46 protein-coding genes and 1 pseudogene (1 of these 47 running past the window's edge) are annotated in these 57530 nt (G+C 74.9%); 19 read left to right on the top strand and 28 right to left on the bottom strand.

Annotated features, from left to right (window positions below; translation table 11 throughout):
- The 3 genes in view from ACFYWL_RS22720 to fdxA are tightly spaced (each overlapping or abutting the next) and all read right to left on the bottom strand, a layout consistent with a single transcriptional unit that may run on beyond the window.
- Window positions 1-446 carry the 5' portion of a fumarylacetoacetate hydrolase family protein gene (locus ACFYWL_RS22720; protein ID WP_386975780.1) on the bottom strand. It extends 532 nt beyond the left edge of the window, so the window shows 446 of its 978 coding nt (coding positions 1-446); its start codon is at window positions 444-446; the stop codon falls past the left edge of the window.
- Window positions 443-1423, bottom strand: coding sequence for an NAD(P)/FAD-dependent oxidoreductase (locus ACFYWL_RS22715; RefSeq protein WP_386975777.1), 981 nt, complete (start codon window positions 1421-1423; stop codon window positions 443-445). Before ACFYWL_RS22715 ends, ACFYWL_RS22720 begins: the two co-directional genes overlap by 4 nt.
- Window positions 1423-1734 (bottom strand): ferredoxin, encoded by a 312-nt coding sequence (gene fdxA, locus ACFYWL_RS22710; RefSeq protein ID WP_074477794.1) that lies wholly within the window; start codon window positions 1732-1734, stop codon window positions 1423-1425. The genes ACFYWL_RS22715 and fdxA overlap by 1 nt, the downstream gene beginning before the upstream one ends.
- Before the next feature lie 173 nt (window positions 1735-1907).
- On the opposite strand from fdxA, the gene ACFYWL_RS22705 reads away from it, so the two are divergent.
- Window positions 1908-3224: a hypothetical protein gene (locus ACFYWL_RS22705; RefSeq protein WP_386975775.1), complete on the top strand. Its 1317-nt coding sequence runs from the start codon at window positions 1908-1910 to the stop codon at window positions 3222-3224.
- 49 nt (window positions 3225-3273) lie between these two features.
- Window positions 3274-4125 carry an IclR family transcriptional regulator gene (locus ACFYWL_RS22700; protein ID WP_386975772.1) on the top strand — a complete coding sequence of 284 codons (852 nt, stop codon included), beginning with the start codon at window positions 3274-3276 and terminating at the stop codon, window positions 4123-4125.
- A 37-nt stretch (window positions 4126-4162) separates the two neighbouring features.
- Here ACFYWL_RS22700 and ACFYWL_RS22695 read toward each other — a convergent pair whose 3' ends face one another.
- The 3 genes from ACFYWL_RS22695 to ACFYWL_RS22685 form a co-directional block, all read right to left on the bottom strand.
- Window positions 4163-4930 (bottom strand): IclR family transcriptional regulator, encoded by a 768-nt coding sequence (locus tag ACFYWL_RS22695; RefSeq protein ID WP_386975769.1) that lies wholly within the window; start codon window positions 4928-4930, stop codon window positions 4163-4165.
- A gap of 384 nt (window positions 4931-5314) precedes the next feature.
- A complete protein-coding gene (locus ACFYWL_RS22690; protein WP_386975766.1) occupies window positions 5315-5725 on the bottom strand; it encodes an ester cyclase in 411 nt (136 codons plus the stop codon).
- Entirely contained in the window at window positions 5713-6126 is a 414-nt protein-coding gene (locus ACFYWL_RS22685; protein WP_386975763.1) for a VOC family protein, read from the bottom strand. The genes ACFYWL_RS22690 and ACFYWL_RS22685 overlap by 13 nt, the downstream gene beginning before the upstream one ends.
- Before the next feature lie 221 nt (window positions 6127-6347).
- Between ACFYWL_RS22685 and ACFYWL_RS22680 the strand changes: the two genes are divergently transcribed.
- The 4 genes from ACFYWL_RS22680 (at window position 6348) to ACFYWL_RS22665 (ending at window position 11000) form a co-directional block, all read left to right on the top strand.
- A complete protein-coding gene (locus ACFYWL_RS22680; RefSeq protein WP_386975760.1) occupies window positions 6348-7373 on the top strand; it encodes an aldo/keto reductase in 1026 nt (341 codons plus the stop codon).
- 369 nt (window positions 7374-7742) lie between these two features.
- Complete coding sequence (locus tag ACFYWL_RS22675; RefSeq protein WP_386975758.1) at window positions 7743-9395, top strand: glycoside hydrolase family 27 protein; 1653 nt, start codon at window positions 7743-7745, stop codon at window positions 9393-9395.
- A gap of 103 nt (window positions 9396-9498) precedes the next feature.
- Window positions 9499-10479: a phosphotransferase gene (locus ACFYWL_RS22670; protein ID WP_386975756.1), complete on the top strand. Its 981-nt coding sequence runs from the start codon at window positions 9499-9501 to the stop codon at window positions 10477-10479.
- Window positions 10480-10553: 74 nt separating this feature from the next.
- On the top strand, window positions 10554-11000 hold the full coding sequence (locus ACFYWL_RS22665; protein ID WP_386975754.1) for a hypothetical protein: 447 nt from the start codon (window positions 10554-10556) through the stop codon (window positions 10998-11000).
- A gap of 65 nt (window positions 11001-11065) precedes the next feature.
- Here the strand turns inward: ACFYWL_RS22665 and ACFYWL_RS22660 are convergent, their stop codons facing one another.
- Window positions 11066-11260, bottom strand: coding sequence for a helix-hairpin-helix domain-containing protein (locus ACFYWL_RS22660; RefSeq protein ID WP_386975752.1), 195 nt, complete (start codon window positions 11258-11260; stop codon window positions 11066-11068).
- 320 nt (window positions 11261-11580) lie between these two features.
- Here ACFYWL_RS22660 and ACFYWL_RS22655 point away from each other — a divergent pair, with 320 nt between their 5' ends.
- Together ACFYWL_RS22655 and ACFYWL_RS22650 are read left to right on the top strand one after the other, a co-directional pair.
- The gene (locus ACFYWL_RS22655) at window positions 11581-12681 is read left to right on the top strand and encodes a sporulation protein (protein WP_386975750.1); all 1101 of its coding nucleotides are present in this window, start codon (window positions 11581-11583) and stop codon (window positions 12679-12681) included.
- A 105-nt stretch (window positions 12682-12786) separates the two neighbouring features.
- Entirely contained in the window at window positions 12787-13005 is a 219-nt protein-coding gene (locus ACFYWL_RS22650; RefSeq protein WP_386975748.1) for a hypothetical protein, read from the top strand.
- Between the two features lie 76 nt (window positions 13006-13081).
- Here the strand turns inward: ACFYWL_RS22650 and ACFYWL_RS22645 are convergent, their stop codons facing one another.
- From ACFYWL_RS22645 to ACFYWL_RS22610, 8 genes are all read right to left on the bottom strand, one after another.
- Window positions 13082-13996 (bottom strand): ABC transporter permease, encoded by a 915-nt coding sequence (locus ACFYWL_RS22645; protein WP_074477767.1) that lies wholly within the window; start codon window positions 13994-13996, stop codon window positions 13082-13084.
- Window positions 13993-15210: an ABC transporter permease gene (locus ACFYWL_RS22640; protein ID WP_386975746.1), complete on the bottom strand. Its 1218-nt coding sequence runs from the start codon at window positions 15208-15210 to the stop codon at window positions 13993-13995. Before ACFYWL_RS22640 ends, ACFYWL_RS22645 begins: the two co-directional genes overlap by 4 nt.
- The gene (locus ACFYWL_RS22635) at window positions 15210-16799 is read right to left on the bottom strand and encodes an ABC transporter ATP-binding protein (RefSeq protein WP_386975744.1); all 1590 of its coding nucleotides are present in this window, start codon (window positions 16797-16799) and stop codon (window positions 15210-15212) included. Before ACFYWL_RS22635 ends, ACFYWL_RS22640 begins: the two co-directional genes overlap by 1 nt.
- Before the next feature lie 37 nt (window positions 16800-16836).
- Window positions 16837-17916: a BMP family ABC transporter substrate-binding protein gene (locus ACFYWL_RS22630; RefSeq protein ID WP_386975742.1), complete on the bottom strand. Its 1080-nt coding sequence runs from the start codon at window positions 17914-17916 to the stop codon at window positions 16837-16839.
- A 13-nt stretch (window positions 17917-17929) separates the two neighbouring features.
- Window positions 17930-19390: an amidohydrolase family protein gene (locus tag ACFYWL_RS22625; RefSeq protein WP_386975740.1), complete on the bottom strand. Its 1461-nt coding sequence runs from the start codon at window positions 19388-19390 to the stop codon at window positions 17930-17932.
- The gene (locus tag ACFYWL_RS22620; protein WP_386975738.1) at window positions 19387-20403 is read right to left on the bottom strand and encodes an alcohol dehydrogenase catalytic domain-containing protein; all 1017 of its coding nucleotides are present in this window, start codon (window positions 20401-20403) and stop codon (window positions 19387-19389) included. The genes ACFYWL_RS22625 and ACFYWL_RS22620 overlap by 4 nt, the downstream gene beginning before the upstream one ends.
- Before the next feature lie 192 nt (window positions 20404-20595).
- Window positions 20596-21924, bottom strand: coding sequence for a PucR family transcriptional regulator (locus ACFYWL_RS22615; protein WP_386975736.1), 1329 nt, complete (start codon window positions 21922-21924; stop codon window positions 20596-20598).
- Window positions 21921-23390: an aldehyde dehydrogenase family protein gene (locus tag ACFYWL_RS22610; RefSeq protein ID WP_386975734.1), complete on the bottom strand. Its 1470-nt coding sequence runs from the start codon at window positions 23388-23390 to the stop codon at window positions 21921-21923. The genes ACFYWL_RS22615 and ACFYWL_RS22610 overlap by 4 nt, the downstream gene beginning before the upstream one ends.
- Window positions 23391-23463: 73 nt before the next feature.
- Between ACFYWL_RS22610 and ACFYWL_RS22605 the strand changes: the two genes are divergently transcribed.
- Entirely contained in the window at window positions 23464-24546 is a 1083-nt protein-coding gene (locus ACFYWL_RS22605; RefSeq protein WP_386975732.1) for an NAD(P)-dependent alcohol dehydrogenase, read from the top strand.
- 115 nt (window positions 24547-24661) lie between these two features.
- Complete coding sequence (locus ACFYWL_RS22600; RefSeq protein ID WP_386975730.1) at window positions 24662-26890, top strand: cytochrome P450; 2229 nt, start codon at window positions 24662-24664, stop codon at window positions 26888-26890.
- 60 nt (window positions 26891-26950) lie between these two features.
- On the opposite strand, the gene ACFYWL_RS22595 is transcribed toward ACFYWL_RS22600, so the two are convergent.
- Window positions 26951-27610: a TetR/AcrR family transcriptional regulator gene (locus ACFYWL_RS22595; protein WP_386975728.1), complete on the bottom strand. Its 660-nt coding sequence runs from the start codon at window positions 27608-27610 to the stop codon at window positions 26951-26953.
- Between the two features lie 100 nt (window positions 27611-27710).
- Here ACFYWL_RS22595 and ACFYWL_RS22590 point away from each other — a divergent pair, with 100 nt between their 5' ends.
- On the top strand, window positions 27711-28994 hold the full coding sequence (locus tag ACFYWL_RS22590) for a DUF4386 family protein (protein WP_386975726.1): 1284 nt from the start codon (window positions 27711-27713) through the stop codon (window positions 28992-28994).
- Window positions 28995-29078: 84 nt separating this feature from the next.
- On the opposite strand, the gene ACFYWL_RS22585 is transcribed toward ACFYWL_RS22590, so the two are convergent.
- On the bottom strand, window positions 29079-30146 hold the full coding sequence (locus ACFYWL_RS22585) for a TauD/TfdA family dioxygenase (protein ID WP_386975724.1): 1068 nt from the start codon (window positions 30144-30146) through the stop codon (window positions 29079-29081).
- Window positions 30147-30591: 445 nt separating this feature from the next.
- Between ACFYWL_RS22585 and ACFYWL_RS22580 the strand changes: the two genes are divergently transcribed.
- The gene (locus ACFYWL_RS22580) at window positions 30592-32154 is read left to right on the top strand and encodes an amino acid adenylation domain-containing protein (protein WP_386975722.1); all 1563 of its coding nucleotides are present in this window, start codon (window positions 30592-30594) and stop codon (window positions 32152-32154) included.
- On the top strand, window positions 32151-33509 hold the full coding sequence (locus ACFYWL_RS22575; RefSeq protein WP_386975720.1) for a hypothetical protein: 1359 nt from the start codon (window positions 32151-32153) through the stop codon (window positions 33507-33509). Before ACFYWL_RS22580 ends, ACFYWL_RS22575 begins: the two co-directional genes overlap by 4 nt.
- Window positions 33510-33559: 50 nt before the next feature.
- On the opposite strand, the gene ACFYWL_RS22570 is transcribed toward ACFYWL_RS22575, so the two are convergent.
- From ACFYWL_RS22570 to ACFYWL_RS22560, 3 genes are all read right to left on the bottom strand, one after another.
- Window positions 33560-34240 (bottom strand): response regulator transcription factor, encoded by a 681-nt coding sequence (locus ACFYWL_RS22570; RefSeq protein ID WP_386975718.1) that lies wholly within the window; start codon window positions 34238-34240, stop codon window positions 33560-33562.
- A 67-nt stretch (window positions 34241-34307) separates the two neighbouring features.
- Window positions 34308-35636, bottom strand: coding sequence for a sensor histidine kinase (locus tag ACFYWL_RS22565; RefSeq protein WP_386975717.1), 1329 nt, complete (start codon window positions 35634-35636; stop codon window positions 34308-34310).
- A 107-nt stretch (window positions 35637-35743) separates the two neighbouring features.
- The gene (locus ACFYWL_RS22560; protein ID WP_386975715.1) at window positions 35744-36736 is read right to left on the bottom strand and encodes a bile acid:sodium symporter family protein; all 993 of its coding nucleotides are present in this window, start codon (window positions 36734-36736) and stop codon (window positions 35744-35746) included.
- A 171-nt stretch (window positions 36737-36907) separates the two neighbouring features.
- On the opposite strand from ACFYWL_RS22560, the gene ACFYWL_RS22555 reads away from it, so the two are divergent.
- Entirely contained in the window at window positions 36908-37393 is a 486-nt protein-coding gene (locus ACFYWL_RS22555; protein WP_386975713.1) for a hypothetical protein, read from the top strand.
- Window positions 37394-37466: 73 nt separating this feature from the next.
- Here ACFYWL_RS22555 and ACFYWL_RS22550 read toward each other — a convergent pair whose 3' ends face one another.
- The 5 genes from ACFYWL_RS22550 to ACFYWL_RS22530 form a co-directional block, all read right to left on the bottom strand.
- The gene (locus ACFYWL_RS22550; RefSeq protein WP_386975711.1) at window positions 37467-39728 is read right to left on the bottom strand and encodes a catalase; all 2262 of its coding nucleotides are present in this window, start codon (window positions 39726-39728) and stop codon (window positions 37467-37469) included.
- A gap of 127 nt (window positions 39729-39855) precedes the next feature.
- The gene (locus tag ACFYWL_RS22545) at window positions 39856-42591 is read right to left on the bottom strand and encodes an AAA family ATPase (protein WP_386975709.1); all 2736 of its coding nucleotides are present in this window, start codon (window positions 42589-42591) and stop codon (window positions 39856-39858) included.
- Between the two features lie 78 nt (window positions 42592-42669).
- On the bottom strand, window positions 42670-44130 hold the full coding sequence (locus tag ACFYWL_RS22540; RefSeq protein WP_386975707.1) for a hypothetical protein: 1461 nt from the start codon (window positions 44128-44130) through the stop codon (window positions 42670-42672).
- 7 nt (window positions 44131-44137) lie between these two features.
- Complete coding sequence (locus ACFYWL_RS22535; protein WP_386975705.1) at window positions 44138-44800, bottom strand: hypothetical protein; 663 nt, start codon at window positions 44798-44800, stop codon at window positions 44138-44140.
- A 46-nt stretch (window positions 44801-44846) separates the two neighbouring features.
- The gene (locus ACFYWL_RS22530) at window positions 44847-45329 is read right to left on the bottom strand and encodes an SRPBCC family protein (protein WP_386975703.1); all 483 of its coding nucleotides are present in this window, start codon (window positions 45327-45329) and stop codon (window positions 44847-44849) included.
- 57 nt (window positions 45330-45386) lie between these two features.
- On the opposite strand from ACFYWL_RS22530, the gene ACFYWL_RS22525 reads away from it, so the two are divergent.
- Window positions 45387-45884 (top strand): winged helix-turn-helix domain-containing protein, encoded by a 498-nt coding sequence (locus tag ACFYWL_RS22525; RefSeq protein WP_386975701.1) that lies wholly within the window; start codon window positions 45387-45389, stop codon window positions 45882-45884.
- Between the two features lie 115 nt (window positions 45885-45999).
- Here ACFYWL_RS22525 and ACFYWL_RS22520 read toward each other — a convergent pair whose 3' ends face one another.
- Window positions 46000-50352: a S8 family serine peptidase gene (locus tag ACFYWL_RS22520; RefSeq protein ID WP_386975700.1), complete on the bottom strand. Its 4353-nt coding sequence runs from the start codon at window positions 50350-50352 to the stop codon at window positions 46000-46002.
- A gap of 334 nt (window positions 50353-50686) precedes the next feature.
- Between ACFYWL_RS22520 and ACFYWL_RS22515 the strand changes: the two genes are divergently transcribed.
- The 3 genes from ACFYWL_RS22515 to ACFYWL_RS22505 are packed head-to-tail and all read left to right on the top strand — an operon-like array spanning window position 50687 to window position 54747.
- Complete coding sequence (locus ACFYWL_RS22515) at window positions 50687-51229, top strand: winged helix-turn-helix domain-containing protein (RefSeq protein WP_386975698.1); 543 nt, start codon at window positions 50687-50689, stop codon at window positions 51227-51229.
- Window positions 51230-51261: 32 nt separating this feature from the next.
- On the top strand, window positions 51262-53919 hold the full coding sequence (locus ACFYWL_RS22510) for a LuxR C-terminal-related transcriptional regulator (RefSeq protein ID WP_386975696.1): 2658 nt from the start codon (window positions 51262-51264) through the stop codon (window positions 53917-53919).
- 30 nt (window positions 53920-53949) lie between these two features.
- Complete coding sequence (locus ACFYWL_RS22505) at window positions 53950-54747, top strand: BTAD domain-containing putative transcriptional regulator (protein WP_386975694.1); 798 nt, start codon at window positions 53950-53952, stop codon at window positions 54745-54747.
- A gap of 53 nt (window positions 54748-54800) precedes the next feature.
- Here ACFYWL_RS22505 and ACFYWL_RS22500 read toward each other — a convergent pair whose 3' ends face one another.
- Together ACFYWL_RS22500 and ACFYWL_RS22495 are read right to left on the bottom strand one after the other, a co-directional pair.
- The gene (locus ACFYWL_RS22500) at window positions 54801-56081 is read right to left on the bottom strand and encodes a S1 family peptidase (protein ID WP_386975692.1); all 1281 of its coding nucleotides are present in this window, start codon (window positions 56079-56081) and stop codon (window positions 54801-54803) included.
- Window positions 56082-56191: 110 nt separating this feature from the next.
- Window positions 56192-56830: a M23 family metallopeptidase gene (locus ACFYWL_RS22495; protein ID WP_386975690.1), complete on the bottom strand. Its 639-nt coding sequence runs from the start codon at window positions 56828-56830 to the stop codon at window positions 56192-56194.
- A gap of 402 nt (window positions 56831-57232) precedes the next feature.
- Here ACFYWL_RS22495 and ACFYWL_RS22490 point away from each other — a divergent pair.
- Window positions 57233-57530: pseudogene (locus ACFYWL_RS22490) on the top strand (glycoside hydrolase); the annotation flags it as partial.

The raw sequence follows: 57530 nt of genomic DNA, 5'->3' as shown, positions 1-57530 counted from the left end.
TGCATCCGCGCCCCGATGACCAGGGCGACCTCGCCCTCGTAGTCGGACTGCGCGCTGACCGAGGTGGGCAGCGGCACGGTGTCGTCGGGGCCGGACGCGGCGTTGGGCGACTTGAGGTAGAGCACGGGCTGGGTGGGCAGGGGCCGCCCGGTGGTGCGCGCCTTGCAGTGGTAGTTGAGGCCCACCCCCCACACGGCCGGCGTCGCGCCCAGCGGGGCGACGACGTCGCCGGCGAGGGCGTCGAGGGACAGCCGGCGGCGCACGGCCGCGGCGCGGGCCGGGGCGAGCCCGGCGCCGGCGCGCAGCAGCGCGGCCACGTCGGGGTACGGCAGGTCGAGCAGCTCGACGTCGCCGTCGCCGGTGAGCCGGCCCAGCCCGTGCCGGGTGGCGACCAGGTGCGTGCCGTCGCCGGCGGTGTGCCGGGCCTCGTCGCGGGGGGCGGTCATGCCGCGTCCGAGGAGTGCCCGGGCACGGTGCCCAGCGCCGGGTTGACCAGCGGGGCGAGGTTGTTGACGGCGGCGGCGGCCTCGCCGAAGCCGACGGAGATCAGCCGCACCTTGCCCTCGTAGTCGGTGATGTCGCCGGCGGCGAAGACGCGCGGCAGGTTGGTGCGCATCGACCGGTCGACGGCGACGTAGCGCCGGTGCATCTCCAGGCCCCAGCGTTCCATGGCGCTGAGGTCGGCGATGAAGCCGAGGGCGGCCACCACCGCCTGCGCGGGCAGCTCCTCGCGGCCCTCGCCGCGCACCTCGGCGATCGTCACGGAGGTGACGTGCTGCTCCCCGGCGATGCCGCACACCTCGTACGGGGTGACCACGCGCACGGTGGAGGACTCCAGCTGGGCGACGCTGTGCTCGTGGGCGCGGAACTGCGGCCGGCGGTGCACGAGGGTGACGCTGCGGGCGTACGGCTCCAGCGCGAGGGCCCAGTCGACGGCGGAGTCGCCGCCGCCGACCACGACGACCTCCTGGCCGGCGAGCTCGTCGAGGCGGGGCACGAAGTAGCGCAGGCCCCGGCCGAGGTAGTCGCTGCCGACGGGCAGCTCGCGGGGGGTGAAGGTGCCGATGCCGGCGGTCAGCAGGACGGCCTTGGCGCGTACCCGGGTGCCGGCGTCGGTGCCGATGAGCACGTGGTCCTCGGCGCAGGTCAGGTCGACGGCGCTCTCGCCGAGCAGGTACGTCGGCTTGGCGGTGGCGGCCTGGGTGAGCAGGGCGTCGACGAGTTCCTGGCCGCGCACGGAGGGCAGGCCGGCGATGTCGTAGATGGCCTTCTCGGGGTAGAGGGCGGCGATCTGGCCGCCGGGCTCGGGCAGCGAGTCGATCACCGCCACGCTCATCCCGCGGAAGCCGGCGTAGTAGGTGGCGTAGAGGCCGGCGGGGCCGGCGCCGACGATCGCGAGGTCGACCTCGTGCTGGTCGCCCATCAGGTGGCGCTCCCCGCGACGGCCGGGTGGTCGCGGCCGACCCGACCGATCTTGCGGGCCCCGCCGGGGCTGCCGATCTCGCCGAAGAACTCGGCGTTGATCGGGCCGAAGTGGGCCCGGTCGGCCGGCAGGTCCTCCAGGTGGAAGATCGACGTGACGGGGCAGACCGGCTCGCAGCGCCCGCAGTCGACGCACTCGTCCGGGTTGATGTACATCATCCGGTCGCCCTCGTAGATGCAGTCCACGGGGCACTCCTCGACGCAGGACCGATCCTGCACGTCCACACACTCGTCGGTGACCACGTAGGCCATCGGTCCTCCAGCGGTTGGGTCGGCCGTCCGCATCCGCACCGCTGACCGTCGCGCGGACGTCGCCGGATGCGGGGCGATGTCGTTGATGTCAGGTCACGCTAGAGAAGCCATCCCGAGTATGTCAACATACGAGACGTCATCTTGAATGAAGTCACGGCGGCGGGAGCGCGGGGATGGACGACGAGGTGCCGGCGGCACTGCGACGGGCGGCCGGGCAGGCGATCGACGAGGCGGACGTCCTCGACGCGCTGGCCGTGCTGGGAGCGGGGCCCAGCCCGTACGGCCGGGAACGGGCCACCGCCTGCCGGCTCGCCGACTGGGCCGCCGCGCGCTGGCCGGAGCTGTCCTGGCGGGTCGACCCCCTGGAGGCGACGGCGGCGCTGCCCGACAGCGCCAACCTCGTCGGCTCCTCCGCCCTCGGCGCCGCGCCGGAGCTGCTCGTCTACTCGCACCTGGACACCTCGCTGACCGGCGGGGCCGACTTCGACGCGCCGATCACCGGCCTGGACGCCCCCGCGCCCGAGCTGACCAGGCCGACCGGGGCGGACGCCGGGCCGGTGGTCAGCGGCTTCGGCCTCGGGGTGGCCCGCGCGGCGACCGCCGCCGCCCTGGTCGGCTTCGCCGCGGCGGCCGGCGCGTGCCGGGCCGCCGGCCGGCCGCACCGGCTGACCCTGCTGCTCGCCGCCGCCGGCACCCACCGCAACGACCCCGACGCCGGCCCCGCCCCCGGCGGCGTGGCCCACCACCTGGACCGGCACCCGCTGCCGGCCGCCGCCGTCGTGGCCAAGAGCGGCCCGCCCGGCGTGCTCACCGCCGAGCCGGGGGCCATGTTCCTCCGGGTACGGCTGACCAGCCGCTTCCATCCGGCGCTGTCCCGCGACGCCGCCGTCCCGCCGGGCGGCCTGCTGGCACACCTCGGCCGGGTGGTCGCGGCGCTGGAGGCGTTCCGCAGCGCGCACCTGGCCGGTCGCGCCGGGCGCGGCGGCCAGGTCGGGGCGGAGGTGGGCATCGGCGCGGTGCGGGCCGGCCAGCCGGGCAAGCCCGACCTGCTGCCCGGCCGGCTGGACTTCCACCTCTACCTGGTGACGGTGCCCGGCGACGAGCCAACGGAGATCGCCGACGCCCTGGCCGCGACGCTGGCCGAGAGGCTGCGCGGCACCCCGCTGGGCGACTGCGGGGTGAGCGTGACCGGCTGGCCCGTCCACCCGGCCGCCGCCACCGACCCCGACGCACCGATCTGCCGGTGGGCCGCCGACGCCTGGCGGGCGGCGCACGGCCGCGAGCCTCGGCCAATCCGGGGCTGGACGGGGTCGACCGACGGGGTGGTGCTGCGCGGGCGGGGCGTGCCGACCGTCCGGCTGGGCCCACCGCCGCTGCCGCCGGACCCGACCGAACCCCGGCGGGACCGCTACGCGGTTGCCGAGCTGGTGCGTTTCGCCCGGATTTATGCCGACATCGCGCTACGAAGTCGGCAGATATCGACAGGCTGATGTGCCATATGCCATGATACTGTCTCACTTCACGCAACGAGGGATCCAGATGGCGGACGACAGCCCCTCGCCGGGGAAGAACGCGGACCAGAGCGCCCCGGCGATCCAGACCGTGCAGCGCGCGGCGGTCATCCTCAACGCGTTCACCGCAGCGCGCCCACGACTCAGCCTCAACGAACTGACCGCCAGCCTCGGCACCAGCAAGGCGACGGCCCACCGCTACACGAAGGCCCTGCGGGAGAGCAACCTGCTGCGCTACGACGAGCGGGAGGGACTCTACTCGCTCGGCCCGCAGATCCTGACCCTCTCCGCCGCCGCGCGCGCCGCGATGCCGGTGATCAGCATCGCCGGCCCGCACATGCAGCAGCTCGTCCGCGAGATCGACGAAACCGTGGTGCTCAGCGTCTGGGACGGCGACACGGCGGTGGTCGTCCGCGCCGACGACAACACCGACCGGGTCATCCGCGTCAGCGTCCGCACCGGCTCCCGGCTCTCGCGCACCGAGTCCGCCCAGGGCCGGGTCTTCTGCGCCTTCCTGCCCGAGGACGACGTGGTCGGGCTGGCCGACGAGCTGGCCGCCTCCGCCGAGCTGCGCCGGGAGGTCGACAAGATCCGCCGCACCGGCATCTCGGCAAACACGCCGTCGGCCAACGGCGTGCGCAGCATCGCCGCGCCCATCTTCCGTGGCAACACGCTGATCGCCGCGATGGCCATCGTCGGCACCACCACCTCCGTGCCGGAGGGCACCGACACCCCGCTCGCCATCGCCCTGCAGCGCGTCGCCGCCCTGGTCACCGCCGAGCTGGGCAGCACCGGCAACGGCAACGGCCACCACCTGACGCCGGACAACGGCAACGGCCACCGTCCCCCGGCGGCACGCGGGGGCGCGGGCCGGCGCTGACCAGCGCGGGCCGGGCGCGGGCCGGGCGCGGGTCGGGTCAGCCGACCGCCGCGCCGAGCCCCTCGGACAGCTCGCGCGCGATGCGCAGCAGGGCGTCCGCTGCCGCGGCCTCCGCCGCGCCGGAGAGCACCGCGTCGGTGCCGAGCACGCCCAACGCGGCCACCACCTGGGTACGCTCGAACACCGGCGCGGCCAGCACCCGCACCCCGAAGTCCTCCGGCGAGTTGGCCGCGAACCCGTCGCGGCGCACCTGCTCCACCACCGCCCGCAGCCCGGCCGACAGGCGCAGTTGGCGGGCCACCACCGGGGCCTCGGCGGGCGGCAGGAACGCGCAGAACACCCGGCCCTGCGCCGAGCGCACCAGGTCCAGCGGCGATCCCGTACGCACACTCAGCCGCACGTCGCCGCTGACGTTGTCCATGCAGCGGACCACGATCGGGCTCTCGCCGTTCCACACGCTGAGCACCGAGGTCTGGTTGGTCAGCCGGGTCAGCCGGTCCAGGTAGGGCTCGGCGGCGGTGACGATGGGCAGCGCCGCGCGGGCGGCGGCCTCCATCGCCAGGATCTGCGGCCCCAGCGTGTAGGTGGCGGTGGCCGTGTCGAAGCGCAGCAGGTTGGCCGCGCGCAGCGCGCGGGCGTACCGGTGCGCGGTGGCCCGGCTGATCGCGAGGTCGGCGGTCAGCTCCGCCAGGGTGAGCCGGGGCCGCTCGGCGGAGAACGCCTTCAGGATGGTGGCGGCCCGCTGCACGGTCTGGATCGCCGGCGCGTCGCCGCTGTGCTCCTCGACCCCGACCCCGGCCGCCATCGCGTCACCTCACGCATCCCCGTCGCCTCCGCAGGATGCGCACTCTACCCAGCGCGACGGCCGGGGCGCGAGAACGACGGCGGGGGCGGCGTGGTCGCCGCCCCCTCGCGCGAGCCCAACAGTTACTCTGAGTGGTATCGGGCCCGAATCACCCGGACGATGCCGCCCTGACGTTGCGTCACGTTTCCGCCACCCCCGCCCGCGCGAACCGCGTCCTTTGCTCTGCACCCACCGGCGCAACACGGTGGCCGTGCTGCGCCGACGCGCGACGCCGAGGCGCGGGAGCAGGCGGCGGTCGACTACCCTACGCGACCGCTGCGTCATTGGGTGCAGAGCAAAGGGGTCGGCTAGGCGTATCGGCCGGGGCGAGGCGCCCACGCAAAGTCACTGCTCTACGGCAAGCTGGCGATGCACCTCGCCGCTGTCCCAGTAGTCGACCCGGTGCGCGACCAGGCCGTCGGCGTCGACCCGGAACCGGAACATCCCGCGCACGCGCACCGGGGCCCGGCCCGCGGAGACCAGCCGGAACGACATCCGGTACGCCAGCGCGGCCCGGTCCCCGTCGACGATCAGCTCCTCCACCTCGTAGCGGAGGTCGGCGAACTCGGCCAGGAAGCCGTCGAGCCGCTCCCGGTAGCCGGCCCGGCCGACCACCCCCCGCCCGAGCCCGGCGGTGTGCTCGTTGACGAAGCCCACGCTGACGCAGGCGGCGACGGCATCGGCGTCGTGGGCGTTCAACGCGGCGAGGTAGCGCAGCACCGCCTCCCGGGTCCGCGCCGCGGTCAGTTCCCCCACAGCCGCCGTACGGTGTCGAACACCTGCTGGTCGTGGGAGATCTCGATGACGTTGCCGTCGGGGTCCTTCAGCGCGCAGATGTAGCCGACCGGCGGCGGCATCTGGCGGGGCTCCCAGTGCAGGCAGCCCAGCTCGCGGGCGCGCGCGGCGATCTCGTCGACGTCCGAGCGCTGCGGCACCTCGATGCCGATGTGCGCGAACGGGTGGAGCAGGCCGAGCTGGCCGCCCTTGTCCTTGTTGAACGAGACGAGCACCAGCACGAACGGCGTCTCGACCTGCTTGTCGTTGGAGAGCCACACGCTCTCCCCGTCGGCGTCGGCGAACCGCTCCACCACCACCAGCGGGGTGAGGGCGGTGTAGAACGCGATCGCCTTGTCGAGGTCGCCGGTGGGCAGTGCCACATGCGTCCATCGGGCTTGGGTCAGGCCGGTCCCCATGAGTACCTCCACCGTGCCGGAATGTCCAGAACAACGCTGTCACCAGCCTATTCGTCCCCCGGTCGCGGCGGCGATGTGCCGGGGACACAAACCCGGCCGGGCCGATTCGACCCGGCGGGACAGTGCCGGGGGTCGGGCCGGCGTGCCAGCGTGGTCACACACACCAGTGGGAGGACGATCAGATCATGCGCTACCGCAGGCTCGGCGGCACGGGCGTCGAGGTCAGCACGCTCTGCCTCGGCACGATGATGTTCGGCGCGTGGGGCAACACCGACGAGAAGGAGTGCCACCGGATCGTCGCCGAGGCGCTCGACGCCGGGATCAACCTGGTCGACACCGCCGACGTGTACGCGCACGGCGAGAGCGAGGAGATCCTCGGCCGGGCGCTGCGCGGGCGGCGCGACGACGTGGTGCTGGCCACCAAGTTCCACGAGCCGATGGGCGACGACCGCAACCGGCGGGGCAACTCCCGGCGGTGGATCACGCGGGCGGTCGAGGACAGCCTGCGCCGGCTGGGCACCGACTGGATCGACGTCTACCAGGTGCACCGCCCTGACCCGCGCACCGACGTCGACGAGACCCTCGGCGCCCTGTCCGACCTGGTCCGGCAGGGCAAGGTACGCCTCGTCGGCACCTCCGCGTTCCCCGCCGAGCAGATCGTCGAGGCGCAGTGGGTCGCGCAGCAGCGCCAGCGGGAACGCTTCACCACCGAGCAGCTCGCGTACTCGATCCTGGCCCGGGGCGCCGAGGCCGGCGTGCTGCCGACCTGCGAGCGGCACCGGCTCGGGGTGATGGTCTTCAGCCCGCTCAACGGCGGCTGGCTGACGGGCAAGTACCGCGCGGGCAGCGTGCCGGCGGACTCCCGCGCCGGGCGCAACGGCGACCACTTCGACTTCCGCGACGCCGCCGCCCGCGACCGCAAGCTCGACCTGGTCGGCGAGCTGGAGGTGCTCGCCCGGGAGAGCGGCCTGACGCTGATCGAGCTGGCGCTGGGCTTCGTGCTCAGCCACCCGGCCGTGACCAGCGCCGTCATCGGCCCCCGCACCCTGGAGCAGCTGCGCAGCCAGCTCGGCGCGGGCCAGCTCGACGGGCTGCCGGCCGACGTGCTGGACCGCATCGACGCGCTGGTGCCGCCGGGCCACAACGTCAACCCGGCCGACGCCGGATACCAACCGCCGGCGCTGACCGACCCGGCCCTGCGGCGGCGCTGACGCCGCCTGCCGCTCCCGCCGCACCCCCTGCCGCCCGTCCGCAGCCAGCACTCTCGCTGCGGGCGGGCGGCTTCCGTGTCGGCCCGTGACCACGCACGGCACGTAACCCCATTGGCGGCCGACGATCGCCAACGGCTCCGTTGCTTGCCGATGTGAGCGATCACATGTTAACTTTCCCGAGGAGCTACCGGGCCGCTCCAACCAGCTCATCGGGACGCCGCGCAGCACTGCGGCCAGGTCTCTTTGCCGCTCCGTAATCGCAGGTGACCACCACCATGATGTCACCAGTGCACCACCCCCGCGCCTGCCAAATGGCACATCAATTGGCGGGCAGCACGACGACATCCACCGTCCGAAAATGGAGAGTCAATGCGCGCACGTACGAGATGGTTCGCCGCCCTTGGCGTCGCACTCCTGGGAGCAGTCGGATTGACCGTGGTCGACACGGTTTCCGCCCCGCAGCCCGCTCAGGCATTGGAGAACGGGGTGGGCCGCACCCCGCCGATGGGCTGGAACAGCTGGAACACGTTCGGCTGTAACATCAGCGAGGCGCTGATCCGGCAGATGGCCGACGCCATGGTCAACACCGGCATGCGGGACGCCGGCTACCAGTACGTCGTCGTCGACGACTGCTGGATGAACCCCAACCGCGACTCGGCCGGCAACCTCCAGGGCGATCCGACCCGGTTCCCCAGCGGCATGAAGGCCCTGGGTGACTACATCCACAGCAAGGGCCTCAAGTTCGGCATCTACCAGGCCCCGCTGGACAAGACCTGCGCCCAGTACTTCAACTCCTACCCCGGGGCCACCGGCGCCATGGGCCACGAGGCCCAGGACGCCCGCCAGTTCGCCGCCTGGGGCGTCGACTATCTCAAGTACGACTGGTGCTCCCCCACCGGGACCATCAACGAGCAGGTCAACCGGTTTGCCATCATGCGCGACGCGCTCGCCGCCACCGGTCGTCCCATCCTCTACAGCATCAACTCCAACAGCATCCACGAGAAGACCGGCCCCATGCGCAACTGGGGCGACGTCGCCAACATCTGGCGCACCACCGAGGACATCACCAACGCCTGGAACACCGGCCAGACCAACGGCTACCCCATGGGCATCCAGAACATCATCAACGTCACCGTGCCGCTGGCCGGTTACGCGCGTCCGGGTGCGTTCAACGACCCCGACATGATGGAGGTCGGCCGGGGCGGCATGAACGACACCGAGATGCGCAGCCACTTCGCGATGTGGGCGATCATGGCCTCGCCGCTGATCGCCGGCAACGACATCCGCAACATGGACAGCGCCACGCAGACCATCCTCAAGAACGCCAACCTCATCGCGATCAACCAGGACACCCTCGGCCTCCAGGGCACGCAGGTCTCCAACGACGGCACCCGCCGGGTGCTCGCCAAGCGGCTCGCCAACGGCGACGTCGCGGTCGCCCTGTTCAACCAGGGCAGCTCCACCACGACCGTCTCCACCACCGCCGCCGCGATCGGCAAGTCCGGCTCCTCGTTCACCCTGCGCGACGCCTGGACGAACGGCACCTCCACCACCACCGGCGCCATCTCCGCCAGCGTCCCGGCCCACGGCACGGTCGTCTACCGGGTCAGCGGCGGCGGCACCACCACCCCGCCGCCCACCACCACGTTCCGGCTGCGCAGCGAGTCCAGCGGCCGGTGCCTGGACGTCGACAACGGCAACACGGCCAACGGCACGGGGGCGCTGATCTGGGACTGCCACAGCAACGCCAACCAGCAGTTCACCCAGTCCGGCCAGGCCCTCCAGGTCCTCGGCAAGTGCCTGGAGCTGCCCACGAACGCCGCCGCCGGCACGCGGGCGCAGATCTGGGACTGCAACGGCGGCACCAACCAGCAGTGGACCTTCAACGGCAACGGCACCATCAGCAACGTACGGTTCCCGTCGCTCTGCCTGGACGTCAACAACTCCGGCACGGCCAACGGCACCACCGTGCTCGCCTGGACCTGCCACACCGCCGCCAACCAGCGGTGGAGCCGGGCCTGACCTGACACCGCGCGCGACCGGGCGCCCCGGAGGCCGCCGTCAGCAGACGGCCCGGCCCCGGGGCGCCCGCCTTCGCGTACGAGAATCCACCACACTGTGCCGCATGATCGGATCGCAGACGCCGGTGTTGGAGATGCTGTGGGAGGCGCACGACCCGCACCGCGCCCTCGCGGGAAGGTTCGGCTTCGGCGACGCGCGGTCGGCGGGCCGCTGGGTCGCCGGCGTGCTGGACGAGCACTGGGGCGTACGCGTCGACTCCTGCGAGCGGATCGTGATGAGCGACGGCAACGCGCTGGCGTGGGTCGGCACGCCGTCCGGCCGGCTGCTCGCGAAGTGGTCGGTGGTGCCCGATCGTTTCCCGCGCCTGGCCGAGGTGGCACGACTCACGAGCTGGCTCGCCGGCCGGGGCCTGCCGGTCTCGACACCGGTACCCACGCGGGCCGGCCGTCTCCAGGTCGAGGCCGACGGTGTCTCGCTGGGCCTGCAACGGGTGATCGAGGGCGATCTTCTCGACACCACCGATCGCCGTCAGGTGCGGGCAGCCGGGATTGTCCTGGCCCGGCTACAGGACGCGCTCGCGGCATACCCGCACGCCGAACGATTCACCACGCTCGCCGTCGCGTCCCCGCCGTTGACACAACAGATCACCGAATGGCTCGACACCCGCGCCGCGCACCTGCCCGCGGCGGCGCGCGACGCGCTGCGCGGACTGGTCGCCGGCGCGCCACCCGACCGGCTGCCGCGGCAACTCGTCCACTTCGACTTCCGCTCCGCCAACGTCCTGTGTGCCGGTGGCGAGGTCAGCGCGGTCCTCGACTTCGAGGAGGCCCGGCACGACCACCGGCTCGTCGAGCTGGCCCGCGCGACGGTCCTGCTCGGCACCCGCTACCACGACTGGGGACCGGTGCCGCCTGAGGTCCATGCCCAGTTCCTCGCCGGCTACCAGGCCGTGCGCCCGCTAACCCCCGCCGAGTCGGGCTGGTGGGACGTCCTGCTGCTCTGGCAGGCCCTCGCGATGGTGCCGCCCGGCGAGGACCCGACCGGCTGGGGAGCATCCGCGTTGAGCCGACTGCCGCGACCCTGAGCACGGTCTGCGCTCGGCGGGCCGGCCGGATCGGGTGTGGTTCACGATCATGAGGACGTGACATCATGCTGCGCATGTGGGACGAGGACCTCGTGGGGCTCTGGGACAGCGGTCCGTACGACTACGGGGTGATGGAATCGAGTTGGGTCTGCCTCAGGGCCGACGGCACCGGCTGGTCCGCATGGGCCAACGTCGGCGGCGCCTCACTGAGTCAACTCACCTGGATCTGCCCGCAGGAGGGGAAGGTCGAACTGCGATACACATGGACAGCCTTGGGCCCCGGTTTCCCTGGCACGCCGCCAGCCCTGATCGAGGTCGACGAGGAGGGCCCGGACGACACTCTGGTTCGCACCTGCTTCGCGATCAGCCTGGACACGCCACCCATCGGCGGGCCACCCGTCACGACACTGCACTTCGAGGAAAGTGTCGAAAGCTGTCGCCGCTTTGGTCTCCTGACTCGGGAAGTCGACCACCTTCTCGCGCGGTCCCAACCGGAACAAGGTCTATCGTCGACGCCCTGAAGAGGGGCATCGCCGGCACGGGGGCGGGCAGATGAGCGAGGACCTCCCACGCTGGATCGACAGCCCTACCCCAGGCTCAGGTTGTGCTCCTCCAGGGAGTTCTGGATGATCCCGAGGGCCTTCGGCCCCATGCCGTGCAGCTTGGCCAGCTCGGCGCGGGGCACCCCGGCCAGCTCGCGCAGGGTCGTGTAGCCGGCGTTGTTCAGGGCCCGCGTCGCTGGTGCTCCGATCCGCGGGAGGGCATCGAGGGCGGAAGTCATGCCGTCGATCCTAGGGGAAGGCCAGCACGGGCGGCGCGACCTCCGGGCTGAGCCCAGGGCCCCCTCCGGCGAGTCGGGCGGCTCGGCGTCAGAACCACGCGCGCAGGCCAGCCACACCGGCCCCGCAACCCTACCGAAGAGTAGCCAAACCGCCGCACTCAGCTACCTCTCAGGCTGGGTTGGTACTTTCCCGGCGCAGCGGCTTCCACCATGGACGCCGCTGAATCCGTTGCGGCACAAGGGTTTCCGGTGGAAGTTCCACCGAGTCCGGGTGGCGCGCGTGGTGGCTGTCAAGGGAGACACACGGAGTGTTCAAGAAGATGTTAGGCGCGTTCGGGGTGGGTGGCCCGAGCGTCGACACGGTCCTGTCCAACCCGAACACCCGCCCGGGGCTGCTGCTCGGCGGGCAGGTGAACCTGACCGGCGGCAGCCACGACGTGGAGATCGACCACATCACCGTCGGCCTGGTCACCCGGGTCGAGGTCGACGGCGCGGAGGAGGAGTACGACGCGCTCGTCGAGTTCCACCGCGTCCAGGTCGCCGGCGGCCTGCACCTGCGGGAGGGGCAGCACCTCTCCCTGCCGTTCCAGGTGGCGATGCCGTGGGAGACCCCGGTGACCGACCTGTACGGGCAGCACCTGCACGGCATGACGATGGGCCTGCGCACCGAGGTGGCCATCCGCGGCGCGGTCGACAAGGGCGACCTCGACCCGGTGTACGTGCACCCGCTGCCGGCCCAGGAGCGCATCCTGGAGGCGTTCGGCCGGCTCGGCTTCCAGTTCAAGGCCGCCGACCTCGAACGCGGGCACATCTCCGGGCTGCACCAGACGCTGCCGTTCTACCAGGAGATCGAGTACTTCGCGGCCCCGCAGTACGCCCACGCCGTCAACGAGGTCGAGCTGACCTTCGTCACCAACGAGCACGGCGTCGACGTCGTGCTGGAGTTCGACAAGCGCGGCGGACTGTTCGGCGGCGGACACGACTCGTACGGTCGCCATCACGTCGCCCACGGCGACGCCGAGCACGGCGACTGGGCCGCGCAGGTCGACGCCTGGGTCCGCCAGGTCCTCGACGGCCGCCAGAGCCTGCACGCCGGCCATGGCTACGCCCCGCCCGCCCAGGGCTACGGCGCGCCCGGCTACCCGCCGCCGCCCCCGCCGCCCGGCTACGGCGCTCCCGGCTACGGGCAGCCCGCCTACGGCGCACCGGGTTACGGGCAGCCCGCGTACGGCGCGCCGGGCTACGGGCACCCCGGGGGCCACTACAAGGAGGAGCACCACGAGCGGCACGACGGGCCCGGCATGGGCGGGGTCGTCGCGGGGGTGGTCGGCGGCGCGGCGCTGGGCTTCGCCGGCGGGATGATCGCCGACGAGGTCTTCGGCGACGACGAGGACGACGACGGCGGCGACGAGGAGGCGTGAGCCCCGGCGGGTCCATTGTGGATCCGCCCGCCATTCCATGATCTAATTTGTCAGGTTTGTCCGCATCCGACCGGACCGTCCGGCCGGAGTTTCGAAGGAGTGTGCATGCCCGTCACCGCCGACCTCACCAAGCTGGTCGACAAGGCCTACCAGGACAAGACGCTCAGCGAGATCGTCGACGCCCCGGTGTCCGCCCTCGCCGGAGTCAGCGACGGCGACGCGAAGCTGCTCAAGGACGCCTTCAACATCACCACCGTCGGCGACCTCGGCCGCAACCCCTACTTCCGCACCGCCAACGCCCTGGTCGCGCTGACCGCGAAGTAGCGCCACCACGGGTGCCCGGTGCGCCGAGATCGCCTCTCGGCGCACCGGGCGCCCGTGCCGTTCGCCGCCGCCCGGGTCAGGTGGTGCCGCGTTGGAACGGCTGGGCCAGCGCCCGGGGTTCGCGGTGCGCGGTGGCGAACACCAGCATCGCCAGCAGGGCCAGCAGGTACGGCGCGGCGATCAGCAGCTGCGAGTTCATGGTGACCCCGAGCGCCGGCAGCGCCAGCCGCATCGCGTCGGCGAGGCCGAAGACGGCGCAGCCGACCAGCGTACGGCCGAGCCGCCAGGCGCCGAAGATCACCGCCGCGATCACCAGGTAGCCGCGCCCGGCGGTCATGTTCTGGTTGAACGAGCCGACCTCGCCGACGGCCAGGTACGCGCCGCCGAGCCCGGCGAGCAGCCCGCACCACAGCAGCGCCTGCCGGCGGCGGCGGTTGACGTGGATCCCGCTCACGTCGGCGGCCTGCGGGTTCTCCCCGACGGCCCGCAGCTCCAGCCCCCATCGGCTGCGTTGCACCAGCCACCAGGTCAGCGGGATCACCGCCAGCAGCAGGTACACCGGCCAGCGCTGCACGAACAGCATCGGGCCGACGATCGGGATGTCCCGCAGCACCGGGACGCTCACCTGCCACACCTGGTGCCCGGTGAAGGTGCTCACCGTGATCAGGTAGCTGGTCAGGCCCAGCACGAGCGCGTTGAGGACCAGGCCGACGACGAACGTGTTGATCTGCACCCGATGCGACAGGTTGCCGTGCACGAACGCCACCGCCACGCCGACGAGCGCGCCCGCGGCCAGGCCGATGGTGGCGCTGCCGGTGGCGCTGGCCACGGCGATCGACCCGAACGCGGCACCGAGCATCATCGCCTCGACGGAGATGTTGAGGGTGCCGGCGCGCTGGGCCACGTACTCGCCGCAGGCGGCGAAGGCCAGGGGGACGGTGAGCCGGGCCCCGCTGGAGAGGATGGTGGCGATGTTGTCGGCGGCGCTCATGCCAGACTGCCTTCCATAGCGTCCTGCTTGCTCACGGCCGGGTCGGTGGCGGGCGTGCTGGTCGCCGGCTCGCCGGCGCGGCGGCGTCGGCGCAGCATGCCGATCACCACCGGCGGCGCGACGAACGCCAGCACCAGCAGCGCCTTGACCACGTCGACGAGGAACGGCGGCACCCCGGTGGCGGCCAGGAAGCTGCCCCCGGCCCGGAGCACGCCGAACAGCACCGCGACCGGGATGGCCAGCAGCGGATTGTTCCGGGCGACCAGGGCGACCAGCAGGCCGTCCCAGCCGATGTTGAGGGACATGCCCGGCTGCAACCGGTTGGTGCCGACGGGGCTGGCCAGCAGCAGCGCCCCGGCCAGGCCGGCGAGGCCGCCGGAGATGGCCAGCGCCATCCCGCCGAGGGCGCCGACGCGCACGCCGGCGTGCCGGGCCGCCGCCGGGCTGAGGCCGGTCATCGTGAGCCGGAAACCCCAGCGGGTACGCGCCAGCGCGAGGCTGAACACGACCGCGACGACGACGGCCAGGAGGAGGCCGCCGTTGATCTGGAGGTTCGGGTACTCGCCGAGGGAGCTGATCCGGGCGCCCTCGGGCAGCGGGTTGGACTGCGGGGACAGGGTGCCCCGGCCCAGCCGGGACTCCTGGAGCAGCCACGGGGTGTTCACCGCGAACGAGACGAGCTGCTGGGCCAGGAACGTCATCAGCATCGTGCTGACCACGACGTTGACGCCGCGGAAGCGGTACATCAGGGCGCTGAGCCCGGCCCACGCGCCCGCGCCGACTGCCGCGGCGGCCAGCACGCTGACGACGAGCAGCGGTCCGGGCAGCGCCAGGCGCAGCCCGGCCCAGGCGCCGAACAGCGCCCCGATCAGCACCTGCCCCTCCTGGCCGATGTTGAAGAAGCCGGAGCGGGCGCTGACGCAGGCGCCGACGGCGACCAGCAGCAGCGGCGCGACGTACAGCAGGGAGGTGGTCCAGGCCGCCTGGCTGGCCATGCTGCCCTGGTAGAGCGCCTTGGCCGACGCGGTGGGCGAGCCGCCGGTGACGGAGATGAGCAGCGCGGACAGGGCGAGGGCGACGGCCACGGTGGCCACCGTGGCGGCGGCCACCTGCCAGCCGCCGACGCCCGGGTTGAGCCGGCGCAGGAGCCGACGGCCGGTGGCGTCGGGGCCGCTCGGGCCGGTGGGCGGCGCGGCGACGGTGGTGGCGGCCATCAGTGCGCCACCCCGCCGACCAGCATGCCGAGGCGCTCCGCGGTGGCCTCGGCGGTGGGCAGGACCCCGACGATCCGGCCGGAGGAGATCACCGCGATGCGGTCGGCCAGGGCCATCACCTCCTCCAGCTCGGTGGAGATCAGCAACACGGCCACTCCTTCCGCGGCGGCCTGCCGCAGCCGCACGTACATGTCTTCGATCGCGCCGACGTCGAGCCCGTGGGTGGGCTGGGCGGCGACCAGCGCCTTCGGGCCGGCGGACAGCTCCCGGGCCAGCACCACCCGCTGCTGGTTGCCGCCGGAGAGGCTGCGCAGCGGGGTGTCCGGCGAGGGGGCCACGATGTTGAACTCGGCCATCTGCCGGCGGGCGATGCGGTGCATCCGTCGCCGGCTGAGCACCCCGCGCGTGCAGACCCCGGCGAGGGACTTCATGACGAGGTTCTCCGCCACGCTCATGTCGAGCACCACCCCGGAGTGGTGCCGGTCCTCGGGGACGATGCCGAGGCCGGCCTCGTGCAGCGCGCCGGGCCGGGTCAGGTCGGCGGGACGGCCGCCGACCTCGACGACGCCGTCGTCGGGGACCAGCAGCCCGGACAGCAGCTCGCCGAGGGTGGCCTGGCCGTTGCCCTCGACCCCGTAGAGGCCGACGATCTCGCCGGGGGCGACGTCGAGGTGCAGGTCGTCGAGGACGGGCAGGCCGCCGACGCGCAGGGTCACCCCGCGCAGCCGCAGCGCGGCCGGCGCGCCCGGGTCGGCCGCCGGGTCCGCCCCGGCGGGGGCGGCGGCAGGCGGCGCGGCGGCCGGGCCCTGGGACTCGACGGGCAGCAGGCCCAGGGCGGCGCCCTCGGCGCGCAGCGACACGTCGCGGCCGACCATCTGCCGGGCCAGCTCCTGGGCGGTGGTGTCCGCCGTCGTGCCGTGGAACGCCACCGCGCCGCGCCGCAGCACGGTCACCCGGTCGGTGGCGGCCATGATCTCGGCGAGCTTGTGGCTGATCAGGATGACGGCGCGGTTCTCGGCCTGCACGACCCGGCGCAGCACCGTGAACAGCTCGGCCGACTCGGCCTGGGTGAGCACGGAGGTCGGCTCGTCGAGGATCAGCACGGACGGGTCGCGCCGCAGGCACTTGATCAGCTCGACGCGCTGCCGTTCGCCGGCGGAGAGCCGGTCGACCCGGGCGAGCGGGTCGATCGGCAGCCCGTAGCGCTGGGCGACCTGCTCGACCTGGGCGCAGGCCGCCGCCCGGTCGACCCGCCCGGTGTCGCCGAGGATGACGTTCTCCCAGACGGTGAGCGGCTCGATCAGGCTGAAGTGCTGGTGGACCATGCCCAGGCCGAGGTCGGCGGCGACCTGCGGGCTGTCGATCTCGATCGGTTCGGTGCCGCGCAGGATGGTGCCGGCGTCCCGGTGCACCAGCCCGAGCAGGATCTTCATCAGGGTCGACTTCCCGGCCCCGTTCTCGCCGAGGAGGCCGTGGATCTCGCCGGGCCGTACGGCGAGATCCACGGCGTCGCAGGCGACAACCGGACCGTAACGCTTGCTGACCCCGCGCAGGGTGAGAGCCGGCGTCAGCTGGTCGTCAACGTTCACAGTCCGTTCCACCTCGTTGGTCGTCGGGCGGCAGGGGTCAGGAGCCGAGCTTGGCGACTTCCGCCTTGGTGTCGATCTTGTCGGCGCCCACGTCGGCGATGAAGGCGTCCATCTTCTGGGTCTGCTCGGCGGTGGGGGAGCAGATCTTGACCGTCGGGTACGCGTCCTTGCCGAGGTGCCACACCTTGGTGGTGCCGAGCTGCATCTCGCCCTTGGCGAACAGCTCCAGGGCGGCGGCGAAGTACGCGCCCGGGTCGAAGATGACCGAGATGTCGAAGCGCGGGTCGGTCGAGTCGCAGCGGTCGGTGCCGGGGGTCAGGGTGATGGCCCCGCCGCCGGCGGCGAGCTTGGCGGCGGCGTCGGTGGCCCCGCCCAGGTACGGATAGATCACCTTCACGCCCTGGCTGAGCTGCGCCTGCACGGCCTCCCGGGCCTTGGCCGAGTCGTTGAAGTCACCGGTGTAGGTGGTGACCAGCTCGGCCTTCGGGACGACCATGCGGATGCCGGCCTTGAACGCCTTGGCGGCGTTGACGGAGAAGTCGGCCTCCATGCCGGTGACGAAGCCGGCCTTGGTGGCGTTCTTCTGCTGCATCAGCAGGCCGGTGGCGTAGCCGGCGGCCAGCATGCTCTGGCTGGGGTCGTCGCTGGAGATGACGGTGCGCGGGGTCTGTGGGACGTTCTCCGACGACGGCACGTACCAGGCGGTCTTCGCGCAGACCGGCTCCTCGGAGGCGGGGATGGCGTCCTTGAGCTCCGACGCGCCGAGGGCCACCATGTCCACGCCCTGCTGGCACATGGCCCGCGCGGCGGCGAGCGCCTCGGTGGCCGGGACGCTGCCGCGCTTGATGACCTGCCAGCCCTTGCTGGTGGCGAACTTCTCGGCGCCGACGACGAAGCTCTCGTAGTAGCCCTTGTCGTTGATGTCGCCGGGGCTGAGCACCCCGATGACGACCTTGCCGTCGCCGTTGACGTCGGGCTGCCCGGCCTGGGTGGTCCCGCCGCTGGCGCTCCCCGCCGCCGACGGCGCGGACGCGTCGTTGCTGGCACAGCCGACCAGGGCGAGGGCGAGGGCTCCGGCGAGCACCGCCGCCGGGCCCTTCGCGGTACGAAGTGTCATGGTGCGTTTCCTCTCACAGTGGGGGCGTGGCGGCGGCCGGCTCGGCCGGGCGCGCGCAGTGTTCGGTCGCGGGCACGGTCGGCCAGCGATGGGGGATGTCGATGCCGGCCCGGCGCAGCAGGGCGGCCCGGCGTGCGCCGGCCTCCTCGCGCAGGGCGTCGACGTCGACGGTGGTGACCCGCCGGTCGCGGACCACCAGCCGACCGTCGACCAGGACGTCGCGGACGGTGTGCCCGGCCGCGCCCCAGACGAGCTGGGTGGCCAGGTCGCCGCGCGGAGCCCAGGAGATGGTGCGGGCGTCCAGGACGACCAGGTCGGCGGCCTTGCCGACCTCGATCGAGCCCGTCAGCCGTCCCAGCCCGACGGCGTCCGCGCCGTCGATGGTGGCCAGGGCGAACACCTCGTCGGCGCGCAGCGGGTCGGGCGCGCCCCGGTCCCGCTCCAGGCCGGCGAAGAGCCGGGCGGCGCGCCACACGTCGGGGGTGTCCCCGGCGTTGTGCGAGTCGCAGCCCAGCGCGAGCCGGCCGCCGGCGCGGCGCAGCTCGGTGTGCCGGCCGGCGCGGCTGACGCCCTGCCCGAGGCGCAGGTACGCGCCGGGGCAGGCGGCGACGGCGGCGCCGGAGTCGACGAGCGCGGCGAGCTCGGCGTCGTCGAGCCAGACGGCGTGGCCGAGCAGCAGCCGGGGGCCGAGGACGCCGAGGTCGCGCAGGTGCAGCACGGGCCGGGGGCGGCCGGCGGCGGCGTACGCGGTGACGTCGTCCGGGCCGGGCGAGATGTGCCAGGTCATCGGCACGTCGAGGCGCTCGGCCAGCGCGGCGGCGCCGGTGAACAGCTCGTCGCTGACCAGGTCGTGCCCGAGCAGGGTGATCCAGCCGGTGACGAGGTCGTCGCCGGCGAGCGCGGCGACGGTGTCGGCCTGGGCGGCGAGGGCCTCGGCGGCGGGCAGCGCGTGGGGCGCGCCGGGGGTGTCCCAGCCCCAGCCGCCGACGCGGGCGCGGATGCCGGCGGCGCGCAGCCCCCGGGCGACCCGCAGCGGGTGGGCCACGGTGCCGGGCTCCAGCAGCGTGGTGACGCCGTAGCTGAGCGCCTCGACGGCGGTGAGGGTGGCCGACAGCTCGTCGTCGTCGCCGGTGACGGCGGCGTGCAGCGGCACGATCCAGTCGTAGATGGCCTGCTGGGCGGGGACGTCGTCGGGGATGCTGCTGCGCACGAGGGGGTCGGCGGTGGTGTGCTGGTGCGCGTTGACCAGGCCGGGCACGACCACGCAGCCGGCGGCGTCGAGCTCCGGGCTGCCCGGGTACGCGGCGCGCAGCGCGTCGGCGGGGCCGAGCGCGGCGATCCGGCCGGCGGTGACCGCGATCGCGCCGCCGGTGACGACCTCGCGGCCGGGGGCCATGGTGACGATCTCGGCGTCGACGATCAGCAGGTCGGCGGGGCGGGGGGCGGCCGGGGGCGCCGGCGGGGTCCCGGTCACGGCCGCACCAGGATCTTGCCGACGAGGTCGCGGGACTCCTGCCGGGCGTACGCCTCGGGCAGGTCGGCCAGCGGGTACTCGGTGGCCCGCACCACCCGCAGCCCACCGGCGTAGAAGGCGTCGAGCATGGCGGCGAAGTCGGCGGGGGCGTACGCGCCCGCGCCGAGCAGCCGCAGCCCCCGGTGGTAGACGTCGGCCAGGGAGAAGGTCACCTGGTCGCCGCTGGTGTTGCCGAGCAGCGCCAGCCGCCCGCCGGTGCGCAGGCTGGCCAGGGAGACCGGCCAGGTGGCGGTGCCGACGTGGTCGACGACGAGGTCGACGCCGTGGCCGCCGGTGCGCTCGCGCACCTCGTCGACGGTCCGCCCGTCGAGGTCGAGCGCGTCGGCGCCCAGGTCGGCGGCGAGGGCCCGCTTGGCCTCGGTGCGGGCCACGGCGAGCACCCGCGCGCCGGCGCGGCGGGCGAGCTGGATGGCGGCGATGCTGACGGCGCTCGCGCCGGCCTGCACCAGCACCCACTCCCCCGCACGGACGGCCCCGACGCGGTGCACGGCGTGCCAGGCGAGGCTCCAGGCGGTGGGCAGCGCCGCGGCGTCGGCGAGGTCGACGTGCGCGGGCACCGGGTGCACGACGGCGGCGGGGACGGCGACGAGCTCGGCGAAGCCGCCGGGGCGGTTGCCGCCGACCACGGCGAGCCGGGGGCAGTAGCCGGGCTGGCCGTCGGCGCAGGAGGGGCACGCGCCGCAGCCGACGGTCGGGTCGACCAGCACCCGGTCGCCGGGGCGTACCGTAGTGACGTCGGAACCGACGGCGACGACCTGGCCGGCGACGTCCATCCCGGCGACGTGGGGCAGGCGGAAGCCGGGCAGCAGGCCCGGGCCCTTGCGCTGGAGCAGGTCGAGGTGGTTGAGCGCGGCGGCGTGCACCTGGATGACGGCCTCGGCCGGGCCGGGCTCGGGGTCGGGCAGGTGGCGCAGTCGCACCACCTCCGGGCCACCGAACCCCGTCTGGACCATCGCTCGCACAGGACCCCTCCGGCGCTCTGCCAATCGATATGGCGTCTTGCATTGTGATTCGCATTGCTTAGCGACGTACTCTGCCTGCGGTGCATCGGCATGTCAACGGCTTGACCGAAACAGGAACGCCAGCGAAACCAAGCCGTGCCTTTACGCCCCCGCCGCGCCGTTTCCAGGGCATCGATCGGCAGGTCAGCCCGGGTCGGACGCGGCCAGCAGCTCCCGCGCGGCGAGCGCGGTGCGCAGCACCGTCGCCGTGTCGGGGGCGAGCGGGTCGACCCCGAGCAGCCGCTTGATCAGACCGACCCGGTAGCCCACCGAGTTACGGTGCAGGTGCAGGCGCTCGCTGACGGCCTGCCGGCTGCCCCCGGTGGCCAGCCAGCAGTCCAGGGTGCGCAGCAGGTCGTCGCGGTGCGCGATCGGCCCCAGGTGCCGCTGCACGAACCAGCGCAGCCGCTCGTCGGGCACGGCCAGCAGGACCTGGTGCAGCCCGGCCCGGCCGAACGGCAGCTCCGGCGGCGCGTCCGGCTGCCGCAGCAGCAGGCGCAGCAGGCGGTCGGCGTCGCGGAACGACGCCGCCGTCCGGGCGGGCCCGCTGACCACGGCGCCGCTGGCCAGCCGCACCTGCCCCGCGCCGACGATCTGGTCCAGCCGGGCCCGCAGCCGGGTCGCCTCGCGCTCGACGTCCTCGCCGTGCAGCAGGGTCCAGGCCCGCCGCCCCTCGGCGAGCACGGGCCGGTCCAGCCAGCTCAGCGCCGACGCCCACCGCCGCTGCTGGGACCCGGTGTAGCCAATCCCGGCGACCGCGTGCGGCAGGTCCAGCCGCCACCCGTGGGCCGCGCCCGCCCGCAGCAGCTCGGCCTCGGTGAACCCGCGCGGGCCGGCGAGCACGCCGGAGCCGGCGAGCACGCCGGAGCCGGCGAGCACGCCGGAGCCGGCGACGCCGGGCGGGTCGCCCGCGCCGGGCGGGTCGCCGGGCCCGGGCGGGCGGACGCCGTCGCGCAGCGCCCGCAGCACGGCCGCGGCGTCGGCGAAGGCCGGCAGCGGGGGCGACTCGCGGCGTACGGCGTCGATCAGCAGCGCGGTGGTCGCGGCCCGGGCCAGGTCGAGCTGCCCGACGGTGACCGGCTCGGCCACCAGCAGCGCGCCGAGCCGCCGCTGCCCCGCGCCGACCGGCACGGCGCGGCCGGTCCACCCGTCGGCGCAGCGGACCCGGCCCGCGCCCGCGCCCGCCACCTGCCCGCCGCCGGCCCGGGGGCCGGCCAGCGCCCGGCGCACGTCGTCGGGGTCGGCGTCGCGGGCGTCGCCGGCCGCGCCGTCGCTGGCGGCCAGCAGCTCCCCGGCCTCGGAGACCAGCCGGCAGGCCGCCCCGACGCGCTGCGCGAGCGCGGCCAGCAGGCCCGGCCAGCCGGCCCCGCCGAAGGCCAGCTCGGCGAGGGCCTGGGCGAACGCGGCCGGCGGCGGCCCGGTCGCGACGCTCAGCCGCGCCCGGGCCGCCGGAAGCTCGCCCGGCCGGGTCACGCCGATGGGCGATCGAGCAGGCGGACCGCCACGGCCTTCTCCTGGGTGTACTCGCGCAGCGCCGCGTAGCCGCCGCCCCGGCTGAACCCGCTCTCCTTCTGCATGTTGAACGGAAAGCCGATCACCCCGGCGTCGTGGAACTGGTTGACCGCCACCTGGCCGCTGCGGGCGTCGGCGGCGACCCGCAGCGCCCGGGACACGTCGCTGGTCCAGATGCAGGTCAGCAGCCCGAAGTCGGTGCCGTTGACCAGCGCCACCGCCTCGTCGACGCCGCGGAAGCCCTGCACGGCCAGCACCGGGCCGAAGACCTCCTCGCGGGCCAGCCGCATGCCGGAGTCGACCCCGTCGAAGACGGTCGGGGCGACGAACCAGCCGTCGCCGTGGCGCGCCCCGGCCGACTCGCCGCCGGTGATTAGCCGTGCCCCGGCGGTCGGGGCCTCGGCCAGGAAGCCGCGCACCCGGTCGTACTGGGCCTGGCTGACCAGCGGCCCCATGTCCAGGTCCTGGTCCCATGCGCCGGTGCGCACGGCCGCCATGCCGGCGGCGACCCGCTCCACCACCTCGGCCCGGATCGACTCCTCGACCAGCAGCCGGGACCCGGCGTAGCAGTTCTGCCCCGCGTTCTCGGTGATCGAGGTGACGATCGCCGGGATCGCCACGTCCAGGTCGGCGTCGGCGAAGACGACGTTCGGCGACTTGCCGCCCAGCTCCAGCTTCACCGGGACGAGGTTCTCGGCGGCGGCCCGCATGACCGCCCGGCCGGTCGCCGTGGAGCCCACGAAGCTGATGTGGTCGACGTCGCGGTGCCCGGTGAGCGCGGTGCCCGCCTCGGGGCCGAGGCCGGTGACGACGTTGAGCACGCCCGGCGGCAGGCCGGCCCGGCGGGCCAGCTCGGCCAGGGCGAACGGGGCCAGCGGCGCGATCTCGGAGGGCTTGAGCACGACGGTGTTGCCGGCGGCGAGGGCCGGGGCGACGTTGGCCGCGGTGAGCACGGCGGGCACGTTCCACGGGATGACCACGGCGCACACCCCGTACGGCTCGGGGCGGGTGTAGCCGAAGTAGTCCGGCGTGCGGGTGGGCAGGGTGACGCCGGTGAGCTTGTCGGCCGCGCCGGCGAAGTAGTCGACGATGCCGTGCGCGATGTACATGTTGAGGCGTCCGCCGGAGCGGGGCTTGCCCACGTCACGGGCCTCGTGGGCGGCGAGGTCCTCGACGTGGGCGGCGATCAGGTCGGCCCAGCGGCGCAGGATCGCCCCGCGCTCGGTGGGCGAGGTCGCCGCCCAGGCGGGGAAGGCCCGGCGGGCCGCCGCGACGGCGGCGTCGACGTCGGCCGCCCGGGCCCGCGCCACCGGCTGGATGGGCTCGCGGGTCGCGGGATCGAGCACCGGCAGCTCGCCCTGGTCGGCGGCGGCGACCCAGGCGCCGTCGATGAGCTGGCGGGCGGGGGGAATGTCCAGGTCAGCCATGAGGGAATCCTTGACCCTCCATGTTTCACATGTCAAGATGCAGTCTCGCTTTGTGAGTTGACCGGGAGGACGTGTGCGGATCACTGCTGCGGTGCTGGAGAGCGCGGGAGCGCCGTTCACCCTCCAGCAGCTCGACCTCGCCGAGCCGGGGCCGGACGAGGTGCTGGTGCGGGTGGACAGCGTCGGCGTCTGCGGCACGGACCTGGAGTTTGCGAACTTCTTCCCCACCCCGGCGGTCCTCGGCCACGAGGGCAGCGGCGTGGTGGAGCAGGTGGGCGCGCGGGTCACCGGCGTCGCCGTCGGCGACCACGTGGCCATGAGCTTCGCCTCCTGCGGCGAGTGCCCGCTCTGCCTCGGCGGAAACCCGGCGTACTGCCGCCGGTTCGACGCCGTGAACTTCGCCGGGCGGCGGCCCGACGGCAGCTCGGCGCTGTCGCGCGACGGCGTGGCCGTCAACGGCCACTTCCTGGGCCAGTCGTCGTTCGCCACCCACGTGGTCGCCCCCGCCCGCGCCGTGGTGCCCGTCGCCAAGGAGCTCGACCTGCGGGTCGTCGGCCCGTTCGGCTGCGGCTTCGGCACCGGCGCCGGCGCGGTGCTCAACGTGCTGCGCCCGGAGGTCGGGTCGTCGCTGGTCGTCTTCGGCGCGGGCGCGGTCGGCGTCGCGGCGATCCTGGCCGCCCGCGCGGCCGGCTGCGCCGTGGTGGCCGCCGTGGACGTCAACGCCGGCAAGCTGGACACCGCGCGGCTGCTCGGCGCGACCCACGGGGTGCACTCGGCCGCCGGGGACCCGCGCGAGCTGCTGGCGGCGATCGCCCCGCACGGCTTCGACGTCGCGATCGACACCACCGGCCGGGAGGACGTGCTGCGCACGGCGGTGGAGGTCCTCGGCCCGCTGGGCCGCTGCGGCGTCATCGGCGTCGGGCCGAGCGAGCAGATGAGCTTCGACTGGCGCAGCATCCTCAACGGACGCACCGTCACCGGCATCATCGGCGGCAACAGCCTGCCGCAGGTCTTCCTGCCCAGGCTGCTCGACCTGCACACCACCGGCCGGTTCCCGGTGGACCGGCTGATCACCTACTTCCCGTTCGAGCAGATCAACGAGGCGGTGGCGGCGGTGCGCGCCGGCGAGGTCGGCAAGGCGGTCCTGACCTTCTGATGCTCGATTCGTGACACCGTCTCGTGATGCGAGCGAGTTACGCTCGTCGTCCGACACCCCAGTGGCGCGGCTGGGCAACACCGCGCAGCGTCCCGCACCCGTGGAGCTCGTCCCCATGACCGAACACCCGCTGACCGCACCGGCCGCCACCCCCTTCGACCACCACTCGGCCGAGTGCAACGCCGACCCCGTGGGCTACTACGAGGCGTACCGGCAGACCTGCCCGGTCGGGCGCACCACCGCGCACGGCGGCTTCGTCTACACCACCCGGTACGCCGACGTGGTCCGCATCGCCCGCGACGACGACACCTTCTCCTCCGCCCGGTCCGTCGCCGGGGGCGACGGCACCGCCATCGTCATCCCCCGGGGCCCCGGCCTGGAGCAGTACCCGATCGAGCTGGACCCGCCGGCCGCCACGGAGTACCGGGACCTGATCAACCCGCTGCTCACCCAGGACGCGGTGGCGAAGCTGGCCCCGATGATCGCCCGGCACACCACCCGCGTGATCGACGCCTTCGTCACGGAGGGCTCGGTCGACTTCGTCCGCGACCTGACCAACCCGCTGCCGGCCGCCGTCACCCTCGACTGGCTGGGCTTCCCGGAGGCCGACTGGGCCAGGCTGGCCGGGCCCATCCACGACATCTTCGCCGCGCTGCCCGGCAGCGAGCGCGCCGCGCGCGGGGCCGCCGGCCTGGCGTACCTCGACCAGCGCATCCGCGAGCTGATCGTCGAGCGCCGCGCGGAGCCGACCGGCGACGCCGTGAGCTACCTGGCCGCCCAGCGCCGCCCCGACGGCGAGCTGTTCGACGCCGACGAGCTGGTCTCCGTCATCGGGCTGCTGATCGCCGGCGGCGTCGACACCACCACCTCGCTGACCGGGTCCACGCTGGTGCACCTGAGCCGCCACCCGGAGGACCGGCAGCGGCTGGTCGACTCCCCCGACCTGCTGCACAACGCCACCGAGGAGTTCCTGCGGGCGTTCGCCCCGTCGCAGTCGATGGCCCGCACCGCCCGCGCCGACGCCGAGGTGGGCGGCTGCCCGGTCGCCGCCGGCGAGCGGGTGCTGATCCCCTGGGTCGCCGCCAACCACGACCCGGCGGTCTTCCCCGAGCCCGAGCAGATCCGGCTCGACCGCGACGCCACCCGACACCTCAGCTTCGGCATCGGCAGCCACCGCTGCGCGGGCGCGCACCTGGCCCGCCTCATGTTCCGCGAGATGATCACGCAGGTGCTCACCCGGCTGCCCGACTACCGGGTCGTCGAGGAGGGCCTGGTCACGTACCCGACCCGGGGCAACCAGACCGGCTGGGACGCCGTGCCCGCCGTGTTCACCCCCGGCCCCCGCGCCGCCGACGCGCCGGGCGCGCGCCCGGCCGCCGGCCCGACCCTCGACCGGGACCTGCGCGTGGAGGTCGCGGCCGTCGCCGCCGACGACGTGCTGGAGGTACGCCTCGCCGACGCCACCGGCGCGCCGCTGCCGCCCTGGGCGCCCGGGGCGCACCTGGAGGTGCGCCTGCCGTCGGGCCGGGTCCGGCAGTATTCGCTGTGCGGCGACCCGGACGACGCCCACCACTACCGCATCGCGGCCCTGCGCGAGGCGGGCGGCCGGGGCGGCTCGGTCGAGCTGCACGCGGTGGCCCGCGCCGGGGCGACCCTGTCGGTGCGCGGCCCGCGCAACCACTTCCCGCTCGTCGACGCCCCCGGCTACCTGTTGCTCGCCGGGGGCATCGGCATCACCCCGATCCTGGCGATGGCCCGCGAGGCCGACCGCCGGGGCGTGCCGTTCCGGCTGGTGTACGGCGGGCGCACCCGCGCCTCGATGGCCTTCGCCGACGAGGTCGTGGCGCTGGCCGGGGACCGGGCCACCCTGCTGCCGCAGGACGAGGCCGGCCTGCCCGACCTGACGGCGCTCGTCGCGTCCGCCGGGCCGGACACCGCCATCTACTGCTGCGGGCCCACCGCCATGATCGGCGCGCTGGAGCGGGCCTGCGCCGAGGCGGGCCGGTCGGGGCAGCTACACGTCGAGCGGTTCACCGCCGGCGACGACCTGGAGGTCGCCTTCGACCCCGCGGCCAACACCGAGTTCGAGGTGCACCTGGCCCGCACCGGGGCGACCGTGCGGGTGCCCCGGGACCGCCGCATGATCGACGTGCTGCGCGAGACGGTGCCCGGCCTGACGTACGACTGCGAGAAGGGCTACTGCGGCGCGTGCGAGACGCGGGTGCTGGCCGGCACGCCGGAGCACCGCGACTCGCTGCTCACCGAGTCCGAGCGCGAGGCCGGGCGCAGCATGATGATCTGCGTGGGCCGCAGCAGCTCCGCGCGACTGGTGCTGGACCTCTAGCACCCGCCTGCCGAACGGGCCGGCCCTCGCACCGGGGCCGGCCCGTTCCGCGCAGCGGGGCTACGGGCCCGCGACGCCGTTGCGCGCCGCCAGCGCGTCGAGGATCAGGTCGAGGCCGAACTCGAACTGCCCGCCGAAGTCGTAGCCGGGCTGCCGGACGTGCTGCGTGGCGAACTCGACCAGGTGCGGGTAGTCGCCCGCCGCGAACCCCTCCATGATCAAGTCCGCGACCTCGGTGGCGGAGTTCCCGCCGTCGAACGGCAGCGACACCTCCTGCAGCACGAAGCCGAAGACGTACGCGTCGACGATCGCGTACGCGTGGGCCGTCATCGGCAGCGAGAAGCCCCCGGACCGCAGCACGCCGAGCATGGCGTCGTGGTGGCGCAGGGTCGCCGGCCCGGGGCTGGTCCGGGTCTCCACCAGCGCCAGCGCCCAGGGGTGCCGGGCGAGGACCGCGCGGGCCGACAGGCACCGCCGGCGCACCTCGGCGCGCCAGTCGCCGCCCGCCACGGGCAGTTCGATCTCGGCGAAGACGCCGTCGACGAGCGCGTCGAGGAGTTCGTCCTTGTTGCGGATGTAGTGGTAGAGCGACATCGGCTTGGCGTCGAGCTCGGCGGCCAGCGACCGCATGGTCAGCGCCGCCAGGCCGTGCGCGTCGGCGATGCCGACGGCGGCCCGCAGCACCCGCTCGCGGCTGAGCTGCCGCCCCGCTCCGCCCACCGCCCGTTTCCCCTCTGCTCGGCGCCGCGTTGACCGCGCTTGCCCGCCGAGCCTATCGTACTTAGTACCACGTACTTAGTACGAAAGCCTGGGAGGCTCGATGTCCCTCCGTGTGGCCGGCCGCTGCGCCGGCGCGTTCTTCCTGCTGGCGTTCGTCGCCTACGGCGTCGGCAGCGCCCTGCCCGGCGCCGCCGGGGCGGCGCTCGTGGCGCTCAACTCCGCCCTGGTCGCCGCCATCGGCGCGCTGGCCTTCCGGGCGCTGCGCCCGGCCCACCCGGGAGCCGCCTGGGCCTACCTCGTCGCGCGCGGCGCGGAGGCGTTCCTGCTCGCCGCCGGGCTCGTCCTGCGGGACTCGGCCGGGGCCGGGGCCGCCGACATCGCCTACCAGGCGGCCATGCTGTCGCTGGGGCTGGGCAGCGTGCCGTTCTGCCTGGCGCTTGCCCGGCAGCGCTGGCTGCCGGGCTGGCTCGCGGCCTGGGGCGTCGCCGGGTACGCGCTGCTGGCGGCCGGCGCGGCGGCCGAGCTGGCGGGGATCCGGGTCGGCGTCGTGCCGGCGGCGCCGGGCGGGCTGTTCGAGCTCGTGTTCGGCGTGCTGCTGCTGGCCCGCGGCTTCGCCCCGGCCACCGACGGGCGTCCCGGCCCCACCGGTGACGGGGCGTCGGTCGCCGCCGGGGCCGGCGACGCCCGGGCGCGGCGCGCCGCGCGGGCCGCCGGGGTGGGCCTGCTGCTGATGGCGATCCTCGCCGGGCTGGCCAACTTCGGCGTCGTGGAGCCGCTGGCCGCCGCCGACGCGGCCGGGAGCACCGGCATGCCGCTGTCGCACCAGCGGGCCCTCGTCCTGGCCGTCGTCGCCCTGCTCGCGGTGGCCTGCCTCGACGTGCTGGTCGCCTGGGCGCTGCGCGCGTTCCTCGCCGACGCCGGCCGCGTCGTCGCGCTGCTCGCCGCCTGGTGCCGCACCGGCTATGCGGTCGTCTTCGCCGTGGCGATCACGCACCTGGTCGCCGCCGCCGGCCTCCTGCGCGACGGCGGCACCGACCGGATCGACGCCGCCGTCCGCGCACGGATCACCGACTTCACGCAGGTCTGGAGCCTGGGCCTGCTCCTGTTCGGCGTCCACCTGCTGCTGGTCGGGTGGCTGGCCTGGCGGTCGGCCGCCGTGCCGACCTGGGTGGCGGCGCTCGTGGCGGTCGCCGGCGCGGGCTACCTCGTCGACTCGATCGGCGCGCTGACCCCGGGCGGGCAGCCGGTGCAGATCGCCACGGTCACGTTCGTCGGCGAGGTCGTCCTCATGGGGTGGCTGCTCGTGGTCGCCGGGCGCGCCCCCGGCGGCCGGCGGTCCCCCGACCGGGACGCCGGGCGCGCCCGCCGGGCGCAGCCGGCGTGAGCCCGGCGGGCGGCCACGACGCGGACGGCCCGCCGCGCCACGACTCTGGGGCGCTGCGGGCCGTCCTGACGAGGGGCCGGTGGGTCAGTTGCCCCACTCGAAGTTGGGCTCGACCGCCTCGGCGATGCGGAACCGGCCGCCCGGCGCGATCTCGCTGCCGCGCTCGGTCACCACGTGCTTGCCGAAGCCGGCGACCAGCGGCCGGCCGACGTCGCGCTTGAGCCACAGCCGCAGCAGGTGGCGGCGGCGCTCCGGCTCGGGGAAGTCGACGTAGCCGGTGCGCGAGTGCAGGGCGGCGTAGTTGAGCAGCCACTGCACGTCCCCGGGCTGGAAGTCCATGTCCAGGGCCAGGCCGGGGGCCTGGGACACCTCGTCGTAGAGGCGCAGCAGCTCGATCTGCGCCTCGGTGAGCCGGGGCACCTCCGGGTAGTCCTGCGCCGAGAAGATCATCGAGCTGCCGGCGTACGTGCTGAAGACGCCGTCGACGTAGCTGCAGATGGGCGAGGTGTAGGTGCGGGCCGGGGCGTCCGGGTCCTGCCGGTGCCAGTCCCAGTGCCACGGCTCGAACAGCAGCGGCGCGAGGTCGGGCCGGCGGCGCAGGATCTCGTTGTAGATGGTGGTGCCGCTGACCAGGCTGCTCGCCCCGCCGGCCTTGGCGGCGCGCAGGCACATCAGCGCGACGACGTCGGAGCTGTCGGAGTGGAACGGCAGCCGGTCGCGCACCCGCGAGGGCAGCGCCGACGGGTCGTCGAGGGTCTTGTTGGAGGTGGCGATGACGTGGTCGAGCACGTCGCCCATCTGGTTCTGCCCCATCGGCACGCCGAGGTGCAGCCCCATCAGGTAGAAGATGGCCCCGGCGAGGGTGTCGCCGTACGCCTCCGTGCGCAGCCCGCGAACGAGGATGAAGCCGCGCCCGGAGTCAAGCTGGCGGGCGCACTCCTCGTTGAGGCCGGCGCAGGCCGGCAGCGGGTAGTCGGCGGCGGTCACGGTGCGCAGGTCGGGGTCGTCGGCGACGAAGCGGCGGCCGACGTTCTCCAGCTCGTCGAGCTCGGTGTCGCTGAGCTGGTACACCCACTCGGTCGAGGTGCGCAGCTCGTCGCCGCGCCAGGCGGACGGGCCGGAGATGGGGGCGAGGTCGATTGCGGTGGTCATGATGATGCGCTCCGAGGGTCGGTTCTGACGGGTACGGGTCGACGTCCCGGCGCGGGCGGTGCCACGGGCCGGGCGATCGACGGCAGGGGGCGGCCTCGCCGCCGGTCGACGGCGGCGGGGCCACCCGTCAGAAGGGGGTCTGCGGATCCCCGGCGGCGGTCCCGGGGCGCATGCCCTCTCGCGGCGGGTGCACCCGCAGCGGCTCCTCGTAACCGCGCACCAACAATCCAGCGCCTTGCGGAACTCGGATCATGGCGTCTCCTGCGGCTGACGGTGTCGCCCCAGGCTAGGACAGCCCTGGCAGGACGTCAAGAGAGACGGCGTCTCGCAATCCGACAAGCAACCCGAGGTCGCCCCCCTCGGAATCTAAGACATTTCCCATCTGGATTGGCAAGCATCGATGCTGATCGCCGCGCAGGGCGGCCGGTCAGACGAGGAGCGACCTATGCTGGACCACCTTCCACCGCGCGAGCGCCGGCTGTTCCACCGGTTCGGCCAGGGACCACAGGTGACCGTGCCCGACCTGCGCGTCCACCACGCGTTCGAACGCTGGGCCGCCGCCACGCCCGACGCCGTCGCGGCCGAGCACCTCGGCGCGACGATCAGCTACCGCGAGCTGGACCGGCAGGCCAACCGGCTCGCGGCCCGGCTCGCCGACCTCGGCGTCCGGGCCGGGGACGCCGTGGGCGTCTTCGCCAGCCGCTCGCTGCCGATGCTGGTCGGGATCCTGGCGACGCTGAAGGCCGGGGCCGCCTACGTCCCGCAGGACGTCCGGATCACCCCGCACCGGCAGCTACGGCAGGTCGCGACGACCGCCCGGTGCCGCGTGGTGCTGACCACGTCCGCGACCCTGGACGCGGTGCCGGCGCTGCCCGGCGTGCCGCGCCTCGCCGTCGACGAGGTGATGGCCCAGCCGCTGCCGCCCGGCCGGCACCTGACCGCCCCCGACGCCGACCGGCCGGTGACCGCCGACGACGGCTGCTACGTCCTGTTCACCTCCGGCACCACCGGCACGCCGAACGGGGTCACCGTCACCCACGGCAACGTGGCCAACCTCCTGCTCACCGCCCCCGGCAACCTGCGGATCGGGCCGGGCCGGCGGGTGGCCCAGCTGCTCAACGTCGCCTTCGACATGGCCGCCTGGGAGATCCTCGGCTGCCTCGCCAACGGCGGCACCCTGCTCGTGCGCGACGGCGACCTCACCGCCACCGCCGCCCGCGCCGACGTGGTGATCGCCACCCCGTCGGTGCTCGCGCGCATCGACCCGGACCGGTGCGCCCGGGTGCGGACGGTCGCCGTGGCGGGCGAGCCCTGCCCGCGCCCGCTGGCCGACCGCTGGGCCGCCGGCCGCGCCTTCTACAACTGCTGCGGGCCGACCGAGACCACCATCGTCAACACCATGCACCGGCACCGGCCCGGCGGGGCGCTCACCATCGGCCGGCCGACGCCGAACAACACCGTCTACGTCCTCGACGCCGACGGGCGGCCGTGCCGCATCGGCGAGGCCGGCGAGATGTGGGCCGGCGGCGGCTGCGTCTCCGCCGGCTACCTCGACAACGACGCGCTCACCGCCGAGCGGTACGCCCCGGACCCGTTCCTCGGCGGCGGCCGGCTGATGTTCCGCACCCGCGACCGGGGCCGCTGGACCGCCGACGGGGAGCTGGAGCACCTGGGCCGCACCGACGACCAGGTGAAGGTCCGCGGCTTCCGGGTCGAGCTGGACGCGGTCTCCTCGGTGCTGGAGGCGGTGGCGGGCTGCCGGGCGGCGGTCACGCTCAAGCTGACCGACCGAGACCTGGTCTCCTTCGTCGCCCCGGCCGAGCTGGACCCGCAGCGCTGCCGGGACGCGGTGGCCGCCGCGTTGCCCTACTACTGCGTGCCGGCGGCCGTGCACCCGCTGCCGGAGCTGCCGATGACCGGGCGGGGCAAGGTCGACCGGGACGCGCTGCGCCGGCTCGCCCTCGACCTGCGCTGGCAGTGGGCGCACATCGAGGAGGCGGCGGCGTGACCACCACCGGCCTCCGGCCGCAGCCGGCCCCGCCCGCGCGCCCGCGTACCGACGCGGCGGCCCCGCCCGGCGACGCGCCGCCGCCGGCGGTGTCGACGCTGCGCCGGGTCCTCGCCCACCCCCGGTTCATGCACCATCACCGGCTGGTCGCGGCGGTGCTCGCGGCCAACGCCGCGCTGCTGGCGTGCGGCCTGGCCGCCGGCTGGTGGCGCGGGCCCGGCGCGGCCGGGGCCCTGGGGGCCGCCGCGCTGGCCAACGTCGCGCTGGCGGTCCTGGTGCGCCAGCAGTACGTGATCAATCTGTTGTTCTGGCTGGCCACCCGCGCGCCGACCCGGTGGCCCCTGCGGATCCGCGCGACGCTGGGCAAGGTCTACCACTTCGGCGGCCTGCACGTCGGCGGGGCGCTCGCCGGCACCGCCTGGTATCTCGGGCAGCTCGGCGCGCTGGCCGCCGCCGGTGGGCGCGGGCCGGGCGGGGCGGCGGCGCTGGCGACCGGGTACGCCACCGCCGGCCTGCTGCTGGCGGTCGTCGGCACCGCCCTGCCGCCGGTGCGGTCCCGCCGGCACGACCTGTTCGAACGCACCCACCGCCTCGGCGGCTGGGCGGCGCTGCTGCTGCTGTGGGCGCAGGCCGGCCTCCTGGCCGGCGGGCCGCTCGCCCTCGCGGCCTCCCCGCAGGGCTGGGCGCTGGCCGTGCTGACCGCCAGCATCGCCCTGCCCTGGCTGCGGCTGCGCCGGGTGCCGGTCGTGGTCGAGCGCCCCTCGGCGCACGTGGCGCTGCTCCACTTCGACCACGGGGTGACCCCGTTCCCCGGCTCGTCCACCGCGATCAGCCGCAGCCCGCTGTGGGAGTGGCACTCCTTCGCCAACGTGCCGACGCCGGGGCGCGCCGGCTTCCGGCTGACCGTCTCCCGGGCCGGCGACTGGACCGGCCGGTTCATCGACGACGCGCCGCAGCGGGTGTGGGTGAAGGGGATCAGCACCGCCGGGGTGGCCAACGTCGAGACGCTGTTCCGGCGGGTGGTCTACGTGGCCACCGGCAGCGGCATCGGCCCGGTGCTGCCGCACCTGCTGGCCGAGCAGGTGCCGGCCCGCCTCGTCTGGGTGGCCCGCCGGCACCGGGAGACCTTCGGCGACGCGCTGGTCGACGAGATCCTCGCCCACCAGCCCGACGCGCTGCTGTGGGACACCGCCCGCGACGGCAAGCCCGACATGCTGCGGCTGGCCTGGCAGGCGTACCGCCAGTTCGACGCCGAGGCCGTCATCTGCATCTCCAACCGCCCGCTGACCTGGCAGGTGGTGCGGGGCATGGAGGAACGCGGCGTCCCCGCGTACGGCGCGATCTGGGACTCCTGACGGACGGGCCGCCCCGCCGCCCGGGACCGCGCCGGTCCCGGGCGGCCGGCTCAGAGGGCGCCGATCTGGTAGCCGAGCCCGTGCACGGTGCGGACCACCCCGTCGCCGAGCTTGCGCCGCAGGTAGTGCACGTAGGTGTCGACGACCGCCTCGGTGCGGTCGGCCCCGAAGACCCGCCCCCGCAGCTGGCTGCGGCTGTGCACCATCCGGGGCTGGGTGGCGAGCAGCCGGATCAGCTCGAACTCCCGCCGGCTGAGCGTCACCTCCCGGCCGTCGGGCAGCCGCACCCCGCGTTGGGCCAGGTCGAGCTGCCCGGCGCCGATGGGGATCAGCTCCGCGCCGTCGAAGCGCCGGCGGGTCAGCGCCCGGACCCGGGCCATCAGCTCGGCCACCTCGAAGGGCTTCGGCAGGTAGTCGTCGGCCCCGGCGTCCAGGCCCCGGATGCGCTCGGTGGGGTCGGCCAGGGCGCTGAGCATGAGCACCCGGGCGGCGACCGCGCAGCGGCGCAGCCGGATCAGCAGGTCGACGCCGTCGATGGCGGGCAGCCGCCGGTCGAGCATGATCACCTGGTACCGGCCGCGCAGGGCCAGGTGCAGGCCCCGCTGCCCGTCCCGGGCCAGGTCGATGCGGTAGCCGGCCCCGCGGAACAGCTCGATCAGCATGTCGGCGAGCTCCGCGTCGTCCTCGACGAGGAGCAGCGGGCCGTGCGCCGGGGCCGGCGGGTCGTCCATTTGTTTATGGTCCCACCGAATGCTGAGAAGGTTGACCCGCGGAATTCTCCGCCGGGCGGATTCCGGGTCAGGACCCGGTCAGCTCGCGCTCCTGGTCCACCCGGTCCCGACCGGCCCGCCAGCAGAACGGCCACCGGGAACCGGCGGCGTCGCCGTCCGGCGGCGCCGCGCCGGGCCGCGCCCCGCCGCGCAGGGGCAGCCGTACGGTGAACGCGGCCCCGGCCCCGGGCCGGCCGGCGGCGCTGATCGTGCCGCCGTGCGCGGTGACCACCTCGCGGACCAGGGCCAGCCCGAGCCCGACGCGGCGGTCCCCGGAGCCGGGGCCCCGGTGGAACCGGTCGAAGATCCGGTCGGCGTGCCGGGGGTCGAAGCCCCGGCCGGAGTCGGTCACCACCAGCTCGACGTGGCCCGGGGCCGCCGGGCGCAGCCGCGCCTCGACCCGGCCACCGGCCGGGGTGTGGTTCAGGGCGTTGGCCAGCAGCTCCGCCACCACCCGGCGCAACGCGGGCCCGACGCCGTGCACCCGCACCGGGGCGTCCGCGCCGGCCACGGAGAGCGTCACCCCGTGCTCGGCGGCGCGTGGCGCGTCGGCCTCGACCGCCTCGGCGACGAGCGCGGCGAGGTCGACCGCGGCTGGCGGCCGGGCCACCGACGTCGTGTCGGCCAGCCGGGCCGACAGCAGCAGCTCGTCGACGATCTCCCCCAGCCGCCGGGTGGTGTCCAGCAGCCGGTCCAGGTCCGCCCGGTCCGCGTCGTGGCCGGAGCGCGCCGCCCGCCGGGCCAGCAACTGCGCCGCCGTGTGCACCCGGGTGATCGGGGCGCGCAGCTCGTGGCTGGCGTCGGCGACGAAGCGGCGCTGCCGGTCGAGCGCCGCGGCCAGCGGCAGCACCGCCGCGCGGCGCAACCGCAGGTCCGTCACGGTCGCCGCGACCAGCACCGCCGCCGCCGCGAGCGACAACCCCCACAGCAGGTGACGCCGCTCGGCGAGCTGGAAGCGGGCGTCGAAGACCACCTGGACGACCTCGTCGCCGCGCAGCTGCGTCCGCACGTGGTAGACGGTGCCGTTGCGGGCCACCTGGCTGACCTGCGGCCGGCCGGTGCGGGCCACGGCGTGGATCGCGTCGTGCCTCGGGAAGCCCGCCGGGGGCGCGCCCGCGTGCCCCGTGTCGCTCGCGCCGCCGAAGATCCAGGTGCAGCCGGACGGGTCGGCCGGTCGGCCGTGCAGCACCGCCCAGTCGAGCTCGTGGCGGATCTTCGCCTGCTGGACGTGCAGCAGGGCTGCGTACGCGACGCCCCCGAACAGGGCCAGCAGGGCGACGACCAGCAGGCCGACGGCCAGCCCGGTGCGGGGTCGGGCAGGGCGCACGGCCGGCCGCTGCCCGTCGGTCAGCGGCACCGGGCGTCCGCCCCGCGCCCTCCCGCGCGGCCCCAATCCTGTGTGCCAGCGTGACTAGCGACCCGCATCCATCGAAGATGACACATCACCCATCCGAGCGGAAGGGATCACCGAGCGTCCTCCCGGATCGCGGACCCGCCCGCCGCCCAGCGCCGGGCCAGCTCGGCGCAGACCAGCAGCTGAAGCTGGTGGAACAGCATCAGCGGCAGCAGCACCAGGCCGACGGTCTGCGGGCTGAACAGCACCGCCGCCATCGGCAGCCCGGTCGCCATGCTCTTCTTCGACCCGCAGAAGATGGCGGTGATCCGGTCGGGCCGGGCGAAGCCGAGCAGCCGCGCCGCCCCGGCCGTGGCGAGCAGGACCACCAGCAGCAGCGCCGCCAGCACCCCGAGCAGCGCCAGCAGCCGGCCCGGCGAGGTGCGCTGCCAGACCCCGGCGACCACCCCGGCGCTGAACGCGGTGTAGACGACCAGCAGGATCGACCCGCGGTCGACGAGGGTGAGCACCCGCTTGTGCCGGCCCATCCAGCCGCCGAGCCAGGGCCGCAGGGCCTGCCCGGCGGCGAACGGCAGCAGGAGCTGGGCGACGATCTCCAGGATCGACCCCGTCGAGAAGCTCACCGCGCCGGTGCCGGCCAGCACCACGCCGGCCAGGACGGGGGTGAGCAGCACGCCGGCCACATTGGAGAAGGAGGCGCTGAAGATGGCGGCCGGCACGTTGCCGCCGGCCATCGAGGTGAACGCGATCGACGACTGGACGGTGGAGGGCACCACGCACAAAAACAGCAGCCCCTGGTAGAGCTCCGGCGTCAGCACCGCGGGCTGCAACACCCGGGCGGCAAGCCCGAGCAGCGGGAACAGCACGAACGTGCTGGACAGCACCAGGGCGTGCAGACGCCAGTGCCGCGCGCCGGCCCACGCCTCGCCGGGCGAGATGCGGGCGCCGTAGAGGAAGAACAGCAGCCCGATGGCGAGGGTGGTGGCCACGGACGCGCCGTCGGCGAACCGGCCCCGGGCCGGCAGCACGGTGGCGACCACGAGGGTCGCCAGCAGTGCCAGGATGTACGGGTCGAGCGGGATCCGGGACAGCCAGCGGCGCACGATCGACCCTTCCCCGACACTCGCACATAATTCGAGACAGCGTCTTGCTCTGCGATGCTGCTACGGATGTCGGTGCGGAGTCAAGGAGTGCGGTGACGGTCACACCCCACCCGTCGCGGCCGGCACCCCTGCGGCCCGGCCCGGCGTGCGGGACCGTGCCAGGATGTGGCCGTGTCGTATCCTCCTCATCCGCAGTACCCGCCGGGCCCCGGCGCGGTCGCGCCGCTGACCGCCTACCCGCAACCGATCCCGCCGCCCCCGGGCCACGCCGTGCTGGTCGTCTCGGTCAACCGGGGGCCCTACCTCGTCCCCGCCCCGGCCACCAGCAAGTTCAAGATCGACGGCCGGACGGTGCCGATCCCCGGCGAGGGCACCTGGCACGTGGCCGTCCCGGCGGGGCAACACGACGTGCGGTACACCGACTTCATCGGAATCCCCGTCATCACCACCGCGCTCGTCGCCCAGCCCGGGGCCGCGCACCACCTGTCGTTCCGCTTCGGCGGCTGGCGCAACCGGGTCCACGACGGGCACGGCACCGACGTCACACGCTTCGGCATGTGGTCCAACTACAGCATCCTGCTCGTCACGCTGGCCGTGGTCGGCGTGCTGTGCTGCGGCGGCTTCGGGCTCGTCGCCGCCCTGTCCGGCACATCCTGACCGGTTCCCGCCCGCGCGGCCAGGGGCCGCCCGTCCGGCAACGCCGGGGGCGGCCCCTGGTGGGACGGCGCGGTCAGGGCAGCGACGCCGGGAACCGCTCCCACACCCGGTGCGCGGCCAGCAGCCGCTGCACGGCCGCGAGGGCGTCGTCGCCGGAGTCGCCCGCGACCACGCCCGGGGTGCCGGCCACCCCCGCCAGCTCCAGCACGCCGACGCCCGCGCCCCACGCGCCGATCGCCTTGGCGTGCCGCCAGCACTCCTGCACCAGCAGCAGCACGCGGGGGTCGACGGCGGCCGGGCCCGGCGCGCCCGCCTTCGCGTCGCGCGCCGGCAGCGCGTCCGGCGCGGGCGCGGGCGCCCCGGCCAGCAGCAGCGCGTCGAACTCGACCGACCGGCCGGTGGCGAAGGTCCGCTGCACCGGCAGCCCGCCCACCGTCCCGCCGTGCGGGGCGACCAGCAGCGGCACCATGCCGGCCGCGAGGACGGCCCGCTGCACGTGACCCACCCCGTCGAGACCGGCGTCGGGGTCGACGACGATCCCGACCGTGCGGCCGTCCGCCGGCCACTGGCGGCCGACCTGCGACAGCGCGGGGCTCGGCGCGACGTCCGCCACCGGCACGGTCGGCTCCGGCGCGGGCAGGCCCAGCCCGGCGGCCACCTGCGCGCACAGCACCGGGTCGACGTTCGCCAGGCAGGCGAGCTGACGTTCCCGGATCGCCTGGTGATAGCACTTGCCCAGCTCGAAGGTGTAGGCGCGGACGATGTGCTCCCGCTCCACCGGCGACATGCTCAGCCAGAACAGGCGTACCTGGCTGAAGTGGTCGTCGAACGAGGCCGGGTTCCCGCGCGCCTTCGGCGCCTGCGCCACCGTCACCGGCACGTCGACGAACGCGCCCTCGGCGTCGCCGGCCGGGAACGGGTTGCCGCCGTCGAGGGAGTTCGGCCGGTACGGCGCGACGCCCGCGTGCACCGCCTGCTGGTGGAAGCCGTCGCGGAGCATGTCGTTGACCGGGGCGTGCGGCCGGTTGACGGGGATCTGGGAGAAGTTCGGCCCGCCGAGCCGGGTGAGCTGCGTGTCGACGTACGAGAAGAGCCGGCCCTGCAACAGCGGGTCGTTGGTGACGTCGATGCCCGGCGGCAGGTGGCCGACATGGAACGCGACCTGCTCGGTCTCGGCGAAGAAGTTCGTCGGCGTCCGGTTGAGCGTGAGCCGCCCGATCGGCTGCACCGGCGCGAGCTCCTCCGGCACGATCTTCGTCGGGTCCAGCAGGTCGATCCCGGCGAACGTCTCCTCCGGCGTGTCGGGCAGGACCTGCACGCCGAGCTCCCACTCCGGGTACGCCCCCGCCTCGATCGCGTCGTAGAGATCCCGGCGGTGGAAGTCCGGGTCCACGCCGCCGAGCAGCTGCGCCTCCTCCCAGGTCAGGGAGTGCACGCCGAGCTGCGGCTTCCAGTGGAACTTGACCAGCACGGTCTCCCCGGCGGCGTTGACCAGCCGGAAGGTGTGCACGCCGAAGCCCTCCATCATCCGGTACGAGCGCGGGATCCCCCGGTCGGACATGTTCCACATCGTGTGGTGCTGCGCCTCCGTGTGCAGGGAGACGAAGTCCCAGAACGTGTCGTGCGCGCTCTGCGCCTGCGGGATCTCCCGGTCGGGGTGCGGCTTGCCGGCGTGGATGATGTCGGGGAACTTGATCGCGTCCTGGACGAAGAAGACCGGCATGTTGTTGGCGACGAGGTCGAAGGTGCCCTCGTCGGTGTAGAACTTCGTCGCGAAGCCCCGGGTGTCGCGGACCGTGTCGGCCGAGCCGCGCGAGCCGAGCACGGTGGAGAACCGCACGAAGACCTCGGTCTCGCGGCCCTTGGCGAGGAAGCCCGCCCGCGTGATCGGCTCGGCGGTGCCGTAGCCGACGAAGACGCCGTGCGCCCCCGTCCCCCGGGCGTGCACGACGCGCTCGGGGATGCGCTCGTGGTCGAAGTGGGTGATCTTCTCCCGGAAGTGGTGGTCCTGGAGCAGGATCGGGCCGCGGGGCCCGGCCTTGAGCGAATGGTCCGTGTCGCGCAGCCGCGCACCCTGCGACGTGGTGAGGTAGGCGCCCTGCTGGCCGTTCGCCGCCGTCGGCGCGCCAGTCGGCGCACCGGTCGGGCTGCGGGTGTCGGGAGCGCCCTGCTCCCCCTTCGGTGGCAGCGGGCCGTGCGGCGTCGTCGGTTCCGCCACGGGGGGCGGGGCGCTGCCGGGCGCGCCGGGGGCGTCGGGGGTCAGGACGTCGGCGACCTTCCCCGCGGCGGCCTCGACGGCATCCTTGACCGCCCTGGCGGGCTTGCGGGCACTCATCTGGACGGGTACCTCCGGGATGCGGCGATGAACGGGCATCCCGGTCGTACCCTGCTGCGAGCGAGCAAAACGGACCAGACGGGTGCCGGGCCGCAGCGGCTCCGCCGCCGGGCGGCGGCACCGCTGCTCAGCGGGACGCCGGCCGCCCCAGCACCGCGCCCAGCTCGGCGCGGCTGGAGATGCCGAGTTTGCGGTAGGCCCGGGCGAGGTTGGCCTCGACGGTCTTCGGGCTGATGAACAGCGTGTCGGCGATGATCCGGTTGGTGCGTCCCTGCGCGGCCAGCCGGGCCACCCGCTCCTCGGTGGCGGTGAGCGTGGTCGGCGCGGCCGTCCGCCGGCCGATCCGGTCCAGCTCGCCGCGTGCGGCGGCGGCGAACGCGGCGGCGTCGAGCGCGCCGAACTCGGCCTCGGCCGCCTCCAGCGCCGCGCGGGCCTCCCGGCGACGCCGGGCCCGCCGCAGCGCCCGACCCGCGACCAGCAGGCAGCGGGCGCGGTCCAGCGGCAGCACGTCCGCCGGCACGGCCGCCCGCGCGGCGTACAGCGCGGCGAGGGCCGGCGACGTGTCGACGCCGGCGGCGCCGTCGACCAGCACCCGGCTGCGGGCCAGCCCGAGGGTGGTCCACGGCCGGGGCAGTCGAGCGTGCCGCTCGGCGAGGCGGGCGAGGGCCCGGCCCGCCGTGTCGAGGTCACCGCAGCCGACGCACGCCTCGATCCAGTCCGGTTCGAAGCGCAGGGCGACCGGCTCGGCGATCCCGGAGCCGGTGAGCGCCCCGGCCAGCTCGCCGTACGCGGCGGCGGCCTCGCCGGCCCGGCCGGCGGACAGCGCCACGAACCCGGCCAGTTGCAGGTGGATGCGCCGGCTCCAGGCGTCGTCGACCTCCCGGGCCCGGCGCAGGCCCGCCTCCGCGACCCCGGCGGCCTCGGCCAGCCGCCCCCGGTACGCCGCCAGCGTCCCCGCCAGCCAGGTCTCCCCGACCAGCGCGCTGCCGAGCTGCTCGCCCAGCTCCCGGGCGGCGGCGACGTGCGCCTCGGCCGCGGCGAACCGGCCGGCCAGCAGCTCCGCCTCGCCGAGGTGGGTGAGCAGCTCGTGCTGCCACGGCTCGTCGCCCAGGGCCGCCGCCCGGGCGCGCATGTCGTGCAGCCGCGCGCGGGCCCGGTCGTGGTCGTCGGTGGCCTTCCACCAGATCGCCGGGATCGTGCCGGCCAGCCACGACGGCTCGCCGGCCTCCAGTTCCAGCGCCCGGTCGAGCAGCCCGGTGCGGGCGGGCCGCCCCGCGCGCACCTCGTGGAAGAACAACAGCAGCAGCGACGCGGTCAGCAGGGGCCGGTCCTCGTCCGCGCCGAGCAGGGCGATGGCGGCCTCGGCGTGCCGCCGGGCGGCCCCGGGCGCGTCGTGGAACAGGGTGAGGTGGGCGTGGATCCGCCCCGCCAGGGGGCCGCCGTCGGCGGCGGCCAGCGCGCGCTCGCCGGTGGACACGGCGGTGGCGAGGTCGTCGGCGAACCACGCGACCAACGCGCGCAGCAGCAGCGCCTCCGCCCGCGCCTGCCCGGTGAGCTGCCCGGTCGCGGCGTCGGCTGCCGCGCCGGCCGCCGCGTGGTCGCCGCTGTCGATCCGGCAGCGCACGGCGGCCAGGCGACGCCGATCCCGGTCGTCGGCCTGGGCGGCGGGCGTGAGCTGCGCGGCCCGGTCGAACAGGTCGGCGGCGACGGCGGGGGCGCCCCGGGCGCGCTGGCGTTCGGCGGCGGCGGCGAGCTCGGCGGCGACCGCGCCGTCCGGCTCGACGACGCACCGGGCGAGCTGCCGGGCGCGTTCGTCGGGATCCGGCACCGCGTCGGCCAGCATCCGGTGCAGCCGCCGACGGACCCCGGGCGGGATGCCGCCACGGACGGCGGCGGCGTAGCTCGGATGGACGAAGCCGACCCGGTCCGGCGCGACGCTCAGCAGGCCGGCCTCCTCCGCCGCGTCCCACGCGTCCGCCGGCACCCCGGCCGCGGCGAGATCCGGCAGGGTGGGCACGGTCAGCAGCGCGGCCAGCCGCACCGCGTCCCGGGTGCGGGCGGGCAGCGCCCGCAGCGCGTCGGCGAGCAACTGGCGCAGCGACGACGGCACCGGCAGGTCGTCGCCGGGCCCCGGCGGGCGGGGCAACCGCAGCACCGCCCGGGCCATCTCGATGGCCAGCAGCGGGTTGCCGCCGGCGTCGCGGACGATCCGGGCGAACAGCGGGCGGCTGACCGCGCCGCCCAGCCGGGCCCGGACGATGTGGTGCAGGGAGCCGGCGTCCAGCGGGGGCAGGGCGACGCGCGTCACCGGCGCGCCGCCCGGCCGGTCGTCGTCGAGGCCGAGGGGCGCGGCGGCGCCGGCGCCGTCCGTGCGCCGGGCGACCAGCACGGCCGGCCGGGGCGCGAGCCGGCGCAGCGCGAACCGCAACGCCCGTTCGCTCGGCGCGTCGAGCCAGGGCGCGTCGTCGACGGCGAGCAGCACCGGGGGCCCCGCGCCGAGCGCGGCCTCGATCAGGGCCCGGGTCGCCGCGCCGACCGCCCGTTCGTCGATCACCGCGTCGCCGGACGCGGCCAGCAGCACCATCTCGGCGGCGGCGCGCTGCGGCGGGGGCAGGGCCGGCACCGCGCCGGCCAGCGGCCGGAGCAGGTCGGCCAGCGCGGCGAACGGCAGCGCCACCTCGGCCTCGGCCGGGGCGCAGGTCAGCGTCGTCCACCCGGCCCGCTCGGCCCGGGCGACCAGGGCCCGCCAGAGGGCGGTCTTGCCGATGCCGCTGCGGCCTTCCACGAGCACCGGCGCCCCCGCGACCAGCGCCCGCCACGCCCGGCCGGCGATCGCGTCGCGCCCCACCAGGGAGGTGTCCATGGCGGGATGATGGCACGCCCGCGCCAGGCGGCGGCCCGTGCGCGCCGGTGGGCGGCCGGCGGCGCGCCGGTGGGGCGGTCAGCGGGGCGGGCGTCCGCAGACCGCCACGTCCGGCACGACCTCCTCGGCGTCGTGGACGGTGGTGCTCCACCGGGGGCCGGCCTGCGCCGGGATCGGGCCGATCGCGGTGGCCCGGTGCGGCGTCAGCAGGCTGAGGAACTTGTTGAGGACCCGCACGACCGGTTCCAGGATGCGGTAGCCGACGCCGAAGGCGGCCCGCACGCCGATGCCCACGCCCCGGCACTGGGCGTACGGGGCGCCGAGGGCCGAGCCGAGCGTCGACCCGTACGAGGTGACCAGCTCGAAGTAGACGCCGGCGGTGAACAGGAAGGCGCTGATCCCGACGGTGAACCGGACGCCGTGCCGGATGACCAGGCCCATCACGCCGACGGGCACGCCGGTGAGCGAGTTGAGCAGGCTCGACCTGCGCTGGACCCGCTTGGTGATCCGGGGGCCGGCGACGCCGTCGGCGTAGCCGAAGCCGAGCGAGCCGGCGAGGGCGAACTCGCCCGAGCCCTTGACGGTGCCCAGCTTCGCGCCGAACGCGGTGGTGACCGAAAGCGTCTGGCCGATCGTGAAGGAGAGCGGGATCCCGAGGATCTGCCCGATGGGGAAGGTGATGTCCACCGGGACGGGAAACGACCTGCTGTGGTTGCGGCCGTCCCGGATGCCGCCCTCGAAGTCGACCTTGATGCCGAAGCCGCCGCCGATCTCCAGCTCGGCGCGGGTCACGGCGCCGCCGCCGATGGCGAGGTGGAAGGTGGCGTCGGGGCGGCTGAAGGTGAGCGTCACGGTGCCGACGAGGCGGACGTTCCCGTCGTCGTAGGTGAAGTGGACGCCGACGCCGTCGGTGCAGCAGGTCGAGTAGACGTGGTAGCCGTGGACCGTGGCGGCGGCGTCTCCGCCGCGCTGCGGTGGCGGCTGCACCGGTTGCTCGGCGGGCGCGCGGGCCGCCGGCCGGCGCAGGGGCGCGCTGCGCCCGTAGGTGCTCGGCGGCGGTGGTGCGGCGTCGGCCCAGGACGCCGCGCCGGCCGGGTAGACGATCGGGTCGGCGAGGGCGACGCCGCTGCGGGCGAAGGTGCCGTCCCGGACGACCTCGGTGATGTCGACCGGGCCGATCGTCACGAGCAGGTCGTCGCCGTCGGGGGCGACGTCCAGCACCCGGCCCACGCCGCGTCCGGTGACGAACATGACCTTGCCGGGGGCGAGGGCGTCGGCGTTGCGGGCCCGCCGGTCGAGACGCCAGGTGAGGCCGTCGGCGGTGACCGAGCGCACCGACCGGCCGCCCCCGCCGACGAGCACCACGTCCGGCTGGAGGGTGACGCCGGGCTCGGGGGCCGGCGTCGCGCCGTACCGCAGGTCGTCCGCGCCGGCCGCCGGGTCCGCCGGGCGGGCCGCCGGCTGCCGGTCGGCGCAGCCGGCGAGCACCAGCAGGGCCACCACGACGGCGGCCAGCGCGCGGCGCGGGCGCGGGCGCATCCGAGCCTCAGAGCCGGGCGGCGACGGTACGGGCGAGGGACTCCAACGGCCGGCGGTTCTCCTCGGGGTCGTTGAGCCGCACCAGCCGGACGGCCACCCACCTGCCGGAGGCGTTGACGAAGAACGAGTCGGCTGTCGCGTACGCCTCGTCGCCGACTCCGGGCAGCGCCCGCGTCTCGTGCCCGAGCGTCCGCTCGATGTCGAGGTACTTCTTCGCGCCGTCGCCGACGAAGACCTCGACCTGGGCGGTCGGGCCGTCGACCGGCGCGGTGTAGGTGCAGGTGTCCCCGACCGGCTTGCCGTCGTCCAGTCCGAGGCCGGCCAGCTTCTCGGCCTCGGGCTTGCGCACCAGGGCGCAGGGGTCGGGCAGGGCGACCGCGTCGTCCGCGGGCTGCGGCGACTGCCCATCGGTCGGGTCGGTCGCCTCGCCGGGCTGTGCAGCGGTGGGGGCGGGTGCCCCGCCGGGCTGCGACGAGGCCGCCGGGGCCGGGCGGTCGTCGGCGTCGTCCTGGCCGAAGGAGATCGGCCCGGCCAGCTGGCCACAGGCGGCGGGGGTGAGCAGGGCGAGCAGCGACAGCAGTGCCACCGGCCGGATCGCTGCGCCGCCCCGGTGTGGTGCCGGGCGGGGCGGGCTGTCGGTGCGGGCCGGGGTGCGCGGGTGACGGAGCATGCCCTGACGGTAGGGCGGCGCGCCCGCCCGGCAATCGGGTGTTTCCCTACGCGACGACGTCGTCGGCGCAGGACCCGTCGACGGGCTGCCGGGCCGCCATGCGGCGGGTCAGCTCGGCCGCCCGGTACGCGGCGACCTCGCGCGCCTTCGCCGCCACGAACCGCCGCAGCGGCACCGGGGCCTCGGCGATCACCCCTTCCCGCACCCGGGTGCCGCCCGCCACGGCGGCCAGGTCCACCACCGCCCGCAGCGACACCCGGCCGGGGCTGCGCACCTCGCTGACCAGTTGCTCGCCCGGCCGGGTCGCCACCATCCGTACCCGGATCGGGTTGTCCCACCGCACCGGCCCGACCAGCCGGAACCGCTCGACGGCGACGTAGCGGGCGACCGCCCGGCCCTGCGCGTCGTGGCCGGCGCGCACGTCGCGCACCGCCACGATCAGCGGCGACAGACCGACGTAGCTGAACGGGTCGGACACCTGCCACGCCCAGCCGGCGTCACCCTCGGGAAGGGACGTTGCCGCAGGCATCGACGCACATTATTATGTCAACGCCGTTCCGCGAGCGAATGGACGGGGAGGGCGGAGATGAGCGGGATACCCTCCCTGGCCATCGGCATCGCCTCCTCGGCATCGCACCGCCGTCGCCTCGCCGAGCTGTTCGGCGGGTCCGAGGCGTTCCTGATCGTCTCCAGCGTCGACCAGGCGCGGCGGTTCCTCGGCGTGGCCGGCGAGCCCGCCGTCCCGCCCGCCGAGGCGGCGGCCCACCGGGTCGTGGTCGCCGCCGGTGCGCCGACGGCCACCGCGCTGAGCATCGACTCCGACCGCCGGGTGCTGCGGTGGCGCAACCGCGAGATCGGGCTGACCCCGCTGGAGCACGACCTGCTGCGCTGCCTGGTGGGCACGCCCGGGCACACCTGGACCCACCGGCGGCTGCACCGCGAGGTGTGGGGCACCGAGCGCCTGGGCCGCGGCTCCGACCTGCACTCGGTGGTGCGCAGGGTGCGGCGCAAGCTGGCCCGGCTGGGCGTGCCGGCGACCATCGACGCGGTCCGGGGGGTCGGGTTCCGGCTGGCCGTGCCCTAGCCCCTCCCGCCGCCGGCACGAGCCCTCGAACACGCCCTGCCCACGCCGGGCCCCGGGCGGCCGGCCCGCCCGCAGGACGCCCGCGGCCCGGGGCTGTCCCGTCAGCCGTCGACGGTCAGCAGCGGATCGGCGTCAACGCGAAGTTCTCCACGGTGGGCGTGCTGGTGTTGATCTTCGTCTGGCGGGTCTGCGGCTTCCAGCCGTCCTTCGCGACGATCAACGTCAGCGGGTTGTTCCGCTTGTCCAGCCAGTACGCGTACCGGCCCTGGTCGTCGGTGGCGAACGTCCACGACATCGCCCAGGAGTCGACCTGGACCACCGCCCCGGGGATCGGCGCGCCGACGCCCTGGCAACTCGTCCCGGTCACCGTGCCCAGCAGCTTGCCCCAGGTGTTCGGCGGCTGCGCGGTCATCGTGACCGACACCGGCGCGACCGTGTACGGGGTGTTCTCGGTGATCACCACCGACGCCGTGTACGTGCCCGGCTGGTCGACGGTGGCCGAGATCCCGACGGTGACCGTGACCTTCTCGCCCGGCGCCAGCGTGGCCGCCGTCTTGTCGATCGTCAGCCAGCTGACGTCCGCGGCGGCCTCGGCGCACTCGCCGAAGCCGGGCAGCGCCTCGCTGTCCGCCGTCGCCGTGAAGCCGCCCGAGGAGCCGCCGACCTTGTAGAAGCCGCACGCCGCGCCGCCCCGGTACCGGGCGGTGTTGGCGTTCGGCAGGGCCGACCACGAGTTGCCCGCCGGGTCGTAGGCGAAGCCGGCGTTGGTGATCGCCCCGCCCTGCGAGCCGCCGACGACCAGCAGCTTGCCGTTGGCCACGGCGAACGAGCTGGCCCAGTTGTCGGCCGGCGCGTCGGCGATCGCGGTCCAGGCGTTGGTGCCCGGGTCGAAGGCGTAGCCGGCCTTCTGCGCGACGGAGCCGTCGTTGCCGCCGGTGCAGTAGACGACGCCGCCGATGCCGCCGCAGGACAGGAACGCCACCGACTTCGGGTAGTCGGGCAGGGTCTCCCAGGTGTCGCCGGCCGGGTCGTACCGGACGACGTCGTTCGACATCGGCGTGCAGTTCGCCGTCGTGCAGCCGCCGACCGCGTACAGCTTGCCGTCGGCGACGGCCTGGCCGGCGGCGGCACGGGGCGCCGGGTTGTTCGCCTTCTTCGTCCAGGTGTTGGCCGCCGGGTCGTACGACCAGGTGGCGGCGTCGGGGCCGGACGCGCCCCAGCCGCCGGTCACGATGATCTTCCCGTCGACGACGCCGGCCGTGACGGCGTTGCGCGCGCCCGGCAGGTCGGCGATCGACGTCCAGGTCTGGGCGATGGGGTCGTAGGCGTAGTTCTTCGCCGACGACGCGGTGCCGTTGCCGCCGGCGATCGAGTACACCTTGCCGTCCAGGCTGACCACCCGGTTGTCCATGATGTTGGCCGGGAAGTCGGTGACGTCCGTCCAGGGCGCGGCCTGCGGGCCGGCCGGGGCGGGAGCCGCCGCGGCGGCCATGCCGGACGCCCGCGCGGCCAGCGACGTGGCGGCCGTGATCCGCTGCTCCGGGGCCCCCTCGGCGGCGAGGATCTGCCGCTGGGTCACCCGGGAACCGTCGGCCCGCAGCAACTCGAAGCCGCCGTCGCGCTCGCCGAAGCGGACGTCGACGGGGGCCCCGCCCGTGTTGGTCACCGTGAAGGTCTTGGCGACGGTGCCGGTGGGCATCCGCACGGTGCCGCTGACCGCCGCCGGCTGCACGGACAGCCGGCCCGCCGCGAGCTTGAAGGTCGCGGTGGTGGCCCAGTCGGCCTCGACGGTGACCTGCTTGCCCTGGCTGGTGTAGCCGCCGGCCTTGGCGGTGAACCGGTGCGCGCCGGTCAGCGAGGAGAACAGCCAGTAGAAGCCGTCGGGCAGTTCGGTGTCGTCGGGGGTGGCGACGGTGGTGGCCGTCTCGGCCGGCCGGTCGTCGCTGGTGACGGTCGCGCCGTTGACGTACCCGTTGTCGTTGGCGTCGCGCACGTGGCCGAGCACCAGGCCGCCGTCGGTCGGCGCGCAGGTGACCTCGCTGCCGATCAGCACGTTGTCGACCTGCCACCACCACTCCCAGGTGGCGTCGTAGTAGTGGAACCGGACCTGCACCCGGGACTTGCCCGCCGCCTGCGGGATCGCGATCTCGGTGACCTTGGGCCCGCGCACGTCCGCCGCCTGCCGCAGCACGTTGGTCCAGGTCTCGCCGCCGTCGATGCTGAGGTCGACGTCGGCGCGCTCGGAGCTGACCCAGTTGAGGTCCTGGTTGAACCGGATCACCGGCGCGGCGACGTCGGTCAGGTCGACGACCGGGCTGACCAGCGAGGTGTCCTGCCTCCCGCCGCTGCCGTAGTCGTCGCTGTCGACGATCGCGAAGCCGCCCGTGCCGCCGGTGAGGTTGCCCCGGTCGCCCGTGTCGGTGAACTGCCACCCCTGGCCGGTGCCGGCGTTGTCCACCACCGACCAGCCGGCCGGGGCGCGGTCGCCGTCGAACGTCTCGTACACCCCGTCGGAGCCGTACCCGTAGCCGGGCGCGGTGGTGCAGGCGGCCGGGTCAACGGTGACGGCGACGTTCTGGGTCTTGTTGCCGGAGCCGACCACGACCTCGCGGGTCACGGTCTGGTAGCCCGGGTACTGCGGCTCCACCTTCAGCTTGTACGTGGCCGAGGCGGGCAGGGTGAGGCTGTAGCGGCCGTTGCCGGGCGCGGTGTAGTCGGACACCGGCAGGCCCTCGACGCTGACCTTGGCGTACACCGGCCAGCCGTGGCCGGAGCCGTCGGTGACCGAGCCGCTGACGGTGACCGACGGCACCGCCATCAGGGCGACGTCGAGCGTCGTGGTCGCGGCGGCGCGGACCGTGGCGGGCAGCGTCCGGGCGGCGTAGCCGAACGCGGTCACGGTGACCTGGTAGTCACCGGCGGGGAGCAGGGACGAGTACGTGCCGTCGGCGCCGGTGGTGAGCTGCCGGGCGGCCGGGCCGGTGAGGGCGACCGTGGCGCCGGGGACCGGAGCGCCGGTGGCCGCGTTGGTGACCGTGCCGGCGAGGGTGCCGGTCTCCCCGATCGGGGCGGCGTCGAGCAGCGCGAGGGCGTCGAGGCGGCCCTCGCCGTAGACGTTGTTGTCGTCGGCGGTGCCGCCGCACTGGGCGTCGGCGGTGTCGATCGCCGAGTCGTCCAGCAGGGCGCGGGTGGCCGCGACGTCGCCGACCAGCGCGGGCGCGGCCGACCACAGCAGCGCGACCGCGCCCGCGAGGTGCGGCGAGGCCATGGAGGTGCCGCTGAGGCTGCCGTAGCCGCCGCCGGGGATGCTGGACCGGACGTTGACGCCGGGCGCGGAGATGTCGGGCTTGACGGCCCCGCCCTGGCCGGCGCCCCGGGCCGAGAAGCTGGCGATGGTGTTGTTGACGTCGTACGCGCCGGTGGAGTAGTTGCTGGACCGGCTGCCCGGCGAGCCGCTGGTCTGGCAGGACGGGCCGCTGTTGCCGTTGGACCAGGCGCCGAAGATGCCCGACGCGGCCCAGGCGAGCGTCACGTCCTCCATGAACGGGTCGTTGGAGGGCAGCCGGGTGCCCCACGAGTTGTTGATGACGTGGGGCCGCTTGCTGGCGTCGGGGTTCTCGCCGTCGAGGTCGGTGGGTTCGAGCATCCACTGGCCGGAGGCGATCAGCGCCGCGTCGGTCGGGCAGCAGCCGTTGGCCGCGATCCACCGGACGCCGGGCGCGACGCCGATCTGGTTGGCGCCGTCGGCGCCGGCCATCGTGCCCATCGTGTGGGTGCCGTGGCCGTCGCCGTCGCAGGGGGCGGCGGCGCAGTCGCCGGCCGCGTCGAACCAGTTGTAGTTGTGGTCGAAGGTGCCGTCGCCGTTGTTGCCCCGGTAGGACCGCACCAGCGCCGGGTGGTCGAACTGCACGCCGGAGTCGATGCTCGCCACCGTGATGCCGGCGCCGGTGACGCCGTAGCGCGACCAGACGTCGTCGGCGTTGATGTTGGCGATGCCCCACTCCAGGGCGTTGGCCGTCTTCTCGTCGGCGCCCTTCGTGACCTCGGGCAGCGCGTAGGCGACCGGGGCGTAGATGCCGTCGACCTCGGCGCGCGCGGCGAGGCTCTGCGCCATCGTGAGGGAGCCGCTGCTGACCTTGATGGCGTTGGTCGCCCAGAAGCTCTGGTACTTCGCGCCCGCGCCGTCGAGTTCGGCGCGGACCTTGGCCTGGCTGTCGGCGGCGGTGCGGCGCAGCGCGTCCGCCACGGCAGCGCCCCGCTTGGTCCAGTCGGTGATCGCGCCGGCCTTGCTCAGGTCCGCCCGGGCCCCGAAGTGGATCCAGAAGTCACTCTCGGTCTTGGTCTGGAGCTGCTTGACCAGTTCGGGCCGGATCTTGTCCGCGGGCGTCCCGCCCGGCGCGGCCTGCGCGCCGGGGGCGGTCGTGACCAGGGCCGTCGCGGCGAGGGCGAGCGCCGCACCGGCGCTCACCAGGCGCCTGACCGGGCCTCTGGGGTGTGGACGTCTCAGCATCGGTGCTGCCTCCTGCAAAACGACCCGCGGTTGGTCGGGCCGTGACAGGGGTACAACGACCGTGCCTCCCCTCTGGACGCACCGGTACGTGCGGCCCCCAGGCCCGCCAGACGCCGTGCGGGTCACGCCGGTCGCCTGTGGGCAAACTATGATCGACAAAGATGAAGGATCAAGCACGCGACGTAAGCAACTCGTCGCTAGGAGCGGCCCACCCGGTGGCAGTGGCTGCCCGTCGCTGTCACCGCGCTGACAGACTCGGGCAGCGGCCGTCGGGCGCGTCCGGGTGGGCGCGGTGAGCGGCGGCGACGGGAGCACGCCGCCGGGCCCCCTCGACGAGGCGGGGCCGCCGATCCCGCTGGTGATCGCGGTGACCCCGTCGCCGGCCGAGCGGATCCGGCTCGCCGAACGCCTCGACGGCATCGCGCCCCTGCTGCTGGTGGCCGACCTCGACGAGTTGCGCCGGCTGATCGCGACGCCGCAGCCGCCGCCCGCCGCCGGGCGTCCGGCCCCCGACCCGGGCCCGGACGACACGCTGCGGATCGACCCGGCCCGCTCCACGGCCCGCTATGGCGAGCGCGAGGTCTTCCTCACCCGGCTCGAACGCGACCTGCTGACCCGCCTGACCAGCGAGCCGGTCCGGGTCTGGAGCTACGCCGAGCTGCACCGCACGGTCTGGCAGGACGAGGGGCGTCAGCGCACGGCCGGCGCGCAGTCCCTGGTGAAGCGGCTGCGCCGCAAGCTCGACCAGCTCGGCACCGGCGTCACCGTCGTCGCGGTACGGGGCGTCGGGTTCCGGCTGACCGACCACCGGCGGCCCCGGGTCGACGGCGGGTGAGTCCTCGGCCCGGGGCGTCGCATGATGGGGGCATGGCCGAACTCGTCGGGCGGGACGACCAGATCAGCATGCTCGGGGAACTGCTCAGCCACGCGCTGGAGGGGCGGGGCGGCGCGCTGGTGCTGCGCGGGGAGGCCGGGATCGGCAAGTCGGCCCTGCTGGAGCACGTGGTCCGTGCCGGACACGGGCGCGGGATGCGCGTGCTGGGCGTGACCGGCGTGCAGGCGGAGGGGCAGATCCCGTACGCCGGGCTCGACCACCTGCTGCGTCCGCTGCGTCCCGCTCCGATGACGGCGGACTCGCCGTACCGCCGGGCCGTCGAGATGCTGCACCTGCTCGGCGAGCCGGAGCAGCCCACGCTGCTCGCGGTCGAGGACGCGCACTGGCTCGACGCCGCGACCTGGGAGACCCTGACGTTCCTCGGCCGGCGGGTCGGGTCGGACCGGGTGGCCGTGGTCATGGCGGTGCGCGACGGCGAGGACGCCGACCGGCGGCTCACCAGGGCCGGGCTGCCCGAACTGCGGCTGGAGCCGCTGACCAGGGCGGACGCCGGGACGCTGCTGGACCGGACCGCGCCCCGGTTGGCCCCGCGGCTGCGGGCCCGGGTGCTGGACGAGGCCGCCGGAAACCCGCTGGGCATCGTGGAACTCGGCACGTCGGTCGCCCGGCTCGGCGACGACGCGCTGTCGCCGTCGACGCTGCCGCTGAGCACGCAGGTGGAGCGGACCTTCGGCGGGCTGGTCGCCGACCTGCCGCCGCCGACCCGGCGTCTGCTGCTGATCGCGGCGCTGAACGACGGGACCGGCCTGGACGAGATCCTGGCCGCCGCCGCGGTCCTCGCCGACGCCGACGTCTCCGCCGAGGCGATCCAGCCGGCGGTGACCGCCCGCCTGGTCGCCGTCGACGAACGGTACGAGCTGCGGTTCCGGCACCCGCTGCTGCGCTCGGCGCTGCGCCAGCAGGCCGCGCCCGCGGACCGTCGCCGCGTGCACGCGGCGCTGGCCGCGGTGCTGTCCGCCAGCCCGCAGCGCCAGCTCTGGCACCGGGCCTCGGCCGCGGCGGGCCCCGACGAGAGGCTGGCCCGGGAGCTCACCGACGTGGCCATCGCCGCCGCGCCGCGCCAGGCGCCGCTCGCGCTGGCCGCGCTCACCCGGGCCGTCCAGCTCAGCCAGGACCCGGCCGCGCGCGGCCACCGGCAGGTTTCGAGCGCCCTGGTGGCGCACGAGCAGGGTGACCCGCACACCGTGCGGCGGCTGATCGACGAGATCGACGAGAACGCCCTGCGGCCGGCCGACCACGCCCGGCTGACCTGGCTGCGCGAGACGTACCTCCCGGTCGCCTGGTCCGGGCCGGAACGGCTGCTGACCTACGCCGACCTGATCGACAGGATGCGCCGCGACGGCGACCCCGAACGCGCCCTCCAGGCGCTGAACGACCTGGCGCTGCGCGTCTACTACTCCAACGTGCCGGCGCACGTCCGCGACCGGTTCACCGAGGTCACGCTCGCGCTCGGGGCGATCGACGACGACCCGCGCGTGCCCGGGATCATGCTGCTGATCGCACCGGTCGAGCACGGCGTCGCCGCGCTGCGGCGGCTGGAGCGCCTGGCGCACCGGATGGACCTGCCACCGGCCCTGCGCAGCGACCTGGCGATCGCCGCCTGGGCCATCGGCGCGTTCGACCTCGCCGGGACGTTCGCGCTGTCCGCCGCGGCCGAGCTGCGCGCACAGGGTCGGATCGGCGTCCTCTCCCAGGCGCTCAACGCCGCCGCGTCGGCGTACGCGGCGCTGGGCGACACCCGGGCCGCCGTGCCGCTGGCCGCCGAGTGCATCGGCCTGGCGGAGGAGACCGGGCTGCCGATGTGGGCGCTGGGCGGCGGCCTCACCATGGGCCTGGCCGAGGCGCTGCGGGGCGACGTCGCCGCGGCCCACGGCCGGGCCGAGGCCGCCGAGCAGGCGCTCTCCGCCGGCCGGCGGCTGCCGATGCTGGCCCTCGTGCAGCGCATCCGGGGCGTCGCCGCGCTCGCCGAGGGCTACCCGGACGACGCGTTCCGGCAACTCATGCGGATCTTCGACCCGGCGGACAGCGCCTACTTCCCCGGCCACCAACTGCTCGTGCTCGGGCACCTGGCCGAGGCGGCCCTGCTCGGCGGCTTCCAGGACGAGCTGCGCCCGGTGGTCCGCGGCCTGGAGCCGGTCGCCGCAGGCACCGGGTCGCCCTCCCTGCGGGTCGGCCTCGGCTACGCCCGCGCGGTGCTCGACGGGGACTACCCGGCCGCGCTGGCCGAGGACCTGACCGGCTGGCCGTTCGACCGGGCCCGGCTCCAGCTCGCGCACGGCACGGCGCTGCGGCGGGCGCACCGGATCACGGAGAGCCGGCCGCCGCTGCGGGCCGCCGCGGCCACCTTCGACGCGCTCGGCGTCACCCCGTGGGCCGAGCGGGCCCGGGCGGAGCTGCGGGCCACGGGCGAGACGCGGCGGCGGCCGAGGGACGCGTTGACCGCCCTCACCCCGCAGGAACAGCAGATCGCCCGGCTGGCCGCGGAGGGGCTGAGCAACCGGGAGATCGGCGCGCAGCTGTTCCTGTCCCCCCGGACGGTCAGCACCCACCTGTACCGGATCTACCCGAAGATCCACGTCAAGTCGCGGGCGGAGCTGGCCCGCGTCATTACGTCATCCGACGTACGCTGAGCACCCGGCGGGCTACCTAACGTGAAGCGCATGCCTGTTTCGCACAGTGTCGATCCGCGTCGCCCGGCGACCCAGCTGCGGATCCTCGGCCCGCTGCGGGTCCGGCGCGGCGACGCCGAGGTGGACGCCGGGCCGCCGCAGCAACGCTGCCTGCTGGCGCTCCTGCTCGCCCGCGCGGGCCACCCGATCAGCACGCACGAGCTGATCGACCTGCTCTGGGGTCCGGACGCGCCGACGAGCGCGGTGAACACCATCCACAAGTACGTCGGTGGGCTCCGCCGCCTGCTCGAACCCGGCCTGCCGCCGCGCGCCCCGGGCGCCTACCTGCCCCGGCACGGCAACGGATACCGCTTCGCGGCCGGGCCGGAGGCGCTCGACCTCGTCCTGTTCCGGCGGACCGTCGCCGAGGCGCGGGCGCACGTGCAGGGCGGCGAGCCGGACCGGGCGCTCGACCGGTACGCCGAGGCGCTGCGGCTCGGCCACGGCCCCGCCGGCGACGGCCTGGCCGGCACCCCGGCGGCCCGGGCCACGTTCGCGCGCCTCGACGGCGAGTTCACCGACGCCGCCCTCGACGCCGCCGGGATCGCGGTCCGGTTGCGCCGGCCGGCGGTGGTGCTGGCGTCGCTGCGCCGCGCGGCCGAGCGGGACCCGTTCGACGAGCGTGTCCAGGCGGGCCTGGTGACGACGCTCGCCGCCGCCGGCCGCCAGGCGGAGGCCCTGGCGGCGTACCGCTCGGTCCGCGAGCGGCTCGCCGACGAGCTGGGCATCGACCCGGGACCGGACCTGCGGGAGGCGCACCGCCGGGTGCTGACCCAGGCCGGGCCGTAGCCAGGCGCCGGGCGCTGGCTACGGCCCTCCCGCCGGTCGGCGGGGCCGGTCGGTCAGGCCGCCGAGTTCACGTTGAAGGTGATGCCGGAGTACGAGCGCGCGGTGTCGAAGACCTTCGACAGCGGCGAGTAGTACGACCGCGTGGTGCAGGTGCCGTTGCTGTTGCTGCCGCCGTGCAGGATGCCGTAGGCCATGTGGTCGGCCTCGCTGAAGAGCGGGCCGCCGCTGTCCCCGCTCTTCGTGCAGATGTCCGTGATCATTCCGCCGTCCTTCGTCAGGACCGTGCCGCACCTCGTGTTGTTGGACGTCTGACCGGTGTGGCAGGCCACCCAGCCGACCTCGATCTGGGCGTAGCTGTACATTCCGACGATCGGGAACTCCTTGCTCCCCCGGGAGTTGAACACCGTGTTGCGCGGATTCACCACCCAGTAACTGACGTACTCGAAGCCGTTCATCACCACGTACGGCATGATGGCCCCGTCGTAGGGGTAGTTGCGGCTGACGTAGGTCGGGTAGTTGTAGCGGCCGACGTACAGGCCCGCGTGCCTGGAGTAGTAGCCCTCCCCGTCCTCGCTGCAGTGCCCCGCCGTGACCGTGTACTGCCAGCCGTCCGAGCCGTGCACGTTGAAGCCGTTGGTGCAGGTCCACTTCGGATTCTTGTTGAAGTCGAGCATGTCCAGCCGCAGCCCGCCGCGCATCGGCGCCTCACAGTTCTGGATCGCGCAGGCCTGCGGGACGGGGGTCGGCGAGTCGACCACCGCGACGCCCAGGTCGCCGGCCAGCGCGAGCCGGCTGGCCGAACCGCGCACGGCGTCCGCCGCCCGATGGTGCAGCTCGACCCGGTTGCGCTGCGCGTTGATCACCGGCTCCTGCTCGGGCGTGAGCCCCAGCCGGGCGCTGGCCTCTCGCGCCCTGGCGTCGAGGTCCCGCAGCGAGTGCCGCACCCCGACGACGCGGATGTGCTGCCGGTCCGGGACCGCGCCCAGCGCGGGGGCCAGTTTTCCGGCGGCGGTGCTGGCGACGTAGAGCACGCCCCCGTTCTCCTGGTCGATCCAGGAGCCCGCGAACGTGTCGCCGTGCTCCCGGGCCAGCACGTCCTGCAACGCGCCGGCGGTCCGCTGCAACTCCAGCCGGCGCACCGCCTCCCGTACGCTGACGCCGTAGGTCCTGGTGAGATAGTCGACCGAGCCGGCGACGTCGGCCGGTTGCACCGGGGCCGACGGGGCCAGCCGGATGACGGGGGCCGCCGCCGCCGGCCCGGAAACGGTGAGAGATCCGGCGACGACGATCACGCTGACCGCCGCGGCCAGCCTCCAGTTGGTTGTCCTTCGCACCTGAGTCGCGTCCCTTCGCCTCGTGACGCCCTTTCGCGTCTGCGGCCCAGACGCTGCCAGCCGGCTGTGGACGCGATCTGGACGACGAGTGGAAGGCGGGGCGCGGCCGGCTACGGCCGCTCGGCGGCGCAGTTGTTGCTCTTGCGGGTCACCGTGTATTCGGTGTCGTCGTGGGTGATCCCCGACGGCTCGCCGTCGAACCAGGTCTCGACCTTCTCCCAGCCCCGGCGCTGCTCGTAGTGCAGGTGCGGCGCGCCGGAGTTGCCGGTGCTGCCGACCCGCCCGATCTGCTCGCCCTGGGCGACCCGCTGGCCCTCGCGGACCAGCGGCGGTTCGAGCAGGTGCAGGTACTGCGTCTCCCACCGGCCGCCGTGGTCGATCTTCACCCAGTACCCGCCGCCCCGGCCGCGCGGGCCGTCCGGGTCGTCCGGGGTACGGCCACCCAGCGACCCGTTGATCCCGGCCACGGTCACCGTGCCGGCGGACGAGGCGAGCACCGGCCGCCCCCATGCCTCGCCCCGCTTGGGGAACAGGTCGACGTCGTAGTCGTCGTGCCCGGGATAGGTGCCGAGCTGCCACGTCTCGCCGCAGGCGACGGGGAGCTGGAACAGCGGGCGCGGGCCCGGTGGCCGCAGGAACTGCCAGGCGACCCCGGCGACGGCGAGGAGAGCGACGACCACCCCGAGCGCGAGGACGACGAGGGCGGCCCGGCGGCGCGGGCGGCGTCTGGTGGGGCGGCCGGTCGTCATCGTGCCGAGCATGGCAGACCCCGGCAACGCCGCCGGCCCCGGGTGCCGCGGCCCGGCGGGCGGCCCGCGCCGGGCCGTCGCCGAGACATCGATCCCCGTCTTGTCCGTGTTAACGGTAACACGTATCCTGCCTCTCAGGAGCGAAGGGCACGCTCCGCCGCCGCCACCGGGATCGCCGATCCGGGGCGGCAGAGCCGGAGCACCAGCCGGGAACCGAGCACGTCCGGCGTCCCCGTGGACGCCCGGGCCCGCTCCGACCCGTGACGTCGCAGCCCCTACCAGGGCCGACCGCGCCGCCCTTTCCGGGCGGACGCCGGTCGGCCGCCCCTGCGCTCATCCACCCCCGGGCAGGCACCCGTTCCGGGTGCGCTGCCCCCATCTCGGGAGGTCTCCGTGAAAACCCTGACCGGCACCAGACTCAGGCGCGGCGTCGCCTTCGTGGCGGCGCTGCTCTGCGTCTCGACGCTGTTCGCCGCTCCGGCGCGGGCGGACAACCCGATCGTGCAGACGATCTACACCGCCGACCCCGCCCCGATCGTCTACAACGGTCGGGTCTACCTCTACACCGGCCACGACGAGGACGGCTCCACGTACTTCACGATGAAGGACTGGCGGGTGTTCTCGTCGGCGGACATGGTGAACTGGACTGATCATGGTTCGCCGATGAGTCTGGCGACGTTCTCGTGGGCGGAGGCCGACG

Origin of the sequence: Micromonospora sp. NPDC002575 (genome assembly GCF_042889525.1) — a bacterium.
GTDB classification, from domain to species: domain Bacteria; phylum Actinomycetota; class Actinomycetes; order Mycobacteriales; family Micromonosporaceae; genus Micromonospora; species Micromonospora carbonacea.
This window is presented reverse-complemented; position numbering and strand designations above follow the sequence as displayed.

Bases quoted from the DNA above. Each gene is read 5' to 3' on its own strand.
- ACFYWL_RS22715 (WP_386975777.1), bottom strand. From the start codon at position 1,423: ATGGGCGACCAGCACGAGGTCGACCTCGCGATCGTCGGCGCCGGCCCC.
- fdxA (WP_074477794.1), bottom strand. From the start codon at position 1,734: ATGGCCTACGTGGTCACCGACGAGTGTGTGGACGTGCAGGATCGGTCC.
- ACFYWL_RS22705 (WP_386975775.1), top strand. From the start codon at position 1,908: ATGGACGACGAGGTGCCGGCGGCACTGCGACGGGCGGCCGGGCAGGCG.
- ACFYWL_RS22700 (WP_386975772.1), top strand. From the start codon at position 3,274: ATGGCGGACGACAGCCCCTCGCCGGGGAAGAACGCGGACCAGAGCGCC.
- ACFYWL_RS22695 (WP_386975769.1), bottom strand. From the start codon at position 4,930: ATGGCGGCCGGGGTCGGGGTCGAGGAGCACAGCGGCGACGCGCCGGCG.
- ACFYWL_RS22680 (WP_386975760.1), top strand. From the start codon at position 6,348: ATGCGCTACCGCAGGCTCGGCGGCACGGGCGTCGAGGTCAGCACGCTC.
- ACFYWL_RS22675 (WP_386975758.1), top strand. From the start codon at position 7,743: ATGCGCGCACGTACGAGATGGTTCGCCGCCCTTGGCGTCGCACTCCTG.
- ACFYWL_RS22670 (WP_386975756.1), top strand. From the start codon at position 9,499: ATGATCGGATCGCAGACGCCGGTGTTGGAGATGCTGTGGGAGGCGCAC.
- ACFYWL_RS22665 (WP_386975754.1), top strand. From the start codon at position 10,554: ATGTGGGACGAGGACCTCGTGGGGCTCTGGGACAGCGGTCCGTACGAC.
- ACFYWL_RS22660 (WP_386975752.1), bottom strand. From the start codon at position 11,260: ATGACTTCCGCCCTCGATGCCCTCCCGCGGATCGGAGCACCAGCGACG.
- ACFYWL_RS22655 (WP_386975750.1), top strand. From the start codon at position 11,581: ATGTTAGGCGCGTTCGGGGTGGGTGGCCCGAGCGTCGACACGGTCCTG.
- ACFYWL_RS22650 (WP_386975748.1), top strand. From the start codon at position 12,787: ATGCCCGTCACCGCCGACCTCACCAAGCTGGTCGACAAGGCCTACCAG.
- ACFYWL_RS22645 (WP_074477767.1), bottom strand. From the start codon at position 13,996: ATGAGCGCCGCCGACAACATCGCCACCATCCTCTCCAGCGGGGCCCGG.
- ACFYWL_RS22640 (WP_386975746.1), bottom strand. From the start codon at position 15,210: ATGGCCGCCACCACCGTCGCCGCGCCGCCCACCGGCCCGAGCGGCCCC.
- ACFYWL_RS22630 (WP_386975742.1), bottom strand. From the start codon at position 17,916: ATGACACTTCGTACCGCGAAGGGCCCGGCGGCGGTGCTCGCCGGAGCC.
- ACFYWL_RS22620 (WP_386975738.1), bottom strand. From the start codon at position 20,403: ATGGTCCAGACGGGGTTCGGTGGCCCGGAGGTGGTGCGACTGCGCCAC.
- ACFYWL_RS22610 (WP_386975734.1), bottom strand. From the start codon at position 23,390: ATGGCTGACCTGGACATTCCCCCCGCCCGCCAGCTCATCGACGGCGCC.
- ACFYWL_RS22600 (WP_386975730.1), top strand. From the start codon at position 24,662: ATGACCGAACACCCGCTGACCGCACCGGCCGCCACCCCCTTCGACCAC.
- ACFYWL_RS22590 (WP_386975726.1), top strand. From the start codon at position 27,711: ATGTCCCTCCGTGTGGCCGGCCGCTGCGCCGGCGCGTTCTTCCTGCTG.
- ACFYWL_RS22585 (WP_386975724.1), bottom strand. From the start codon at position 30,146: ATGACCACCGCAATCGACCTCGCCCCCATCTCCGGCCCGTCCGCCTGG.
- ACFYWL_RS22580 (WP_386975722.1), top strand. From the start codon at position 30,592: ATGCTGGACCACCTTCCACCGCGCGAGCGCCGGCTGTTCCACCGGTTC.
- ACFYWL_RS22570 (WP_386975718.1), bottom strand. From the start codon at position 34,240: ATGGACGACCCGCCGGCCCCGGCGCACGGCCCGCTGCTCCTCGTCGAG.
- ACFYWL_RS22550 (WP_386975711.1), bottom strand. From the start codon at position 39,728: ATGAGTGCCCGCAAGCCCGCCAGGGCGGTCAAGGATGCCGTCGAGGCC.
- ACFYWL_RS22545 (WP_386975709.1), bottom strand. From the start codon at position 42,591: ATGGACACCTCCCTGGTGGGGCGCGACGCGATCGCCGGCCGGGCGTGG.
- ACFYWL_RS22540 (WP_386975707.1), bottom strand. From the start codon at position 44,130: ATGCGCCCGCGCCCGCGCCGCGCGCTGGCCGCCGTCGTGGTGGCCCTG.
- ACFYWL_RS22535 (WP_386975705.1), bottom strand. From the start codon at position 44,800: ATGCTCCGTCACCCGCGCACCCCGGCCCGCACCGACAGCCCGCCCCGC.
- ACFYWL_RS22530 (WP_386975703.1), bottom strand. From the start codon at position 45,329: ATGCCTGCGGCAACGTCCCTTCCCGAGGGTGACGCCGGCTGGGCGTGG.
- ACFYWL_RS22525 (WP_386975701.1), top strand. From the start codon at position 45,387: ATGAGCGGGATACCCTCCCTGGCCATCGGCATCGCCTCCTCGGCATCG.
- ACFYWL_RS22510 (WP_386975696.1), top strand. From the start codon at position 51,262: ATGGCCGAACTCGTCGGGCGGGACGACCAGATCAGCATGCTCGGGGAA.
- ACFYWL_RS22505 (WP_386975694.1), top strand. From the start codon at position 53,950: ATGCCTGTTTCGCACAGTGTCGATCCGCGTCGCCCGGCGACCCAGCTG.
- ACFYWL_RS22495 (WP_386975690.1), bottom strand. From the start codon at position 56,830: ATGACGACCGGCCGCCCCACCAGACGCCGCCCGCGCCGCCGGGCCGCC.